Here is a 57,671-nt window from a genome sequence, read left to right as displayed (position 1 = left end):
CACGCTGGCCCTCGGACAGGTTGGAGATCACCACCGTCGAGTCGCGGCTGGTCAGGTCATAGAAGTCCGAGCCGATCAGGCGGTTGAGGCCCGCGGCGTAATCCACCGCGCTGTGGGCCGACCAGGACTTGGGGTTGAGGATGCTCTGGGGAATCCACTGGCCAAGGAACGATGAGTAGTGATCGGTGAAACTGACGAGGTTGTTGGTCGCCGACTCCTGGGGCTTGTCGTGGGTGCCCAGGGACGACGCATTGAAGTGGGTGCCGTCCAGAACGCGGAACACCGGGTCGTTTTCATAGCCGATGTTCAGCACCTTGTCGCCGGCGCTCTGGGTCGGCGAGGCGAAGGCCAGGTAGCTGGCGTCCTGGTAGAAGCCGCCCCAGTGATCGGTGCTCAGGCTCGCCAGGCTGTTGACCCCCAGCCCGCCCAGGCTGTGGCCGGTGACCAGCACGTCGCTGCCGCTCAGGCCCTGGGCCGTGGCGTAGGCCGCGACCTTGCCCAGCAGGCTGTCGAAGGCCAGGCGGCTGTAGTTGTCGGCAAACCCCGAGACGAAGGCCGCCTGCAGGTCGTTGAGGCCGTCCTTGAGGCTGTCGGTGCCGCGAAAACTGATGCCGATGGACAGCAACTGCCCGGCGCCGTCGTACTTGCCCAGGATCTCGACCTGGGCATCGCTGACCACGGCCTGTTCGCCGGAAATGGTGCCCTGGGCGCTGACATGGCCCTGATAGCCCAGCTGCGAGGCGCTGATGGGCCGCCAGGACGTGCCCGGCAAGGCCTCGCCAGTGGGGTTCGATGCATACAGGGCCAGGGTGATGGCCTCGCTGTACTGGGCCTTGCCGGCACTGCCCAGCGCACTTTTGTAGTCGAAGATGCTCATGTGCGTTGCTCCTTTTTATCCTGCGGCCCGTCAGGGCCCGGTGCGCTGACCGAAGGCCTCATCGACCCGGGCCAGATCTTCTTCACGCAAGGTTCCCGCGTAATAGTGCAACTTGGTCCAGGCCATCAGGTAGTCATAACGGGCCTGGGCCAGGTCCCGCCGGGTGGTGTAGAGCTGCTGCTCGGCATTGAGCGCATCCAGGTTGACCCGTTCACCGCCAAGAATGCTCTGCCTGGTGGACACCACCAGGGCCTCGGCCGACGTCAGGGCTTTCTGGTAGGCGCGCAATTTGCTCACCCCCGATAGACAGGCACTGAATTGCCGCCGCAGTTCAATCAGGGTTTCCCGGGTCTTGCCGTCCAGTTCGTATTCGGCCTGCTCCATGGCGCGGCTGGCCTGGCGAGTGGAGGCCGACACCCCACCACCGGCGTACAGCGGCAAGCTGACTTCGATGCCGATGGTGTTGGTGTCGTAGCGCTGGTTGTAGGTGTTGCCGCTTTCCGATTCGTTCTGCCGCACGCTGGCGTAGGCGCTGAGCTTGGGCAGGTGCCCGGCGCGGTTGCGCTCCACTTCATAGCGCGCCACCTCGACCCGCTGCCGCTGGGACGCCAGCACCGGGTTGTTGCTCAGGGCCATCTCGTGCCAGGTGTCGTAATTGGCCGGGCTCAGGGCGAAGGACTGGAAGTTTTCCTGCAGCGGATCGAGGTCGCGCACGTCGATGTCGGGCACGCCGATCAACGCCCCCAGCTCACGCAAGGCCGCGTCCTGTTCGTCCCGGGCCTCGATCTCTTCGGCGGTGGCCAGCTCGTAGCGCGACTCGGCCTCGAGGATGTCGGTGCGGGTGCCCTCGCCCTGCTGGAACATGTGCCGGTTCTGCTGGAACTGTTGCTCGAAGGCCTTCTTCTTGGCCTGGGCGATCTCAATCTGATCCTGGGCGAACAGGGCCTTGGTGTAGTAACTGAGCACCCGCACCAGCAATTCCTGGCTCTTGCCGCGAAAGTTCTCGTCGGCGAACAGGGCCTGGGCCACGCCCTTGCGGTAGTTGGCGTAGGCCTCGTAGTCGATCAGCGGCTGCTGCAGGGTCAGGGACGAGCCGTAACTGTCGTAGTTGCGTTTTTCGCTGACGCTGCCGCGCACGGTGTCCAGGTAGGTGACCTTGGAGTTGTTGTGGCCCTTGTTGTAGCTGTAGCCCACCTTGGGCAGCAGACCGGCGCGGCCGATGGCGCGGTTCTCCAGGCCGGCGTCGCGCTCCTTGATGGCGCCGAGGAACACCGGGTCGTTGCGCAGCGCCTGTTCGTAGATCTGGAACGGGCCCATGGCCCGGGCCCCCTGGCACACCAGCAAGGACAAGGCGGCGGCGAGGATGGAAAGCTTACTCATACGACGCGACATCCTTATTCTTCGGTCAGTGCGGAGCCGGCCCGGTCGAGCAGAGGCTTGAACAGGTAATTGAGCAGTGAGCGCTCGCCGGTGCGCACGAACATCTCCGCCGGCATCCCAGGCTTGATCACCAGTCCGTTGAGCTTCTCCATGGCCTGGTCGCTGACGCTGCTGCGCAGCACGTAGTACGGCATGCCGGTTTTCTCGTCGACCATCTGGTCGGCGGAAACCAGGCTGACCTCACCGGACACCCTTGGCGTGCGGCTCTGGTTGAAGGCCGTGAAGAGGATGTCCACCGGCAGATGGGGGCCGACCTTGTCCACCAGGTTCACCGGCAGCCGCCCCTCCACTTCCAGGTGCGTGCCCTGGGGCACGATCTCCAGCAGGGTTTCGCCCTGGCGCACCACCGCGCCTTCGGTGTGCACCCCGAGGTTGACCGCGATGCCGTCGGCGGTGGCGATGATCTCGCTGTGCTGCAAGTCGAAACCGGCCGAGGTCAGTTGCTGCTCCAGGGTCTGGGTCTTGAGCTGGGCCTCGGCCAGCTGGCTGCGCACCTCTTTCTGATATTCCTCGCTGTGCTGCTGCAGCTTGAGCCGGGATTCGAGAATGCCCTGCTCGATACGGCCGCTTTCGCCGGTGTTCTGCGCCAGTTCCTGCTGCACCTGAGACAGTTGGCGCTGGTATTCCAGCAGGCGGTTGCGCGGGATATAGCCGTTGTCCGCCAAGGGCTGCAGGTTGCTCAGTTGCTGGCGCAGGGACTCGGCCTGATTGCCCAGGTCGGTGCGTGCGCGACGCATGCCCGCCAGTTGCGCGGTGGCGCCTTCGATGTTGGCGCGGATGCCCGCCTGCTCGCGCAGGAATGCCTCGCGCCGACTGCTGAACAGCTGACGCTGGCCTTCCAGCACCAGGGCCAGGCGCGGGTCGTCACTGCTGCTCAGTTGCGCTGGAAAGTCCACCTGCTTGAGGTTGTCGCGCTCGCTGCGCCAGCGCGCCAGGCTGGCCACCGCCATGCGGTACTGGGCCTGCAGGGATTGCACATCCGCGGCGACCTGGGTCTGGTCCAGGCGAAACAGCGGCTGGCCCTGCTTCACGCTTTCGCCCTCGCGCACCAGGATGCGGCTGACCACCCCACTGCTCATGGACTGCACCGCCTTGCGCTTGCCGGACACCACCACCGTGCCTTGCACCGGGATACCCTGGTCCAGGGGCGCCAGCGCGGCCCAGACAAAGAAACTGCCGGCCCCCACCAGGGCCAGAATCCAGCCCAGGCGAGCGAAAAAACCAGCGTCGCGCTCCACGCGTTCGGGGGCGTAATCCTGTTCGATCATCATCTCGCGGTCCTTGCTCATGCGCCTTTATTCCGTGTCGGAGCCTGATACTGGCGGCTCATGCTCAAGCCGCCGGGAGCGGCCGCCACCGGTTTGGGGCTTTCCTGGGCGGTTGGCGACTGACCGCCGGACAGCGCCTTGAGCACCTCCTGGCTGGGGCCGAAGGCCTGCAAGCGCCCTTCGTTGAGCACCAGCAGCTTGTCGGCCAGGGCCAGCACCGATGAGCGATGGGTCACCAGCACCACGCTGGCACCCCGGGCCTTGAGCTGGGCAATGGCCGCCGCCAGGGCGCTTTCGCCCACGGTGTCGAGGTTGGAGTTGGGTTCGTCGAGCACCACCAGACTCGGGTTGCCGTACAGCGCCCGGGCCAGGGCCACCCGCTGTTTCTGCCCGCCGGACAGGCCGCTGCCGTCGTCCCCGAGCACGGTGTCGTAGCCCTGGGGCAGGCGCAGGATCAGTTCGTGCACCCCGGCCAGTTGGGCGGCCTGGACCACCCGCTCCGGGTCGGCCTCGCGGAAACGCGCGATGTTCTCGGCGATGCTGCCGCTGAACAGTTCGATGTCCTGGGGCAAGTAACCGATGTAGGGCCCCAGCTCATCGCGATTCCAGCGGTGAATGTCGGCACCGTCCAGGCGCACCGTGCCACCCAGGGTCGGCCAGACCCCCACCAGGACCCGGGCCAGGGTCGACTTGCCGGAACCGGAAGCCCCCAGTACACCCAGCACTTCACCGGCATTGAGGTTGAAGGTCACTTGCTGCAGGGTGGCCATCCGCCGCCCGGGCGGCCCGGCGCTGACTTGCTCGAAGCTCACCTGGCCCTTGGGCGCTGGCAGCGACATGGCGCTGTCGCCCGGGGCGAACTCGCGCAGCAGCGCATCCAGGCGGCGGTAGGCCAGCTTGGCCGAACTCCACTGCTTCCACACCGCGATCAACTGGTCGATGGGGCTCAGCACCCGGCCCATGAGGATCGACCCGGCGATCATCATCCCGGCGGTCATGTCGCCCTTGATCACCAGCAAGGCGCCCAGGCCCAGCACCAGCGATTGCAGGCACAGGCGCAGGGTCTTGCTCAGGGAGCTGATCACCGAGCCGGTGTCGCTGGCCTGGTTCTGCATGCCGAGAAACCGCGAATGCACCACGAACCAGCGCTTGCGCAGGGCCCCGAGCATGCCCATGGCCTGGATGGTTTCTGCGTTGTGCAGATGACTGGTGGCCAGTTGGGTGGATTTCTGCGAAAACCCGCTGGCCTCGGCCAGGGGCTTTTTGGTCATGGCCTCGTTGAAGCAGGCCAGCCCGATCAGCAACAAGGCACCGGCGGTGGCGAACACGCCGAGCCAGACGTTGAAGGCGTAGATCACCAAGAGATAGATGGGAAACCAGGGAGCATCGAAGAAGGCGAACAGTGCCGGTCCGGTGAGGAACTGGCGAATATGGGTCAGGTCCCCCAGGGACTGCCCGGCATGGCCTTCGCCACGGGCCAGGTTGCGTTCGAAGGCGGCCTGATAGACCCGCAGGTTGAAACGCCGCTCCAGCTGGCTGCCGATGCGAATGACGATAAAGCTGCGCACCACTTCCAGCAGCCCGATAAACACGAAGAAGCCCACTACCATCAGCGACAGCATCACCAGGGTGGTTTCATTCTGCGAAGACAGCACCCGGTCGTAGACCTGCAACATATAGATGGAAGGCACCAGCATCAGCACATTAATCAAGGCGGTGAAACAGCCAACACTGATCAGAATGCCCTTGTATTCGCCCAATGCCTTAAACAGTGGTGCAGGATGACTATTGTTCAGCATCTTCAACATTTTCCCTGAGTCGACCCTGCGCGCCGAACGCGAGTACCTCATATACGGCGCAACTAAAGATGTGCGCCCCTTAGTCCCGAAGTCTGCGGACACACCCGAACCGGACAACTGGGTTAATAGCTATCCGGTTATAAACCTGTCGATTAAAAGAGTGGCAAGTTAAAGCCATCCAAGAATAAACGAACAACCTGCCGCATTAATTAGTCAGCACGCTGCAATATGATCAAACCGTCGCCTTTGAAGCGCGCTTCGTACAGGCCTTCTCTCTGTCGACTGAAAAAGATAATTCTTGAACCTTCGCGTCCGGTGATGGCAATACCGTCGGGCTCCGGAAACCAGCCCACCGCCGCCTCGCCGATCCACGTCGACAGGCATTCGGCGCCGTCTCCCAGGGCTGCGTTTTGCAACAGGTCCAGGGCACAGGCGGCGCCAGGTTCGCTCTGTTGCTGCAACTGCCAGTGTCCAACCAGTTCCGAGGGGTCCGCCAAGCGCAGGCTGCTTGCCATGGTTATTGCTCCGTAGAAGATCGTCAGCGTCGCCAGCAGCCAGGTGGCCGCCTTGCGATGCAAGGTGTGTGGGGTCATGGGGGTGCTCCGTCCGCCCGGTAGACTGGCTCAGCCCCGGGGCCAATGCAACAGCGCAAGGCAGCGCCTGGACGCTGCCTTGCGCCTGTTTCAATCAGGCAATGATGTCGCTGACCGCTGCCTGGCCCACGGTGCTGACCAGGAAGTCCGCCACGCCATGCCCGGAGAAGTCCACGGACAAGGTGCTGACCCCACCGGAAGTGCTGAGGATCGCGTCACCCGCCGCACCGGTGAAGGCATTGACGAAGTGCAGGCCCGCGCCCTTGGTGATCCCGGTCAGGTCGATCTTGTCCAGGCCGCTGACAAAATCCATGATCTGATCGGCCGCGCCCGGCTTGGAATCGCTGCTGGCACCGAACACGAAGGTGTCCGCGCCCGCACCGCCCCACAGCTGGTCCGCACCACCGGCGCCGTAGATGATGTCGTTGCCGGCACCGCCCTTGAGCACGTTGGCCGCCTCGTTACCGATCAGCAGATCGTTGCCCGAGCCACCGAAGGCGTTTTCCACGGTCACGCCCTGGGCGATGGAAACGTTGCCCACCATGCCGCCAACGTCGGAGAACGAACCGGCATTGAGGTTGATCTTCTGGTTCTGGGTGAAGCCGGAGAAATCCAGGGTATCATTGCCGCCACCGTCCCACACCGAGAACACCAGCTTGTCGGCGGAGGAACTGGCGCTGTAGAAATCGCGCCCGGTATTGGAGTTGAAACCGTAGGTGGTATCACCGGCACGGGTGCTGTAGTTGGCCCCGTAGAGTTTCTGGATGGCGGCGATATCGTCCATCAGCGGACCGGACGAATAGGCTTCGACCCCGCCCTTGCTGAAGTTCTGGCCGGTGTTGCTTTCACTCCAGTAGCTCATGACGCTGTAGCCACGGGTGTCCTGGCCGTAGCTGGCGTCTTTATAGCTGGGGTTGCCTTCGCCGGCGTTGTAGTCGCCAGGGTGAGCCAGGCCCAGGGTGTGACCGATCTCATGGGTCAGGGTCTGACGGCCATAGTTGTTCAGGTCGGGGTTCTTGTTCTGGGTGTAGCCACTGTTGATCAGGTACCACGAGGTGCCGTCGTAGCCGGCACCGGTGCCCGGCAGGTAGGCGAAGGCCGCCGCGCCGTCCTGGCCGCCGCTGTAGTTGCCGAAGGTCATGTGACCATCGCCACCCGAGGCTTTTTCGGTAAACACCACGTTGGCCACATCGGCCCACGACTGCATGGCCAGCACCGCCTGGGCCTTCTGTTGAGCGCTGAACTGGCTGAACCCGGTGATGCCATGCTTGTTCATGGTGCTCGAGGAGGCCGAGGTCAGGAAGGTATAGGTCAGGTCGATCTTGCCGTTACCGTTCAGGTCCTTGTAGGCAGCGCCGTCACGCAGCAGTTGCGTGGCGGCCTGATCGACCGAAAACGACGCTTTGCCATTGAGCGTGAGATTGCCGCCACGATCGTATTGATGACTGAAGCTATTGATCTGGTTATACGCCGAACTTGCTGCGGCCAAAGGCACCAGTTGCTGTTCAGCAGATGCAATAGCGTTCTCTGTTACTTTCGACATAAACACACTTCCTTGTAATCAATGGAACAGTTTTTGTCAGATAGCGACAATCCCTGGCGAGATCGTCCTATCACTCGCCCTAAGCAGGCGAAAGAAAGCTGACACAATTTGAAATCAGACGTCCACTATTTTTTTGGCGTCAAATTCCACTGTTCCGAGAAACTCCAGCAAACAATGACCGCGCAGTCGAAAGATTATTTTTAAACCGATTAACGGCTGATATTGTCAGACAATCTACAATTTAATTATTAAATATCCATTGGACTCAATATGCCGACCAGGTCGCACTTTCAAGTCGGTCAACTTATGTTCCAACCAGTTAGTTCCAATGCTTGCAGCAATACTTGCGGGGTCAGCGCCGGCACCTGCGCGCCGTCGTCACCGGTCATCGGTTCACCTGCCAGCAGGGCGTTGATGATGGCCTCCTCCACGGCCTCGGCGGCCGCGCTGAACAGCGGCGAGATGTGATCGTTGTTGAGCATCGCCAGCGGCGAAGTCAGTCCCAGGTCCTTGCGCGCGTAATCCGCAGTGGGCAGGTCCCGGTTTCCCGTGGCAAAGGCCAGGAAGATATCGCCACTGGAATCCTCGGTGCCGCCACCGGTGCGGGCGATGCCAATCGAGGCCCGTTGCGCCAGGCGCTGGCATTGATGAGGCAAGAGGGGCGCATCGGTGGCCAGGATCACCACGATCGAGCCCATGCCCGGAGTCCCGCGTTCGGCAAAGGGCGAGACGATGCCCCCCAGCCGACGCCCCACCGGGTAACCGTCCACCCGCAACTCTTCACGCTTGCCGTGGTTGGCCTGGACCAGGGCGCCGACGGTATAGCCGCCCTGCTCCGCCGTCAGCCGCCGCGACGCCGTGCCGATACCGCCCTTGAACTCGTGGCAGATCATCCCGGTGCCGCCGCCCACCGCGCCCTCGGCCACCGGCCCGGATTCGGCGCTGGCCAGGGCCTGGCGCACCTGTTGCGGCCCCACATGCTGCCCCCAGATGTCGTTGAGCAGACCGTCGTAGGTTTCCATCACCACCGGCATGCACCAGTACACCGCCGGGTCCGCCAGGGCTTCGCGCTCCAGGGCGATCAGGGTGTCGCGGACCACGCCGACGCTGTGGGTATTGGTGATGGCCAGCGGCGTGGTCAGGGTGCCCGCTTCGCGAATCCACTCCAGGCCCGTGGCATCGCCGTTGCCGTTGAGCACATGGCAGCCGGCGAAACAGGGCTGCAACCGTGCATGCCCGTCCCGGGGCTGGACCAGGGTCACCCCGGTGCGCACCTGCTTGCCGCCCACGGTGGTTTTCAGGGTGCTGTGCCCTACCCGTACCCCGGGTACGTCGGTGATCGCATTGAACGGGCCCGGCGCCCCCAACCCCAGCTTGATGCCCAACTCACGTGCTCGCATATCCACTCCTTACAATTTCTGGAACGCCGGGCTGTACCGGCCATTAGTGCCATAGAGAATCACCGACAGCGCCAGCAGCCCGATGATCACCATGAGGTCCCGCACAGAAGCCTCAAGCAACAGTGTGATCAGCAAGTACCCGGCACCGAGCACCGCCAGCAGCGCCGGCAGCGGCCACAACGGCATGCGGTAGGGATGCTCGCGATCGCGCAGCCGCACCCGGCTCACCAATGCGCTGAGGGCGACGATCAGGTACACCAGCATGATCAACAGCACGCTGAAGGACGTGAGGTCCGCCAGATTCGAGCTAAAACTGAGTACTGCCGAAGGAATCGCCAGGAACAGCGTAGCCAGCCATGGCGAGTCCCAGCGCGGGTGGATCCGTGTGAACAGGCGGTTGATGCCGGGCGTCCACAGGGCGTCGCGGCCGCTGCTGAACACCACGCGGCCGATCTGGATAACGATGGCGACGATGGCGTTGAACACCGACAGGAAGATCCCGCCACTGACGACCCTGGCGAGGGTTTCGTTGCCATGGCTGGTGAGTAGGTAGCCGATGGGATCGGGGCTGGCCAGCAAGGTGCTCAGGGACGGCGCGCCAATCAGCAAGGCGGTGAGCGGCACCAGCTCGATGATCACCACCAGCACAAGGGACCAGAGCACCGCCTTGTGCACGCCGCGGCCCTTGCATTTCATGTCTTCGGCCAGCAGCACCGCCGGTCCATAGCCGTTGTAGGAAAACAGGCCGATGCCCACCGCCCCGATCACCAGGGCCCAGGGCGCCATCTGCAGCACGCCATGGTCGACGATCTGCGGTTGCAGGAGGATGCCGAGGGGCTGCGAGGCGTTGCCAAAGCCCAGCCAGACGATGACCAGCAAGGCCGCCACTTCCAGCAGCAGGCACGTGCCGGTAATCCAGGCATTGAGCTTGATGTTGAGAATGCCCAGCAGATAACTGCAGACCACGATCACCAGGGCCACGGTCTGGGAATCGAAGTTCGTGCCCAGGGCGTTGTTCAGGTACGTGGCGGCCCCCGTGGCCAGTACCGGCGGGATGAACAGCAGCATCACCAGCACCGTGAGGAAGGTGGCATAGCCGGCCATGCCGCCAAACACCCGCTTGGCATACACGTACTCGCCCCCCGCGCTGTTATGGGCGCGGCCCAGCTCGGCGTAGCAGAAGGCAAACATCAGCGCCAGCAACCCGGCCATGACGAACGCCAGGAACACCCCGCTGCCGGCCTGATGGATGGCAAAGGGCGCAATCACGAACACTGAACTGGCGGGCGTCACACCGGACACGGTGATGGCCACCACATCGAACACACTCAAGGTTGGTTTCAGCGCGCCGTCAGGCGCTGCGGGAGAGCTCATATCGTTATCCTCGTGTTTATTGTTGGTCTGAGGCAGAAACGAAATCCATCGGGCGGGCGCATTCTGGGACGCGCTTGGTGGGAGCTACTCTAGGCAGTTGCAGCATCTTGCCCAATTCCCCTATTGGAGTACTCCCCTTGACGGCGACCGGCAAATCGACGAAACCGTGCCACGACACTTTCGCCGAATCAGTGGAGCAAGGCCTTTGAGTAATCTGTTCAGGGAAGTCGGCCTGCATGCCGGCCTGGGTCGCACCCTCACGCTGATCGGCAACCCGCGCTTCTGGAAACAGCTGGTGTTGCTGCTGCACCAGGCCACGCCGTTCGACAACGCCCTGGCGATCTTCTACCCGCGCGAAGGCCCGCCCCAGGCACTGGAGGAATATGACGCCGAACCCAGCAGCAAGCCGGCCTCGATGCTCACCTACCTGAACGGCCTGTACCTGCTCGACCCGTTCTTCCAGGCCTGCCGCGAGGGCTATCCCAGCGGCCTGTATCGCCTGGAGGAAGTGGCCCCGGACCACTTTCGCCAGAGCGAGTACTTTCTCAGCTACTTCCACGACAACGTTCTGGAAGACGAAGTGCAGTTCATCCTGCAACTGCCCGATACCGGCACCCTGTCCCTGTCACTGGGCAGTCAGCGCGTGTTCAACAGCGAGGAAATCGGCCAGCTCACCACCTTTGCCGCCTGGGTGCTGCCGCTGATGCAGCAGCATTGGCAGCACAGCCAGCTCCGCCCTCAGCTTCCGGTCGCCGAAGAAATGGCCAGCCAGATTCGTGACGCCCTGAGTCATTTCGGCAGCGCCGTGCTATCGGATCGCGAACTGGAGATCGCCCGCCTGATCCTGCGCGGGTTTTCCTCCAAGGCCATGGCCGAGCGCTTGAAGATTTCGCCGGACACCATCAAGGTCCACCGCCGCCACCTGTACGCCAAGCTGGATATCTCCAGCCAGCCGGAACTGTTTTCCCTGTTCATCCAGTCCCTGGGACACGACCTGGAAAATCCCTGAAGCCCGCGCAGGGGATGCTATTGCCAGTGTTCTCGGGGGCTGTATTGCTGCCTGCTTGCTTGCCTTCCGTAGGAGCTGGCTTGCCAGCGAAAGCGTCCGCCGGGCAACGCAACATCCAAGGGCCCCTTCGCCGGCAAGCCGGCTCCTCCATGGCCGGCGCAGGCGTCAGACTCAGGTTGCTACGCGTTGAGGGAGCGGGCGCGGAAGTCACGGGGCGATTGTTCGAAATGCTTCTTGAAGGTCCGGCTGAAATGCGCCGAATCGGTGAAGCCCCACTTGAAGGCAATGTCGGTGATCGACTCATTGCGCAATTGCGGATTGCTCAGATCGGCGGCGCTGCGCTTGAGTCGCGAGCGCTGGATGAATCGGCATACGCTGTCGCCCTGCTCTTCAAACAGTCGGTACAGCTGGCGCACCGAGATGTTCAACTGCGCCGCCAGGGAGACCGGGGTCAGCCCCGGCTCGTTGAGGGATTGATTGATCAGTTGCCGGGCCTGATCACGCAGGCAGTGGCCATGCAGGCCGTGGTCAAAGCCATCCAGGGTGCTGGCGGTCTGGCGCAAGGTCGGCCCGAGCAAGGCAATCAGGGCTTCCTGCAAGGCCTGCCCCTCCTGCTGCGCGGCACACCCCTGCAGATCACCGGCGCAGATCTGCTCCACCAGCAAGCGCATCAAGCGACCACTGGCGCAGTTCTGTGACAGCTTGCCGAACTTGCGTTGCTGCTGCGGCAGATGCCGGTAGACCTCTTCCCGGCACAGGTGGAACGAAGCGTGTTCGATCAAACCGTGGGGCACGATCTCGCAGGCACCGGCGGAATCCAGCAGGGCCATGTCGCCGGGGCCCAGCTCGACACTCTCGCCGCCCTGGCTCAGGCGGGCGTGACCACTGCGCTGGATGATCAGGAAACAATGACGGTCGTCCTCCTGGTCGACCTTGGTGCTCTGCCGGGAAATCAGCCCGGCGTTGGTGCGGATCTGCGCCACTTCCAGGCCGGCGTAATCCTGCAGACCCACTTCACCGATGAACAGAGCGGGGTTGCGTGCCGGGCGGGCCTCGAATCGGCCGCAGACACCCTGCAAGGCGCCTACCCAGGAACTGAAACTATGCGAAGCAAGCACTGTGCACCTCCATAAGCCGGTTTCAGACCGCCTTTGTTGTTATGGCGATATCATTAACATGTTATCTATTTGCCAGGCAAGGCGCCTGACAGCATGGATAGTCTGTTATGGCTTAAGCAGGGTGTATGCCAGTACTTGCGGTTATGTCGGTCAGAATTCTCGCAGAAGCTTGTACAACTCGGTGAAGCTGCCCAACAGCGCCTGCCGCTGTTCGGCGCTCAAGCGAATATAGCGCCGGAACCCAGGCAGACGATTGACCACCTCGCTGGCGGCGAAATGCTCCAGGCGCACTTGCCACCCCTGGTCATCCCGCCACAGTTCCAGGCGCTTGAAGTCCAACGGCAGCAAGCTCTCGAGTAACTTGCGGTCGCTGCTCAGCCGCTGCAGCAAGGGCGTCCATGGCCCAGCCTCTGCGGCCAGCAAACGGGCGGCGACACCCCGACGGCGGATCGCCCCGGTGTGGTGCAAATTGATTCGCACCTGCCCCGCCCCCGCGGCGGGTATTCGCAAGCGCCATTCACAGACCACGATATGCATCAGAAACTGCGCCAGCGGACGCTCATGCACCGTGAACTCCAGCCCTGTTTGCGGACAGCGAAAGACAGCCCCGGCTGCGCCGCAAGGGGTGCAGTCGAACCCCGCCAGATCCCTTCGCAAGTGCCCCAGGGTCACCCCGGGGCAATAGCCCGAAGGCGCCTGGCGCCACCAGTCAAAGAGGTTTTGTCGCCAGCTTGAAAGACTCATCGGCCAGATGCTCCCGAGGACGGTTGTCGGTATCCGCTGCAAGGCCCAGGGCCTGCTCCAGCACCTCCTCCACCGGCACGGGCCGGAACGGATTGACCTTCTGCACCAGCAGGGTCCAGACCAGAGCATAGAGGGCGGTCAGGCCGAGCATGCTGCCGAAGGGTACATAGATGTCCCGTGGGTCCATCCCCGGTGGCGTGATGAACCACATGCCCAACAGGATCCCCACTGAAGACAGGACCTGCGGCAGGGGGAACCAGGGCGATTTGTAGGCACGGGGCAGATCCGGCCGGCGAATGCGCAGCACCACCACCGACAGGGTCACCAGCAGGTAGGCGGTGCTCCAGGCACAGACCGCCGCCAGCACCAGGTGCATGATGCTGTCCGTGCTGCCGCCCAGCCACCAGGCATGCAGGCAGGGAATCAGCACCGCCACGGCGATGCACAGCAAGGGAGTCTTGAAACGCGGGTGCAGGTAGGTGAAGACCTTGGGCAAGGCACCGTCCAGCGCCATGCCGTAGAGGATTCGCGGCAGGCCGGCCATCAGGGTGTTGATGGTGGCGGCGCCGGCAAACAACAGGCCAATGCCCAGCCAGATACGGCCGAACGGCCCCATGATCTGTTCGGCGAAATGCGGAATGGCCATGGGCGTGTCCAGCAGGTGCACGCTGCCGTCCTCGCTCAGGGCGATGTTCTCCACCTGGCGCTTCATGGCCGCGCCATAGATGAACATGCACAGCGCCACCCCCACCAGCCCCAGGGCCATGGCCCGGGGAATGGTCCTGGCAGCCTTGCGGACATCCGGGGTCAGGGGCGTGACGAACTCGCAACCGACGAACATGAACATGGCCATGCCCACCAGGGACAGGATGGTCGGCAGGTCGGTCCCCACCATCGACGCGCCGAACCAGCCGTCGAGCGCCACCGCTGGCGCCTTGATCACCCCCAGCACGCCAAAGACCATGAGGGTGGTCCACATGCCGAAAGTCAGGATCACTTCGGCACGACTGAAGGCGGTGATCCCTACCGCGTTGAGCAGGCCGAAGAACAGCACCAGCCCCACGCCCACCAGCCAGGCGCTGCCACTCTGCTCCAGCAAGGTGTTGAGGGATTCGAAGTTCACCAGGGCCATGATGCCGCTGAGAATGGTTTCCGCCGTGCCGGCGAACACATGCACGATCAGGTAGGCGGACAAGGTGCCGGTGATGGCGAAGAAACGCCCCAGTCCGCAGGCCAGGTAGTCATAGACCGAACCGTTGGTGGGCAGCAGGCAGGCCGCTTCGGCGAAGGTGGTGGACTGCGCCAGCATCATCAGCAAGGCGATCAGCATCGCCGCGGCAAACGCGCCGCCGCCGATCCCGAATCCGGTGGTGGCCGTGAGGATCACCGGGCTGGCCATGATCAGCCCCACGGCGCTGGCCAGTGCCGTGGGAAAACCGACTACCCCCTGGTCCAGGTGGCGCTTGAGTCTGTCGTTGAGCGACATGATGGTAAACCTCGAAAGCATGGGTTGATGATTGTTGTTCTAGGCATTTCAAGGGCACGCCTGGTGGCGCAGTGCTTGGCTGTCTGACGCAGCTGTCGGCACATGTTCGGCCTGGTCCGCAGGAGCGGGCTTGTCAGCGAAGGTGTCCTCAAGGGCAACGCAAAACTCGAGGGCCTGCTCGCCGGCAAGCCGGCTCCTGCGGGGGCGATTTCAATAGGCGATGCACACCGACTTGTTCTCGGTGTAGGCCTCGATGGCCGCATGGCCCATCTCACGGCCGATGCCCGACTGCTTGTAGCCACCGAAAGGCATCGACGGGTCCAACATGTTGTGGGTGTTGACCCACACCGTGCCGGCCTTGATCTGTGGAATCAGTTGCATGACCCGCCCCAGATCGTTGGACCAGATGCTCGCCCCCAGCCCGTACTGGTTGTCGTTGGCCAGCCCCACCACGTCATCCAGGGTGTCGAACGGCGTGGCCACCACCACCGGGCCGAAGATCTCCTCGCGCACCAGTTGCTGGTCGGCACGCACATCCGCGACCACCGTGGGACGGACATAGAAACCCTGCTCGCCATGGGCGACACCGCCACACAGCAGCCGGGCCCCCTCTTCGACTCCGCGCCGGACCATCTGCAGCACGCGCTTCTGCTGCTTGGCGGAGATCAGCGGGTTGATCTGCGCCTGCTCGTCGAGCCCCGGCCCGATGCTCAGGGAGTCGGCGATGCCCATCAGCCGCTCCAGCACCTCGTGATAGATCCCGCGCTGGATGTACAGGCGCGACCCCGCGGTGCAGACCTGGCCCTGATTGAAGAAGATCGCCGCGGCAGCACCGGCGGCGGCGGTCTGCGGATCGCAGTCGTCGAGGACGATCACCGGCGACTTGCCCCCCAGCTCCAGGGAGAAGCGTGTCATGTTGTCCACCGCGGCATGGCCGATCAGCTTGCCGACCTGGGTCGAGCCGGTGAACGCCAGCTTGTCGATACCCGGATGGGCGGCCAGCGCCGCACCGGCCTGGGCGCCGCTGCCGGTCACCACATTGACCACGCCGGGCGCGATCCCCGCCTCCAGGCACAGCTGGCCCAGACGCAGCGCGGTCAGCGGGGTTTCGTCCGCAGGCTTGAGCACCACGGTGCAACCGCAGGCCAGGGCGGGAACGATTTTCCAGATGGCCATCAGCAACGGAAAATTCCACGGCACTATGGCACCGACCACCCCCACCGGTTCCGGCACCGTGTAGGCGCGGTACTGCGCCCCCGGCACCGCGGCAATGGAAACGTCCAGGCTCTTGCCTTCGATCTTGGTGGCCCACCCGGCCATGTAGCGGGTGAACTCCGCAGCGGCCCCTACCTCCAGGGCCCGGGCCAGGTGAATCGACTGACCGTTGTTGAGGGTTTCCAGCTGGGCCAGTTCCTCGCCATGGCTCTCCAGCAGGTCCGCCAGCTTCAACAGCAGGCGTTCGCGATCCGCCGGGCGCAGCGCCTTCCAGCTGCCCTCGAACGCCCGGCGCGCGGCATCCACCGCCAGATCGATGTCGGCCTGGTCGGCGGCGGCAACCTGGGTCAACTGCTCGCCGCTGGCGGGATTGTACACCGGCATCCGCGCCCCGGAGAGCGCCGGCTGGCTGTGACCGTCAATCAGCAGACCGTGCTGACTGTCTATGAATGCAGCGACACGTGGGTCGATGGCAACGCTCATCTTCAATCCTCGCAGTTGGACCTTGTTCGACCTGGACTTTGAGCCCAAAGCCGCATGCCGTCTTGATCCTGGCTGCCGCAAAACTTGGCCCTGGCTGCCAGTCGCGCCGGCTGCAGCGCCGTTGGCAGCCTGGGTCAAATGCCCTGGCACACAGAGGCAAGCCAGCCGCCGGCAAATGACGCACTAATAGCTCCACGCTGTCCGTGCGATTTCAGGAGACTCAACGTGAGCGAAGCAAGCCGTTTCTGGCACCCCATGCTGCACCCCAACGAAATGAAGCAACGCGAGCCGATCCGCATCGTTCGCGGCGATGGCTGCTATGTCTATGACGACCAGGGCCACCAACTGGTGGATGGCGTTGCCGGGCTGTGGAACGTCAACGTCGGCCACAACCGCAAGGAAGTGAAAGCCGCCATCACCGCGCAGCTCGATGAGCTGGAGTACTTCCAGCTGTTCGACGGGGTCAGCCACCCACGGGCCGAGGAACTGTCCCGGGTGGTGATGAACCTGCTGGAGCCCGAGGACATGACCCGGGTGTCCTTCAGTTCCGGCGGCTCGGACGCCATCGAGAGCGCGCTGAAACTGGCCCGCCAGTACTGGAAGCTCGAAGGCCAGGCCGATCGCACCAAGTTCATTTCCCTGCGCCAGGGCTATCACGGCACTCATTTCGGGGGGGCCTCGGTCAACGGCAACACCGTGTTCCGGCGCAACTACGAGCCTTTGCTGCCCGGTTGCTACCACATCGACACGCCCTGGCTGTACCGCAACCCCTACAGCCAGGATCCAGAGGAACTGGGCAAGATCTGCGCCGACCTGCTGGAGCGGGAAATCCAGTTCCAGAGCCCGGACACCGTGGCGGCGTTCATTGCCGAGCCGATCCAGGGCGCTGGCGGCGTCATAGTGCCTCCGGCCAACTACTGGCCATTGATCCGCGAAGTCTGCGACAAGTACGGGGTCCTGCTGATCGCCGATGAGGTGGTCACCGGCTTCGGGCGCAGCGGCTCGATGTTCGGCAGCCGCCTGTGGGGCATCAAACCCGACATCATGTGCCTGGCCAAGGGCATCACCTCGGGCTACATCCCCCTGGGCGCCACCGTGGTCAATCGCCGGATCGAGGCGGCCTTCGAAAAGAACACCAACTTCACGGGCGCCATCATGCACGGCTACACCTACTCCGGGCACCCCGTGGCCTGCGCCGCCGCCCTGGCCTGCCTGGACATCGTGGTCAAGGAAGACCTGCCGGCCAACGCGGCGAAAATGGGCGACTACATGCTCGGCAAGCTGCGGCCCTTCGTTGATCGCTTCGAAAGCGTCGGCGAAGTGCGCGGTCAGGGTCTGATGCTGGCCCTGGACCTGGTGGCGGACAAGACCACCCGCGAGCCCATCGACCCCATGAGCGGCTACGCCAATCAGGTGGCGCAAATTGCCCGGGACAACGGCGTCATGGTGCGCCCGGTGGGCACCAAGATCATTCTCTCGCCGCCTTTGGTGATCCAGCAGGCCCAGGTGGACGCCATAGTCGACGCCCTGGCCGAGGGGCTGAGCCGGGCTCGCCGCTAACCCCGTCGCAGGCTGCGATCCATGAAGCACGGATCGCAGCCTGAATGGACCGAATACCTGCCAGGGAGACCACTTCCGTTTTTCATTGGTGGCGTGCATAAAGCACAGGCACAGATAACCAGCCCCATTCCCGAAGCCGCTGCCTCCACGGGCAGCCAGGAGACATCCATGACCGCGTCCGCTTCACTGCCCGGGGTCCATGAGCTGGGACAGCGTTGCATTGCCGCCTTCACCCGGGTATTGCCCGCCACCCTCTGCGCCTTCTACCGCATCGACCCGCAATTGCAGGCCCGGGACTTTTCGCTGTACTGCATGCCCGAGCCGATGCACCAGGCCTACCTGCAACGCTACCGCCACTATGACCCGCTGCAACCGCGCCACTGCGCCGCCGCGGGGCGCCCGGTGCTGTCGCTGCACATGGGCATGGCCCACCAGGGCCGCCACGCTTCCGAGGTCTACCAGGGGTTTCTGCAACGCCACGGCGTGCTCGACGTGGTGGAAATCCTGGCCTGCGACGGCGAGCGCCCCATCGCCGGCCTGTCACTGCTGCGGAACCACGCCCTGGGACATTTCCGCGTTGACGAACTGCAGACCCTGCATGCCTTGCAGGGGCTGCTGGAAATCGCCGCCCTGGCACCCTACTCCCAGGTCGACCAGCGCCTGTCCACCCTCACGCCCCGGGAGCGGGAAATCGCCTGGCTGCTCCGGGACGGCGCCGACAACAAGACCATCGCCAGGCGCCTGGAGCTGGGCCTGCCCACGGTCAAGACCCACCTGATCAACCTGTTCCGCAAGGTCGGCGTCGGCAATCGCACCGAACTGGTGAGTTCGCTGTTCCTTTGAGCGCCACACCTCAACCATGTGGTTGATGGGCAGCGCCGCTGCACGGATCGAACATGGGGCTCTCCTTCGGCAGACAAGAGCCTTGCCATGAATCAGCAACCTGAATGGATCACCGTCGGCGCCCTGGCGGACGGTTTTGCCAGCGACAACCACATCCTTCCCGCGATCGATGATCTGGCCGGTCGCACCCTGACCCTGTACTTCGATAATGGCTGGCAGATCGAACACCGGTTCGACACCCAGACCCTCAGCTGGAACGCCCCTGGCGAACCGGCGAGCGCCGCACGGCCCTATCGCGCCACCTCGGTGCGCCCGGGCATCTACCTGGTGGACTTCCTCAAGCAGGAGCAAGGCCGGACCCACTCGGTGAGCCTGGTCCTGGACCTGCAACAACAGTGCTTCACCGCCGTCATCGGCCAGATGCCGACGCAGGCCGAGTGCAGCGTGGACCTGTTCAGCCGCGCCCTGTCCGGTGGCGAGCTGACCTCGGTCAAAGCCCACTTCCTGCATGGCAGCGTTGATGTGCCCGCCCGAGCCGAGACGCCGCGGCACTCGCCCAGCGATGAACTGATCGGCCTGCGCAACCAGTACATCTACAGCACCAGCGAGGCCTATGAGCATGTCTACCTCAACGCCAACTTCTACAGCTGGCAATGCCTCAAGGGCGTGGAACAAGGCCTGGCGGACACCGATCGCTGTCATTACTACAAGGTCGCCGAGCAGCTGTACCTGTTCGTCTGGCGCGAGAAGATCGTCCCGACCCTGGGCCTGGTGCTGATCGACCTGCAGGCCGGACGCAGCGACGGCAAGATCTTCGGCTATCAGGGCACGGACTTCAGCCATGCCGCCAACTTCCCGGTGGGGGCTCTGGCTCGGGTGCTCAATCGCACCCTTCACGGCTGATTCCAGCGCCATGCAGGCCCAGCGCCGACTCCACCGCCAGCAACGGCCCGCCCACCTATCGCACAGGACACACTCATGACTCTGGGTCTCGATCTGCAACGCGTCGCCAACAGCTACCAGGGCGAACTGCAACGGTTCGCCGAACAACACCCGCGCTCCGGCGCCTTCTACCAGCAAAACCTCCAGCATTGGTTGTACGGCGCGCCATTGCACTGGATGCAGCAATGGCCCGGCGCCTACCCGATCATGGTGGCCGATGCCCGGGGCGCCACCCTTACCGACTGCGACGGCCATGAATACGTGGACTTTGCCCTGGGCGACACCGGCGCCATGTTCGGTCACGCCCAGCCGGCCGTGGCCGCAGCCATCGCCGAACAGGCGCTGCATGGCTCGACCCTGATGCTGCCCACTGCCGACAGCCTGTGGGTCGGCAAGGAGCTGAGCCGGCGCTTTGGCCTGCCTTACTGGCAGGTCACCACCTCGGCCACCGACGCCAACCGCTTTGTCCTGCGCCTGTGCCGGATGATCACCGGGCGGCAGAAGGTCCTGGTGTTCAACTGCAACTACCACGGCAGCGTCGACGAATCCCAGGTGGAATTCGACGCCCAGGGTCGGATGATTCCCCGCGACGGCGTGCACGCCAACGGCCTGCAGCACCAGGCCACCACCCGGCTGGTGGAGTTCAACGACCTGCCGGCCCTGGAGGCGGCCCTGGCCCACGGCGACGTGGCCGCGGTCCTCACCGAACCCTTCATGACCAACGTCGGCATGGTGCCGCCGGCAGCGGGCTTTCATCAGGGCCTGCGGGAACTGACCCGGCGCTTCGACGTGCCGCTGATCATCGACGAAACCCATACCCTGTCCTGCGGACCGGGAGGCTATTGCGGCGAACAGGGGTTGGAGCCGGACTTCTTCGTCCTCGGCAAATCCATCGCCGGGGGCATTCCCACGGCCGTGTGGGGCAGCAGCCGGGCCATGGCCGAGCGGATCTGGCAGGTGCTGCCGCATTTTCAGCCGGGTCAGGCCATCAATCACTTCGGCTTCGGCGGCACCCTGGCCGGCAACGCCCTGCAGATGGCCGCCATGCGCGCCACCTTCAGCGAGGTGATGACCCCGGAGAACTACGCGCGCATGTTCCGGCTGGCCGAACGCCTGCGGGCCGGGGTCGAAGCCATCATCAGCAAGCATCGCCTGCCCTGGCACGTGACCCGCATCGGCGCCCGGGTCGAGTACCTGTTCATGCAGCAGGCCCCGCGCAACGGCGGCGAAGCCCACCACGCCCGGCACGGGCTGATCGAGGCCTATCTGCACCTGTACCTGCTCAATCGCGGGGTCTTGCTGACCCCGTTCCACAACATGGCCCTGCTCTGCCCGGACGCCAGCGAGGAGCAGGTCGACCTGCACAATCGGCTGCTGGATCAATGCCTGAGCCAGGTCCTGCAAGGCCTGCCGTCATGAGCCTGGAACAGCGCGGACGCATTGCCCTGGTCACCGGCTCGGGCCAGGGTATTGGCCGGGCGATCGCCCAGGTGTTCGCCGCCGGGGGCGCCAAGGTCATGCTGGCCACCCGCAGCGCTGCGTCAGGCGCCGAAACCCAACGCCTGATTCGTCAGGCTGGCGGAACAGCGGAGCTGCTGACCCTGGACCTCGGCACCCGGGCAGCCGCCGAACAGGCGGTAGCGGCGACCTTGGACGCCTTTGGCGGCCTGGACCTGCTGCTGCACAACGCCGGGATCTTTCCGATGCAGAAACTGGCCGAGCTTGAGGAGCAGACCCTCGACAGCACCTTGGCGGTGAACCTGAAAAGCTGCTTCTGGCTGACCCAGGCAGCCTTGCCGGCGCTACGCCGGGCCCGAGCACCGCGGATCGTCGTCACCTCATCGGTGACCGGCCCACGCACGGCAATTCCCGGACTGGCCCACTACGCGGCGTCCAAGGCGGGGGTCAATGGCTTCATTCGCGCAGCGGCACTGGAACTGGCGGAGTATGGAATCACCGTCAACGGCGTTGAGCCGGGGCTTATCGCCACCCAAGCCATGGACAACCTCGGCGACGCCGCGACCCTGGCCAAGGGCATTCCCCTAGGGCGCCTGGGAACGCCTGAGGACATTGCCTACGCCATGTTGTTCCTGGCCTCGCCACAGGCCGGCTACATCACCGGCCAGACCCTGATAGTGGACGGCGGCGCCCTGCTCCCGGAAAACAGCCAATTGTAAGCGTAGCCCTGCCAGCGAAGGCGCCCTCAAGGGCAGTGCTTGTCTCTGAGGCCTCTTCGCCGGCAAGCCGGCTCCTACAAAAATCGGCGGGGCTGATTCGTTGATACATCCCGTTCTCGTAGGAGCTGGCTTGCCAGCGAAGGCGTCCTCAAGGGCGGTGCTTGTCTCTGAGGCCTCTTCGCCGGCAAGCCGGCTCCTACAAAAATCGGCGGGGCTGATTCGTTGATACATCCCGTTCTCGTAGGAGCTGGCTTGCCAGCGAAGGCGTCCTCAAGGGCGGTGCTTGTCTCTAAGGCCTCTTCGCCGGCAAGCCGGCTCCTACAAAAATCGGCGGGGCTGATTCGTTGATACATCCCGTTCTCGTAGGAGCTGGCTTGCCAGCGAAGGCGTCCTCAAGGGCGGTGCTTGTCTCTGAGGCCTCTTCGCCGGCAAGCCGGCTCCTACAAAAATCGGCGGGGCTGATTCGTTGATACATCCCGTTCTCGTAGGAGCTGGCTTGCCAGCGAAGGCGCCCTCAAGGGCAGTGCTTGTCTCTGAGGCCTCTTCGCCGGCAAGCCGGCTCCTACGCAGCTTGTGGGTATGGGGATCAGTTGCCGCTGCGGATCTTGTTCCACAAGCGGGTGCGGATACGGTCGATGTCCAGCGGCATGGCTTGCAGGGCGAACAATGTGCCCATCATGGCCGGGCTCGGGTAAACCTTGGTGTCGTTCTTGATCGCTGGATCGACCAGAGCATCGGCTTGCTGGTTGCCATTGGCGTAATGCACGTAGTTGCTGATGTTGGCCATTACGTCCGGGCGCAGCAGGTAGTTCATAAAGGCATACCCGGCCTTCTCATCCGGTGCGTCCACAGGCATGGCCACCATGTCGAACCAGATCGGCGAGCCTTCCTTGGGAATCGAATAGCCGATCTCCACCCCGTTCTTCGCTTCCCTGGCCCGGCTTTCCGCTTGCAGGATGTCCCCGGAGAACCCCACCGCCACGCAAATATTGCCGTTGGCCAGGTCGCTGGTGTACTTCGACGAATGGAAGTAGCTGACATAAGGCCGGACCGTCATCAGCAGCGCCTCGGCTTTCTTGTAGTCCGCCGGGTTCTTGCTGTGGTGTGGCAGCCCCAGGTAATTCAAGGCTGTGGGAATCAGTTCGGGGCCGTTGTCGAGAATCGCCACGCCGCACTTCTGCAGCTTCTGCATGTACTCGGGCTTGAAGATCAGGTCCCAGGAGTCCAGCGGTGCGTCATCCCCCAGCACTTCCTTGATCTTGGCCACGTTGTAGCCAATCCCGGTGCTGCCCCACAGGTACGGAAAACCGTGCTGGTTGCCCGGGTCATTGACCTCCAGCGCTTTGAGCAGCGCCGGGTTAAGGTTTTTCCAGTTGGGCAACTGGCTCTTGTCGAGCTTCTTCAACGCCCCGCCCTGGATCTGCCGCGCCATGAAATGGTTGGAGGGGAACACCACGTCGTAACCGGATTTACCGGTCATCAGCTTGCCGTCCAGGGTCTCGTTGCTGTCGTAGACGTCATAGGTGAAACTTGTCCCGGTTTCCTTCTGGAAAGCCTTGGTGGTGTCAGGGGCGATGTAGTCCGACCAGTTGTAGATCTTCACCGTGTCGGCGGCCTGGGCCAGGGAGGCGCCGAACAACAGTGCATTGAATAACAGCAAAGCGGAGTTCTTGCGGATCATGGATCGTTACCTGTGGCTGGTTTTGTTATTGGCAGGCAATCAAGGGGATCAGTAAATCAGGACGTAGGTCTTGCGCACCGTTTCCTGGATGTCCCAGATCCCGGTGCTGTTGGCCGGCAACATCAGTGCATCGCCGGCTTCTATGTGCAGTGGCTCGCCATCGTCGGGGGTGAAGGTGCAACGCCCCTGGATGAAGTGACAGAACTCCTGGGCGACGATCTGTCGCCGCCAGCGCCCCGGAGTGCACTCCCAGATCCCGGTCTCGACCCCGTCGTCGCGCTCGACGGCGGTCACTGAGGTCATCGCCACCGGGGTGCCCAGGGGCACGGCGACCGGCGTCGAGGGGTCCAGGGTGACACTGGCGGTGTTCTTGAATTGCGTGATGCTCATGGGCTCTACCTTTCACTGGACATTCAAACGGACATCGTTCGCTACAAAAAACCGATTCAGTGCATCAAGCCTTCCATGAACCCGGCGACCCGGCTGGCCATGCGCCGCCGCCACGGGGCCGACGCGGGGTTGGCCAGGGTCTGGTCTTCATGGACGAAGCTGCGAATGATTGCGTTGTAACCCAGCCACCGACAGGGCTCCGGCTCCCAGGCACGCAGGGCTTCCAGGCGGCTTTGCGGCAGCACCCAGGGTTGACGGACCAGCGCACTGTCGCGCTCGAGAATCAGGTCGGCCAGGGTCCGCCCCCCCAGGTTGCTGGCACCGACCCCCTCTCCGCCGTAGCCGCCGGACAGTGCGATGCCCTTGTGCCGGTCGCACAGCATGTGCGGCTTGAAGTGCCGGGACATGCCCAGGTTGCCGCCCCAGGAATGGGTGATGCGCACGTTCTTGAGTTGCGGGAACAGTTCGCCGAACAGGTAGCGGCGCAGCTCCACTTCGTCCCGGGTCAGGTCGAAGTCATGGCGCAGCTTGCCGGCGAACTGATAGCCACCACGGGCGCCGAACACCAGGCGATTGTCCCGGGACCGCTGGCCGTAGGTGACCTGGCGACTGCTCTCGCTGAAGGCCTGGCCCTGGCTCAGGCCGATCTCGTCCCAGACCGACTCCGCCAGCGGCTCGGTGGCCACCAGCAGGCTTTGCACCGGCAGTTGATACCGGCCCAGGGGTGGCAGGGTCACCGAATAACCCTCCACCGCCGGCACTATCCAGTGACTGCGCACGGCGGCCCTGGCGGTCTTGAGGCTGCCGGACTGCCAGTGGCTCACCGGACTGTTCTCGTAGATGCTCACCCCCAGGCGTTCCACCGCCCGGGCCAGGCCTCGCACCAGCCTGGCCGGCTGGATGGTCGCGCAATGCTTGGCGTAGATGCCGCCATAGGGCTTGGCCACGCGGATCTGCTGGGCCAGTTGTTGCGGGTTCAGCCAGTGGTAGTCGTCCGGCTCCAGGCCCTGGGCGTAGAGCTTGTCCAGGTACTGGCGCAGGCTGGTTTCCTGCTCGGGATAGCGGGCCGCGCAGTACAGCACTCCGCCCTTGCGATAGTCACAATCGATGCCTTCGCGCTGGAGGACGCTGGCCACTTCATCGGGAATGCCATGCAGCAGCTCGTAGGAAGCCCGGCGCTGCTGCGGCGACAGCCCGGCCAGCAACCGGTCCTCCCCCAGCAGATTGCCCATCAGCCAGCCGCCATTGCGGCCCGAGGCGCCAAAACCCGCGGTCTGGGCCTCGATCACTGCGATCTTGAGCTGCGGTGCCTGGCGCTTGAGGTAGTAGGCGGTCCACAGGCCGGTGTAACCGGCACCGATGATCGCCACGTCCAGGTCCAGGTCCTGCTCGAGCGCCGGCCGCGGCAACAGCGGCTCGTCGAGCTGGTCCATCCACAAACTGATACTGCGCCACGCTGGCATGCAAGCACTCCGCAACCCGAATTTCGAATGCGGCGATCCTAGTGCCTGTATTCAGGGGTTGTCTTGCGCGCGGGCACGCAAAGAAATTTGCCTGACGTAGGCCTTGGGCGACTGCCCGGTGTGCTGGCGGAAACAGCTGTAGAACGCCGAGAGTGAATTGAACCCGGCAGCAAAGGCCAACTCGTCGACCCGCAGCGGCGGCGTCGCCTGGTCGAGAGCGCTCAACACATGCTGCAGGCGCGCCTGATTGACATAGCGGTAGAAACTCTGCCCCAGCACCTGATTGAGCAGATAGGAAATCTGATTGCGGCTATAGCCGCATTCGCGGGCCACCCGCTGCAGGTCCAGTTCCGGGTCGAGGTACGGCTGCTGACGCTGAAAATACTGCTGCAGGTCCTCGGCCATGAACCCCAGCTGGCGCGGCGACAGGCCCAGGCGGCTGACGGCCGGGCGCTGGCTGCCGGAAGCCTTGCCCGTCCCGGGCGCATGCACCAGGGAGGCGTACTCATTGACCCGCCAGATCAGCCCGTCACGCACGGTGATGGCTTCGCTGGAGCGGAACGACACCAGCCCCTGGCCGCCACGCAAGGTCACCTGGTACTGGATGAAGGCCGTGTCGCCATCCAGGCGAATCCGGTCGCAATGCTCCAGGGCCTCGTCCGGGGCCCGGGGCATGCTGGCCTGCACATACTCGCGCAGCTCGTCGAGGCCCAGGGTGCGATTCTGGAAAAAGTCGTTGTACTGAATCTCGGGGTGATACAGCGCCATCACGCCATCAAGGTCGCGGTGCTTCCAGCACAGGTGATAACGCATCACGGTTTCACCGGTGGCCTGGGTCAGCAGCGGCCCGTCATCAGGGACAGACATAGGTTTCTCGAACAGGAAAAGGCGCAGCTTGCCGAACTTGCGCAGCGGCTTCAACGACCACCCGCGCGATGCGGATCGTGGCACGACGATGGCACTGCCCGCCAAGACATGACCTGCATCATGAATCCGACAGACAACTGCCGGACGGTGGGCAAAAAAACGCCGAGCTGTCATCAGCCGGTGCTACTTTTATAGCCTCAAGCGAGCAGATCAATGACGATCCGCTCGTCCCTACCGCGAGCACAAGGAAGCGCTCAATGAATCAGGGTGGGCCACCGATGAACAGAGTCTGGGCCAGTAAAGTCACCTTTCCCAACGCCTGCCAGCTGATGCGCTGGCATTTCCATCCCCTGGGCTTCGAAGCCAGCATGGATGCACCCGGCAGCATGATCGCCCGGCTGTTCGACCGTGCCAGCGGCGAAACCATGATTGCCATCGCCGGCATTCCCTGTGCCACGGTGATGAGCGCAGCGGATGTCGAACGAATAATCGAGGCCGTAGAGGACGAACTGGAGGCCTTTGCCCCCTCTCTGGCGCTCAAGGCCTGATACGCGGCCGCCTCGACTGAAGCCCGCCTGACCGGCGGGCTTTTTCATGCTCGCTGCCGCAGGTCGGAAAAATATGGCTTGTCGCCCGGCACCCGGTCCGAAGCCTTGGGCGCATTGCCCGCCGTCGACTCCTGGGGATCGACGTACCAGTAGCAATGCTTGACCGCGCGGGTGATGCCCACGTAGGCCAGGCGCAGGATCTCGTCCTTCTGCGCATTGTCGTAAGGCTCGGCGTCGCCATCCTTGCCCAGCCCGGCCTGCCGATAGACCTGGTTCTTGTAGGGTGAACTGCTCAGGTGCTGGCAATCGCCCAGCAGGAACACGGCATCCGCCTGCAGGCCTTTGGCGCTGTGATAGGTCAGTTGCTTGAGCCGGCGGGCCGCCGGCGGCAAGCTAGAATCAACATTAACTATTTGAGAAATATGCTGTTCAATCAACAACTTATCGCTTGTTTTTCGAAACAGCATCAAGATTGAGTCACCCTGACGGTAATGCTCTGCCAGGCGCCGAGCCAAGTCCTGGTCGTCCCGATCCAGCACCTGCACCGGCCACAGCTCCCTGTCCTGGCCAACAGCCTTGGCCTTCTTGCCGGCAATGGCCGGGGCAGCGCGGACAATGTGCTCGGCAGCGTCGATCACGTGCTGGTGACTGCGGTAGTTCTCGCTGAGCATCACCCGCGTGGTGCCCGGCGACGGGAACTCCTTGTTGAATTCGATGAAGTACTTCGGCGAGCTGCCGCGCCAGCCGTAGATCGACTGCCAGTCGTCACCGACACAGAGCAAGGATGAATGCTGGGCCCCGCGCCCCAGGTTCAAGGCCGCGCCACGGCGGCGGATCTCGCCAAGGCTGGCCTTGATCCAGGAGACGATCTGCGGCGACACATCCTGAAATTCGTCGATCATCAGGTGCGACATCGGCCGCAGGCAGGCATCGCTGAGCAGCTTGAAGTTTTCCGGCGAGCGCTCGCTGAACAGGGCGAACATCCGGTTGTAGCTCATGATGGGCGGCGACTGGTCTAGCAGGTGGTCCTCCAGGGCCCGCCAGAACAGGCTCAAGGCCTCGAAGAAAAAACGATCCGGGTCGTCCTGGGCAAAGCTCATGCCGGCTACGGCGTCCCCGACCTCCAGTCCCAGGTTCTCGATAAAGCCGGCCGCCGCCACAAAGCAATCCAGCAAGGGGGCCGAGGCCAGCTCGCCCTTGACCCGATAATCGAAACCCGGACCCGCACTGACCTGGGCAGAAAAGGCCCCTGAGACGCGCTTTGCTCCTTCATAACTATCAAGCCAAATCAAAGGCTTACGGCAGAAAGCTTGAAACAGGGTGCGCTTTACAGCGCACTCGGCGCGCACCGTCAGCTTGGCCCCGGGCCGGGTGATCTGCGGGCTCTCCCGAGGATCGAAGCCGAGCACGACCCAGGCATCCAGCTCGGCGGCATAACCATGGCAATAGAAGGTCGAACCGTTGATCAAGAAACTCTGGCGCCGAGGCTCGATCCCCTGAATCGGCCAGGCACCGGCACGCAGCCATAGGTCTTCCACGGTGTCGCACAGCTCTTCGTCACGCTTGGCCGCCAACTCGGTGACCGCCACGCGCTTTTGCACATCGGGGTGATCGCGCTCCAGCTCCCTGAGTTGCAGAGCGTGGCGCGCCAAGGGTTGCAAAGCCCGGCGGAAGCGCTCGTCACTGCGATACAGCGCCTGATAGCAGGCATTGAGGTGCTGGCGCTGGGCATCGTTGATGCGCAGATCGAAGGGATTGCTGTCCACCTCGTCCTCGGCACCTGGCTGGCGCTCGCTGAGGTTCTCGAAGGCCTGCAAGCGCTCCAGCCCCGGCAGGCTGCGCACCATGGGCAGGATCCGCGAATGGAAGGTGCGCACCAGGTCCCGGGCTTCGCGGGGAGCCAGTACCCGTCCCCACAGGGCGAAGACTTCCACCAGCTTGCCGATGAAGTCCTTGCGCGACTCCCGGGTGAAGGTCACCACGGTCATCGAATCCAGCTCGAATCCCAGGTAGTGGCTGAGCAGCAACAGACGCAGCACCAGCGACGTCGACTTGCCGGCCCCGGCCCCGGCAATCACCGCTGTGGCCGGTGTGTCGCTGAAGATCATCTTCCACTGGGCGGCACTGGGCTGGGCCCGGGCCGGCAGCAAGCGGGCGACATCGGCCTTGAAGCGCTTCTTCAGCTCGGCACTCAGCGGCAGGCGCCAGTCGTCGAACAACCGGTCATCCACCCCTGGCGGCCGGTGCTCGGTGTTGCGGCTGTCGCGGATCAACAACACCTGACGGCCTTCTTCCAGCCCCTCAAGCCGGCCCTCCTTGTAGCCGTACTCCACTCCCGCCGTGTGACCGCTGCGAAAGCCGTCGGCCTGACCGTGCAGCCAGGAGGCCCGATGCTGGGCCCGCAGGCGGTTCAGGCCATGACCGAAGAAGCGCGCAGCCAGGCGCTTCAACAGGGGCATCTGGGCCAGGGGCAAAAGCTCGGGGGGCAGATCGGGATTGTGTTGCGACACGCGGACTCCAAGGGGTGAGGCTGAGCGGTAATGGTCGCCGGATTTATTCCTGGTATCCAGCGAATTGCTTGCAGGTCATTAACTTAAGCGATGAACCGAAGGTTTAACACCAAGATTCCGACAAAATAATCATCTAATTTTACGATTGGATTACGGCATTTTTTGCGCTTTTTATCGATCTATGACTGATAGAAGATGCACGCCATCAACCAACGGTTATCGTTTTTGGCCCGGATACAAGGCGCCATGGCGAAGCCTCATGAGGAGACGATCATGCTTGAACTCAGACCCTTCAGCTCCCTAGGCGGCGCACACCACGGCTGGCTGGATGCTCATCACCACTTTTCCTTCGCCGAGTACTACGACCCCAAGCGCATGCACTGGGGCAACCTGCGGGTCTGGAACGATGACGTGATCGCTCCCGGCACCGGTTTTCCCCAGCACCCGCACCGGGACATGGAAATCATTACCTACGTCCGCGAAGGCGCCATCAGCCATCAGGACAACCTGGGCAACAAGGGCCGCACCGAGGCCGGCGATGTGCAGGTCATGAGCGCCGGGACCGGGATCGCCCACAGCGAATACAACCTGGAAGCCACGCCGACCAAGATCTTCCAGATCTGGATCGTTCCCAACCAGGCCGGTTCTGCGCCGTCCTGGGGCGCCAAGCCTTTTCCCAAGGGGCTGCGCGAGGGTTTTGTGACCCTGGCCAGCGGCAAGGACGGCGACGAGGAAAGCTTGCGCATTCGAGCCGACGCACGGCTGGTGGCGGCCAACCTGAAGGCAGGGGAAACCGCCGAGTACCATCTGGACGCTGGACGCCGGGCTTATCTGGTGCCGGCTACCGGAGCGATCGAGATCAACGGCTTGCGCGCCGAAGCTCGAGATGGGGTTGCGGTCGAGGACGAACGAGTGCTGCGAGTGAGCGCGCTGCGGGACAGTGAGATCGTGCTGGTGGATCTGGCGTGAAGCGCTGCGGCCAATAAAAGCGCCGTAGTAAAAAAAGGGGCGACCATGAAGGTCGCCCCTTTTTTATTGGCCGGCGAGCCGGCTTTGGCGTGAATCAGTTGCCGCTGATGGCGGCGTCCACCAGGGCCTGGGCTTCCTGCACCAGCTGCTTGAGGTGATCGTCACCGATGAAGCTCTCGGCGTAGATCTTGTAGATGTCCTCGGTGCCCGATGGCCGGGCGGCGAACCAGCCGTTCTCGGTCATGACTTTCAGGCCACCAATGGCCTGATCGTTGCCCGGGGCCTGACTGAGGATCTGCTGGATCGGCTCGCCGGCCAGCTGGGTCGAGGTCACCTGTTGCGGCGAAAGCTTGCTGAGCAAGGCTTTTTGCTGCGGGTTGGCCTTGGCATCGACCCGTACCGAGAAAGGTTCGCCCAGCTCGTCGCACAGGGCGCGGTAGGCCTGGCTCGGATCACGACCGGTACGAGCGGTCATTTCAGCGGCCAGCAGCGACGGGATCAGGCCGTCCTTGTCGGTGCACCAGACACCACCGTCCTTGCGCAGGAACGAGGCACCGGCACTTTCTTCCCCGCCAAAGCCCAGGGAGCCGTCGAACAGGCCGTCGGCAAACCACTTGAAGCCCACGGGCACTTCGTACAGGCGACGGCCCAGACGCGCCGCCACCCGATCGATCAGGCCACTGCTGACCACGGTCTTGCCCACGGCGGCGTCGGCGCGCCATTGCGGACGGTTCTGGAACAGGTAATCGATGGACACCGCCAGGTAGTTGTTCGGTGCCAGCAGGCCGCCGCTAGGGGTGACGATGCCGTGGCGGTCGTGATCGGGGTCGCAGGCAAAAGCCACGTCGAAGCGCTCTTTCAGGCCGATCAATCCTTGCATGGCGTAGCTGGAGGATGGGTCCATGCGGATCTGTCCGTCCCAGTCCACCGACATGAAGCGGAAGGTGGCATCCACTTGTTGGTTCACCACGTCCAGATCAAGACGGTAGTGCTCGGCGATGGCCGACCAGTAGCGCACCCCTGCTCCACCCAGCGGATCCACGCCCAGGCGCAGCTTGGCGTTGCGGATGGCGTCGAGGTCGATGACGTTGATCAGGTCGGCGACGTAGGTATTGAGGTAGTCATGGCGATGTGTGGTATCAGCCTTCAGCGCTTGCTCGTAGCTGATGCGCTTGACTCCAGCGAGCTTGGCCGCCAGCAGTTCGTTGGCCTTGGCCTCGATCCACTTGGTGATATGGGTGTCGGCCGGGCCGCCATTGGTGGGGTTGTACTTGTAGCCACCGCTTTGTGGCGGGTTGTGGGAAGGCGTGATGACGATCCCGTCCGCCAGGCCCGAGGTCCGGCCGCGGTTGTAGCAGAGAATGGCATGGGACACCGCCGGGGTCGGGGTGTACTCGTCACCGGCAGCGATCATCACGGTCACGCCGTTGGCCGCCAGGACTTCCAGAGCGCTGGCCCCGGCCGGGGTCGACAGGGCGTGGGTGTCGATGCCCACGAACAACGGGCCATTGATGCCCTGGGATTCACGGTACAGGCAAATGGCCTGACTGATGGCCAGGACGTGCCATTCATTGAAACTCAGATCGAACGAACTGCCGCGATGCCCGGAGGTGCCGAAAGCCACGCGCTGGATAGGCACCGAGGCATCGGGTTGACCGGTGTAATACGCCGTAACCAGTCGCGGGATGTCGACCAGCAATTCAACCGGTGCCGGTTTACCCGCAAAAGGACTGAGAGTCATGCAAAACCTCTGGAAAAGGATGGTTCGGGAATGGAGCGCAGTTTACTGGCAGTTTGACCGCAGCGCGACGGAATCTATCCCGCAGCGCCGCGCTTTTCTGCAGGCGTCGACTGGCCGGCAAAAGGGGCCGTGAGCCCCGTGCAGTTTTCCAGAGGGTCTTCGCCAACCGGCCGCGAGCCCAGGGCGCAGAAACAAAAACGCCAGGCTAGGCCTGGCGTTGGAGTCATCAGGCCGGTTCGACCTGGAGCGCCACCCGTTCGCGGCATGGACACTCGTCCATGTAACGGTGCGCTTCGACAAACTCGCTGAAAGGAAAGACCCGGGTCTTCAAGGGCAACAGCACCCGGTCCGCGGTCAACTGGTTGATGTCGCGCAGCGCACGCTGCAACGCCACCTGATCCTGAATGATCCCCAGCTCCGGCTTGCCGGTGAAGTTGCCGATGCAGTGGACGAAGAACTGAATGTTCTTCTGGAACGCCGCACAGGCCGGGAACGGCGTCTGGTTGCCGCCTTGCAAGCCGTACAGCACCAGGCTGCCTCGGGGCGCCAGGACGTCACCAAGCATCGACATCTGTGGACCGCCCAGACCATCGAACACCACGTCGACCCCACGGTTGTCGGTGAGCTTGTTGATCTGCATCAGCAGGTCCTGCTCCTCGGTGACGATGACTTTCTCGGCTCCCAGGGACAACAGGTACTCACGCTCTTCTGCGGTCTTGGTGGCGGCAATCACCCGCACACCCAGGGCCTTGCCCAACTGGACGAAGGACGGACCGGCGCAGTGACTGGCGTCGGTCACCAGGGCGAACTGCCCGGGCTTGACCCGCGCCAGATCAACGTAGGCGAAATAGGCGATCAACAGCGGCGTGTAATGCACGGCCGCCTCGATGGGGCTCAGCACATCCGGGTAGCGGGTCAGGGCCGAGCGCGGCAGGACGATCAGCTCGCCGTAGACCGGATAATCATTGGGACTTTCGGCAGGAAAGCTGGCGACCTTGTCACCGACCGCGAGGTCGTCGACGCCCTCGCCCACTGCGGTGACCACGCCGGCCATTTCATGCCCCAGGCCCGATGGCAGGCGGGCATGGGACGACGCCAGGTTCTGCCGCCAGAGCACGTCGTACCAACTGATACCAATGGCTTCGACTCGTACCTGCACTTCGCCTGGCGCAGGCAACGAGGCCGCATGCTCTTCGCATTTGAGCACCTCGGCCGGTCCAAACTTGTGAAAACGAATCGTGCGGGACATCGCAAACCTCGTCAAATTAACCTCTAATGCCGCGAACTTTATCCGGGCTTTGAAAGCAAGACTATCAGTGCCTATTAATAGTCGACATGCCTGTCATTGATTCCGTGCCCTTGATAAGCGGGGCGGACAGCGCTTCCCGTGCGCGGCCTGACTACAAACAAACAACATTTAGCCGGTGCAGAGTACCAGCCTTTACCCGTAAGATTCACGCCGACCTTTTTACCCCGAGGGTCGCTTCCGTCAAGTTCGCTGACTCTGCCAGGACTCCAGATGAATCGTAATGACCTGCGTCGTGTCGACCTGAACCTGTTGATCGTGTTCGAAACCCTGATGCACGAACGCAGCGTGACCCGTGCCGCCGAGAAGCTGTTTCTTGGCCAGCCGGCCATCAGCGCCGCCTTGTCGCGCCTGCGCAATCTGTTCGACGACCCCCTGTTCGTGCGCACCGGCCGCAGCATGGAGCCTTCGGCCCGGGCAGTGGAAATCTTCGCCCTGCTCTCGCCGGCCCTGGATTCGATTTCCACCGCCGTCAGCCGCGCCGCCGAGTTCGATCCTGCCACCAGCACCACCGTATTTCGCATCGGTCTTTCCGATGACGTGGAATTTGCCCTGCTGCCGATGCTGCTCAAGCGCTTGCGCGCCGAAGCCCCGGGCATCGTCCTGGTGGTGCGCCGGGCCAACTACCTGCTGATGCCGTCGCTGCTGGCCTCCGGCGAAATCTCCATCGGCGTCAGCTACACCGCCGACCTGCCGGCCAACGCCAAGCGCAAGGTATTGCGCCGCAGCCTGCCCAAACTGCTGCGGGCCGACACCGTGCCCGGCGCCCTCAGCCTGGACGACTTCTGCGCCCGCCCCCACGCCCTGGTGTCGTTCGCCGGGGACCTGAGCGGTTTTATCGATGAAGAACTGGAGAAACTCGGACGCAAGCGCCACGTGGTGCTCGCCGTGCCGCAGTTCAACGGCCTGAGCACCCTGCTGGCCGGCACCGACATCCTCGCCACCGTTCCGGACTACACCGCCGAAGCCCTGACTGCCGCCGGCGGAGTACGTGCTGAAGATCCGCCCCTGCCGGTGCGCAGTTTTGAACTGCACATGGCCTGGCGCGGTTCACAGGACAACGATCCAGGGGAGCGCTGGTTGCGTTCGCGGATTCAGATGTTCTTTGGCGATCCGGACAGTCTTTGATCGAAGCGGCTTGAGCGCATCAAGCAACGCTGTGGCGGGCCAAGGCGAAATGGGTGCCTGAGCGCCGCGCCGACGGATTGAGCAATCGGCGCCGTCGGACGCCCCGGCAACCGACTCAGTTGGCGCGAATCATCCAGCAGATCACCTTTGGCTGCGGCGGCGTCAGAGTCCGCGAGCAACCCCGCAAGTCTCGCTGACAAGCCCATGCCAAGCGGTGCCGCTATGTATTGCGCGGGTATCTGCCAGCGCCTGCCCGGTGCCTCGGTGTTCGACTGCCAGGCCCACGCGCCGTCAGCGCGCGGGCGCCGGGTCAGCGCCCTATCCCTGGTTTTTTCGAGGTGGCTGTGCAGGTCGCCGTAACATCAGGCCAAGCTCGGCCCCCGCCGGCAAAACAAACTCGCTACAAGGTGTAGGCAATGCCCAATTGCAGCGTCCGCGGCGCCCCTGGGTAGGCGTAAACGTTGCCGAACGCGCCCTCTTCATATTCACGATCAAACAGGTTTTTCAGGTCAAGATTGAGCCGCACCTTGTCATTGACCTTGTAGAAACTGAGCAAGTCGACAACGGTGTAGCTGCCCATCGAAAACCCGGTGTTGGCGGTTTGCCCGGCGCGCTCGTCGACGTACTTGAGTCCGCCACCCAGGCCCAGGCCCTTGAGGATGCCGTCCTGGAACTCGTACATATTCAGCAGGCTGAAGCTGTTTTTCGGGATGTTCAACAGCCGCGTGCCAGAGCGCAGCACGTTGTCCTTGGTGACTTCGGCATCGACATAGGCGTAGCCGCCGATCACGCGCCATTCGGGACTGAGGTTGCCGGCAACGTTGACATCGAAACCACGACTTCGCACTTCACCGGCCGCAACGCTGAAGGTCGAATCAACAGGGTCGGTGGTCAACACGTTGCGCTTTTCGATCTGATAGATCGCCGCGTCGACACTCAACTGCTGGTCCAGTGCTTCCCACTTGATACCCATTTCATAAGACTTGCCCTTCTCCGGCGCAAATCCGCCACCGAGGCGGCTGGCGCCGGTGTTGGGCTTGAACGAGCGAGCGGTGTCGGCGTAGATCGCAAAGGTTTCGGTCAAGTCGTAGCTCACCCCCATGCGCGGTGTGACGGCATTGTCACTGGCCTGCCAACTCCTGCCGCCGGGCACATAGGTTTCGTAGTCGTGTTCGAAGCGTTCGAAACGCGCCCCTGCCAGCACTTTCAGTTTGTCGGTCAGTGCCACTTGATCCTGCACGAACGCGGCATAAGTCTTGAGGTTTTCCTGGTCATGAGTCGGCGTGCGGGTCAGGGCCGGACGCGGCTGGCCGTACACCGGATCGAAGAGGTCGATGGGGTACGCACCGACAGCGCCGCTGGAGCGTTGAATGATCGACTGGTAGTCGTAGTCTTCGTACTCGATGCCAGTCAGCAACGTGTGCTGCACACCGGCGGTATCGAAACGGCCGGTCAGGTTGAGCTGAACATCCTGGTCGGTCCACTCCAGCTTGCGATAGTTGAAATTGCGCCCCAAGGTGCGGCCGTCGGCGGCAATACCGTTGGCCTCGACCGCGTTGCCCTTGAGCGAACCATCAAGCCACTGCACGCCACCGCCCAGGGTCCAGTCGTCGTTGAGCAGGTGGTCGAAACGCAGTTGCGCCATGTTGTTGTCGTTGTGCAACTTGCCTACGTCTTTTTCACCGAAAAAACTGTCGCGAGATGCGCTGCCAACCTGCTTCGCGTAACGGGTCATGCCTCGATCCAGAGGCGCGTTGTTACGCATGAAATCACCTTCGAACATCAGCCGGGTCGCATCACTGACCTGCCAGGTGAGCACCGGCGCAATGCCGTAGCGCTCGGTGTCGACATGATCGCGGAAGGTGTCGCCGCCCTCGCCCACCACGTTCAGTCGATAGGCCAGGCGCCCTTCTTCGTCGAGCGGCCCGGAAGCATCCAGCGTGCCGCGCTTCATGCCCTGGTCGTTGAATTGACTGCCCAGGGTGACCGTGCGCTCGGGCAACGGCTGTTTGGAAACCACGTTGAAAGTACCGCCAGGATCACCCCGGCCGTAAAGCATGGTTGCCGGGCCGCGCAGCACTTCAAGGCGCTCAATGGTGTTGGCATCCGGCATGTTCGGATAGCCGCGGTTGATCGGAAAACCGTTGCGGTAAAACTCGCCCGTGGTGAAGCCACGAACGGTAAAGGTGGTCAGCCCCTGTCCGCCAAAGTTGTTCGCCCGCCCCACGCCCCCGGCGTAGTCCAGCGCGTCCTGCAAACGAGTGGCTCCGAGATCCTCGACCGCATCCTTCGCGACCACGCTGATCGACTGCGGGGTTTCATGGATCGAGGTATCGGTACGCGTGGCGCTGGCCGAGCGCGTCGCGCGGTAACCCTGCACCGGGCCGTCCGCCCGTTCATAAGTCGCGGTGCCGATGACATCGGCCGTGTCCAACTCAAGGCTTGAAGGCTTTACCTGCGCTTGTTCAGCCCATGAAGTAGACGACAACGCTTGCAGCACACAAATGGAAAGCAGGGTTCGACGCATGGAGAGGAAAACCTTTACGAATAGGCCAATACAAGCGGTGAAACCGCCAAAAAACGCCCGCGAATGCTATACAAAACTATTCGCAATTAATACAAATTCCCATTAGCTCACAAATCGCCATTTCTCCGCCGGGCGAAATCCGCACCTGCGCGCATTGACAAGGCCATGGCAAAAATTCAACATGCCAGCACTTGTTGGACAACCTACAACCAACAACCAACAAGTACCGCTTTTCAGCCGCCAAGGCGCGCGAAGAGCTGTCGAGGAGATGAAATCCATGTCTCACCCCAAATCCGCCACAGCATGGCCGCCCTCCTGCGCCGCCCCGAGAGAAAAGATCCGAACGCCCAGCTTCGTGCTGCCGGCAGGTGCGTGCGACACCCATGCGCATGTGATCTGCGCCGATTTCGCGCGCTATCCCTTGGTATCCGACCGCAGTTACACCCCGCCTCCCGCACCTGAGGCGTTGTATCTGGACATGTTGCGGGCGACGGGAATGCAGCGAGGTGTGTTGGTGCAGCCCAGCGTCTATGGCACCGACAACCGCTACATGCTCGAGGTGTTGCAACGCCACCCCGATCAACTGAGGGGGGTCGCGGTCGTCGACGAACGAATCTGCGATGACGAACTGGCGCACATGCACGCCTTGGGTGTGCGTGGAGTGCGCATCAACGTTCTGTTTCGCGGCGGAGTGAATCTGGACTTGATGGAGCGTCTGGCCCATCGAGTTGCCGACCTTGGCTGGCACATGCAGTTTTTGATTGATGTCCGGCTTTTAAGCGAGCTGCAGGTGCGGATAGCCAAGCTGCCCTGCCCTGTAGTGATCGATCACTTCGGGCACTTCCCGGCCCACCTGGGCGTCAAGGAGCCGGGCTTCGAGCTGCTGCTGAGAAACGTGGCGGAACAGGGTTGGTGGGTCAAATTGTCGGGCGCTTATCGCCTGAGTGAGCAGCCTCCGGACTATGCCGATACGGATGCCCTGGCCCATGCCTTGCTGGGCGCCGCACCCGAACGCATGGTTTGGGGCAGCGACTGGCCTCACGTCGCCCTCCAAAGCACGCCCGACACCGGTTCATTACTGAATCGCTTGCACTCATGGGCGCCCGGTGAACGCCAACGACAGAGCATCCTGGTCGATAACCCAGCCGTTCTGTACGACTTCAAATAACAAAAACAATAACCCAGCAGCACCGAGGTGCTGCACGGAGAACAATAATGAGTTGGTTTAGCGAACTTAATACCGTTGAAAAACGCACCTTCTATTCGGCATTTGGCGGTTGGGCTTTGGACGCCCTGGACTTCATGGTGTTCACCTTTGTCATCGCCTCGCTGATGACCCTCTGGCACATCGATAAGGGATCAGTGGGACTGCTGAGCACCGTGACACTGCTTTTTTCGTCCATTGGCGGATGGGGAGCGGGGATTCTGGCGGACCGCTACGGTCGGGTGCGGCTGCTGCAGATCAGCATTCTGTGGTTCTCGATCTGCACGGTGCTGATCGGCTTCGCGCAAAACTTCGAACAGCTGTTTGTTCTTCGCGCGCTGCAGGGCCTCGGGTTTGGAGGCGAGTGGGCCGTGGGCTCGGTGTTGATCGGCGAAATGGTCCGAGCGGAGCATCGCGGCAAGGCTGTGGGCATCGTGCAGAGTGGATGGGCGGTCGGCTGGGGCGCGGCCGCGCTGCTTTACACAGTGGCCTTCAGCTACCTTCCGGAAGACCTTGCCTGGCGCTCGCTGTTTTGGATCGGCATCGCACCTGCACTCCTGGTCCTCTACATTCGTAAATACGTGCCAGAGCCCGAGGTGTTCCTGCAGACCAAAAAGCACCAGAGCGAAACAGGCGACACGGTGGCTTTCTGGCATATTTTCTCCCCTTCGCTGCTGCGCACCACCCTGTTGTCGGCTCTGCTGTGCATGGGTGTGCAAGGTGGCTACTACGCGATCACCACATGGCTGCCGGCCTATCTGAAGCTGGAGAAGGGCCTGTCGGTCTTCGGCACCGGGAGTTATCTGCTGGTCGTCATCATGGGGTCGTTCTTCGGTTACGTCTGCGGCGCCTTCCTGTCCGACCGGCTGGGACGCCGCGCCAACTTCATCATCTTCGCCGTTCTGTCGGCCGTCAGCGTGATCTGCTACATGCAGCTGAACCTGACCAATACCCAGATGCTGATTCTCGGCTTTCCCTTGGGTTTCGCCGCTTCCGGTATCTACAGCGGCATGGGGGCCTTTCTGACAGAGCTCTACCCTTCGGCAGTGAGGGCCAACGGCCAGGCGTTCTCCTATAACTTCGGGCGGGCGGTGGGTGCTCTGTTTCCAGGGCTCGTCGGTTTCATAAGTGCCCAATACAGCCTGGGCACCGCGATCGCGATGTTCGCCGGAGGTGCCTACTGCCTTGTCCTGGTGGTGACCTGCTTCCTCCCGGAAACCAAGGGCAAGCAATTACACTGAGCGAGCCATCATTTGTTAGAGTAACGCCCGCGTATCGTTCGTTACGCGGGCGTTCTACGTTTCAAGCTTTTGAAACTGACATTCGATGACTGAGTAAAATGACTATAAAAGCAATTGGCCGACGTGATCACTTCTCGGTTGAAATCTTTCGTTATCTGGAAAGTGAAATACGTGAAGGCCGACTCCGTCCCGGTGATCGCATCCCCACCGAAAGTCGCTTGGCCGAAGCCTTCGCTGTCAGCCGAAATGTAGTGCGTGAAGCCGTGGCCCGGCTCAATTCGGCCGGTCTCGTCATCAGTCGCCAAGGGCTTGGGGTGTTTGTTGCCACCGAAGCCAATCAGAGCAGCTTCCGCATCACTCAAGAGGAACTGACCGACAGCAACAAGCTGCGTCAGCTGTACGAACTGCGCCTGGACCTCGAAGCCGCCGCCGCCGCCATGGCCGCCCGACGCCGCTCGCGCAATCAGTTGAACAAGATCGCAGCGGCCCTGGACACCCTGCGCACCGGCCTACAAAACCGTCAGGACATGCTGGAGCACAGCCTGCAGTTCAAGCGGGCGATTGCCGACGCCACAGGCAATGACTACTTTCGCAACTTCATCATCTTTCTCTGCAGCCACGTCTACGAAGCGGCCTTGCTGGAGAACCGCCTGGTTCGTTCGAGCGACCTCGGCGAAACGCTGCTGGCCGAACACCAGGCGATCTTTGACGCCATCAAACTCGGCGACCCCGACCTCGCCAGACGCGCCACCTGGCAACAAATCATCAACTCCGCCGAGCGCAATGGATTGCGCGGATTGCAAGGCTGGGAAATCACGCGGATGAGTTCGCTGGGCGAAACCTATGCGCCGCAATGCGCAGGCCCGGATCCCGAGCCTCGCCAACTGCAACGCACCTTGCCGGAGGGCGCATGCGACTGCCACTTCCACGTCTTTGGTGACGAGCATGGGCAACCGTTCTCCCCTCACCGCTCCTACACGCCGCCACCCGCTCCCCTGGAGGCCTTTCAGCGTGTCCAGAAAACCCTCGGGTTGAGTCGCGCAGTCATCGTCCAACCCAGTGTCTATGGGGCCGATAACAGCACCACCCTGGCGGCGCTGAAAGAAGGGGGCAGTGCATTGCGCGGCGTGGTGGTGATCGATACCGACACCGATCCACACACCCTGTCGGCGATGCATCGCCTCGGGGTCCGCGGCGTGCGCGTCAACCTGATCTTCAAAAGTGGCGTCGAGGTATCGGATGTTGCGGCCCTGGCGGACAAAGTCGCCCCCCTTGGCTGGCACCTTCAGTTGCTGATCGATATCACCGAATTCGCCGACTTGTATGAAACCGTGGCCAGCCTGCCCGTGCCGGTCGTCATCGACCATATGGGGCACATGCCCACCAGTTGCGGACTGAACCACCCGGGCTTCATCGACCTGCTGCGGCTGCTGAAAGAAGGTCGTGCATGGGTCAAGCTTTCCGGCGCCTATCGCTTTACCGCGTCGAAGGACTTCCCTTACGACGACGTAACGCCCTACGCCCGGGCGCTGATCGAGGCCAACCCGAACCGCCTGCTATGGGCAAGCGATTGGCCACATCCGTGCATACCGGTGCCGATGCCCAACGACGCCAGCCTGCTGGAGATGCTGTTCGACTGGGTTGAAAACGATGACGCGCTGATCAAGCAGATCCTGGTGGATAACCCGGCACAGCTCTACGGCTTCTGATGCCCCCCTGACGCGCCGGCCACCCACCGATACACGCCAGTCCACAGCGACAGACACCCGAGGCCGTCACAGCGCCTCGGGCCCGTGCCACTCAAGCTCCTGAAGATTGGGCGGCGCCGCGCATCAGCTTCAGCAACGCCTGCAGCGGATGCTCAACCGTCTGTCCGTCCTTGCGCTTGACCTGGCTTCGACACGAATAGCCATCCGCCAGCAGGCGCCCTGCCCCATTGAGACGGGCCACCAGCGGCCCCCAGGACTGACTGTAAATGACGTCGGACGTCTCGGCGTTCCGGGCTTCGTGGCCGTAGGTTCCGGACATCCCGCAGCAGCCGCTGGCTTGCACCTGCAACGTCAGGCCGACTCGCGCGAAGATCGTCTGCCACAGGGCCACGCTGCCCGGTTCGTTGGTTTTTTCGGTGCAGTGCGGCAGAAAGTAGTAAGTCCCCTGATCGGCGCCCAGCGCCGATGGCGCCAGTACCTGCGCCAGCCACTCCTGCGGCAGCAGCACCGTCGGCGCTTGATCCTGCCCCAGGGTCTTGGCGTACTCCTGCCGATACACCAGGGTCATCGCCGGATCCAGCCCCACCAGGGGAATCTGATATCGGTGCAGCTGGCGAAGGGACCGGCCGTTGAAATGCGCGGCCTTTTCGAAGGCTTTCAAGAAGCCCTGGACCTGCAGCGGCTTGCCATTGGCCGCGAACGGCGCGATGTACACCTCGAACCCCAGCCTGGAAATCAATTCGATCCAGTCAGCCAGCAGCGGTGTTTCGAAGTAACGGGTAAAAGCGTCCTGCACGAGAATCACGCTGCGAGCACGTTGCGCCTCGTCCAGCCCCTCAAGCCGTGCGGGCGACGCCACGCGCACGTTCCACCGGCGGCAAACCTCATCGAAATTCAGCAAGCTCAGCAGCGGACTGTCAATCATCCCGGCCACCCGCCGCAGCAACGCCCCCACCATCCGCGAGCCGAGGATGCCGTTGTACAAGCGCGGCACACGGGCGAAGTAGGGAATCGTGTACTCCAGGGAGCCGATGAGGTAATCCTTCAGCGGGCGCAGATAGCGGCTGTGGTACAGCTCCAGGAATCGCGAACGAAAGTCCGGCACATTGACTTTCACCGGGCACTGCCCCGCACAGGACTTGCAGGCCAGGCACCCGGCCATTGCATCGTAGACCTCATGGGAAAAATCTTTCTGGCCCATCTTCTGCGCAAGCGTATTGACCGCACGTCGCGGCAGGCCGAGAAGCGCGGCCCCGGACGAGAGCCCCCCTTGGCAAGCCAGCACATCGACACCTTGCTGCCCCTGCAAGCGCAGCCATTCACGCACCAGGGAAGCCCGCCCCTTGGGCGAGTGCACTCGGTTGCGGGTGCCTTTCCAGGAAGGACACATGGCGTCATCGGGATCGAAGTTGTAGCAGGCGCCGTTGCCATTGCAATGCACGGCGGCGTCATAGTGCGACCAGACCCGCTCATCAATGGTGCGATCCAGCTCGCCCCGCAACTGGACTTCATCCACCCGGGTCAACCGGGCGCCGGGCAGCGTCTTTGGCGTGGCGATCTTGCCCGGGTTGAGTTGGTTGTTCGGGTCAAAAGCCGCCTTGAGTTCCTGCAGGGCCGGATAGAGTTCGCCGAAGTAGTCGGGCACGTATTGCGAGCGCAGTCCTTTGCCGTGCTCGCCCCAGAGCAAGCCGCCGTGCCGTTGCGTCAGCTCGGCGACGGCGTCCGAAATGGGCCGGATCAGCGCCGCCTGAGCCGGGTCTTTCATGTCCAGGATCGGCCGCACATGCAGGACCCCGGCGTCCACGTGGCCGAACATGCCATATTCCAGGCCATGGCTATCGAGCAGCTCGCGAAATTGCCCGATGAAATCGGCCAGGTGCTCGGGAGGAACAGCGGTATCTTCAACGAACGGCTGGGGCCTGGCGGAACCCTTGACGTTGCCCAGCAGCCCCACCGCCCGCTTGCGCATCGCGTAGACCCGCTTCACTGCCTCGGCGCCGACGGCCAGGGTGTGCCCCAATCGCACCACGCGGGTGTCACGCTGCAGGTGCAGGACAAATTCATGCACCCGTTGCAGCAGGGCCGCCTCGTCGTCGCCACTGAATTCAATCAGGTTGATGCCCAGGGTCGGCACATCGAGGTCTTGGGGAAAGTATTCGGCGACGCCGTGCCAGACGATGTCGTTCATGGCCAGTCCGAGGACCTTGGAGTCCACCGTCTCGATGGACAGGGGCTTGAGCTCCATCAACGCCTTGGCGTCGCGCAGTGCGTCCATGAAGCCGGCATAACGCACATTGACCAGGATCGAATACTGGGGAATGGGCAGCACATTCAGCGTGGCTTCGACAATGAAACCCAGCGAGCCTTCGGAGCCGCACAGGACACTGCTCAGATTGAGGCGCTCATCGGGCTCCTGCAGATGCGCCAGGTCGTACCCCGTGAGGCACCGGTTCAGCTTGGGAAACGTGTGTTCGATAAGCTCGGCATACTGCTGCACGATCTGCGACGCGCATCGATAGACCGCGCCAACCCTGTCTTCGCGACGGGCCTGCGCCTGCCACTGTTCAGGCTCCAGGGGCGCACTGTCGAGCCGCTCGCCACCGATGAGAATGGTGGACAGCGCCAGGACATGATCACGGGTTTTCCCATAGGTGCAGCTTCCCTGACCGCTTGCGTCGGTGTTGATCATGCCGCCGATGGTGGCCCGATTCGAAGTCGACAGCTCGGGCGCAAAAAACAGCCCGTGGGCTTTCAACGCCGCGTTGAGCTGGTCTTTGACCACGCCGCTTTGCACCCGCACCCAACGTTCCTCGACGTTGATCTCGAGGATGCCGTTCATATGCCGTGACAGGTCGACCACAACCCCACTGGTCAACGATTGACCATTGGTGCCGGTTCCTCCGCCCCGCGGCGTGAGCACCACCGAGCTGAATGGCGCCAGCGCCACGAGACGGGCCAACAGCTCGACATCCTGCACATTGCGCGGAAACACCGCGGCTTGCGGCAGGCGCTGATAGATCGAGTTGTCGGTTGCCAGCACGGTCCTGAGTCCATGATCGCGAGCGATTTCGCCCTGGAAACCCTCCTGTTCCAGGCGAGCCAGGAACAACTCACAGGCTGGGTTTTTGACTTCATGGGGAGACAACCGGGCAATCATGCTGGAATTCCTACTGGCGATACCGCTAATCTGAGCATTCTCGTTATGTATGCTTACCCCCCGACAGCTGCTTCATGGCGAGGGGCAGACCCCAGATTCTGTGGGGCCAAGACGTTTCACACAAACGTAAAACCTGCAGCATTTGCATGAGCTTTATGAATGAACCCACGCCGACTGACCCCCTCGATGTCCCTGCTGGTCGCTTTCGAGGCCGCCGCCCGCCATTGCAGCTTCACCAAAGCCGCGGACGAACTTGCCCTGACGCAAAGCGCAGTCAGCCGGCAAGTGCAGGCCCTGGAGTCGCAACTGGAGATCTCGCTGTTCAAGCGCGAGGGAAGAAAAATCGAGCTCACCGCCGCCGGCGCCCTTTACCAGCATGAGCTCACAGCCGCATTGGGCCGCATTCGCAGCGCCACCCTGCAGACCATCGCCTTCAAGGAAGACGATGGCCCGTTGAACCTGGCGGTGCTTCCAACGTTCGGCTCAAAATGGCTGCTGCCGAAAATGCATGAGTTTTATGCCCGTCATCCCAGGAACCTGGTGCATATCCACTCAAGGATCATTCATGCCGACAACCCCTCCAGCGTGGGCGACATGCAAGCCATCATCTGCGCGGGGAAAGGGGATTGGCCGGGCTACGTGTCGCACCTGTTGCTGCGAGAAAAGCTGATCGTGATCGCCAGCCCCAAAGCCCTGGCAGACACCCCCGAGCTGTCCCTCGACGACATCACCCATCATTTGCTGCTCAATGTGGTTTCGCGGCCCAACGGCTGGTCTGACTGGTTCGACTGCAACAACCTGGATCACCAGAAGATGCGCACGGGCCCCAGCTTCGAGCTCACCGCCCACCTGATCCAGGCGGTGGCCGCAGGCATAGGTATCGGGCTGGTTCCGGATATTCTGGTACAGGATGAAATCGAGTCTGGGGCCGTGGTCAAGCTGTTCGGCCCCATGGAAAGCGGCCGCAACTATTACCTGACCTGCGCCGCACGCTATCAGCATTTTCCGGCATTCAAGACATTCAGCGCCTGGCTGCTGTCCCTGCCCTCCTGAAGCGCCCGCTGCAAGCAGCGGGCTCAGCGGCAGCAATGACCGAGCGATCGGCGCAACGCATCACCAGCGCATGATCATCGGCAGCAGCGGACGAAAATCCCGGCGCTGGCCGCTGGCTCCATGATCGATTTCCACTTCGATCAGGTGCTCATCGCCCTGGACCATCGCAAATCCCTGCAGCTGGTTTGCGCAGTGGGCAGCGGCTGAAAAAGCGTCGCGGGCGGGCGTGGTGATGCGCACCGCGGTCATCTCGCGAAAACCATTGGGATGTTCAAACGGCTGGGCGCGCTCAATCGGCGCCTCATCGGGTCTGTTGGCAAACGCCAGAAAAAACCACATCGGCTCGCTGACCGGCGCATGCCCCACGTCGACTTTCAGGGCCGCGGGCAAATACTGGGGGCGATATTCCCAGACCGGAAACAGCGGCGCCTCGCCCTCGCTGGAGGGCCTGAAGCAGACGCCAAAGGGCGCGGCGTGTGCATCGTCACCCTTGAGGCGGTCATAGAGTCGTGTCGGCGCGGTCAACTGACTTTGCACCTCGGCCTCATCGGTAAGATACAAAAGCTCGATGAACGCATTGCGCAAGAAGAACCGTCTGTTGGCAGTGCCTTGGCCCGGGTGGGTGTTCGGCGTCCCTTCAACCAATCCGAGGGCTTTCAATGCCTCAGCGCCTTGCCGGTGATCATTCACGCCAATAAAGATGTGGTCTGTTTGCATCGTCAATTCCCTTTGATCCCGATCGCCAGTAGCGGCCCTTTTGCCTGGGGCAAAAAAGCCGGCAAGCAGTCTGACATGGCCCCTTGCAGCCATCCACCAGCCATGCTCGAACGCACGTTGGCCAGCGATCCGTGGCACGCAGATGCCCCCAACCGAGGCCGACTTCGATAGCGCCGACAGGTCAGCTATTGGCGGGGGAAAGATCTTCCGCGATCAAAGGGAGGGCGTCGGTTCAGGATTCAGGGCAGTGATAGACATTGCCCGAAAGCGTCACGTTGGTTTGCTCCAAGCGATTGTCCGAACCGGTCTGTCCGGCGCGCTGAGTGAGCAGATAAACCCGGTTGCCCCCCATCGCCGCAGCCTTGTTTTTCAGGTCGTTGCGGGCGCCGGTTTCGAGGTTGGCGTTGCCCGTGATACTGCCCAATAGAAAGTCACCCTGACTGCCGGTGACATCGCCAAGAAACTTGCATTCGCGTCCCGGTTCATTGTGGGTGATGCGCACATTGTTGGCCCCGGGTCCGGCGATTGAAGTGGGCGCGCAACCTGCCAGGACAAACAACGCGGCACACAGACCGATCCCCGTGAGCCTATGAGAGAGATACATCCGGATGATTCCTTTCGTGCATTTGGAGCGATACCCCGAGCGGAAAATCCTCCAGGGCGGTAGAGCGCGCAGTATCGAACTTTGCCAAGGCCGGAGTTGTATTAATCAGTGAATTTACAGTCAAAAAATGTAAAGGCTGGCCGACGATTGGCCAGCCCCAGGATCATGGGCGCCCGCTGGCTGGCGCATTGTCCCGCCAGCCATGGCGTTCAGCAGGACTCGCGTTCCACCAGCGGGCATGCCACCCGGTGAATCATCGGCTGTTCCCTGCGTTCAATGAGGTATTGAGCAGCCCGCCGCCCCATCTCGTAATACGGCAATTGCACGGTACTGAGCGGCGGATAGAACAGCTCGGCAACACCGATCATGTTGTCGTACCCCAGGACCGCCACCTGATCCGGAATGCGCAGGCCGCGACTGAGCAAGTACTGGTAGGCGACCAAAGCGATCCGATCGTTACCGCACACCAGGAGATCGAACGCCGGCCGGCCTTGCAGCTCGCGCAACCGGCTCTCCAGCACGGCAATGGTTTCCTGATAGGCGTCGTCCTGGGACAGGTGGTATTGAGGCACATCGGCCACCGCTATCCCGGCTTCGGCGAAGGCGCGAGCCAATCCCAGCTGTCGCTGCTCCCAGGCCAGGCTGCTCTGCGGCAGGTTGATGCACAGCGGACTGCGGTAGCCCCGCTTGAGGGCGTAGCGCACTGCCTGATACTGACCGTCTGCGTCATCCGGCACGTAGCAGGCCACGCCGGGCTCCAGGCTCACGCAATTGCTCAGTACCAGCGGCAGGCTGCGCAGTACCGGGGGGATCTCGACGGTGCGCAGCTGCATGGCGCTGAAGATGATCCCGTCAGGCTGATGGGACAGCATCAGATCGATGGTCTGCTGGTTCGGCGGCACTTCAAAGACGTTGACGATGAACAGGTTCCAGCCGCTTTCGCGGGCGGTGCGCTCCATGGACAGGAGCATTTCCACAGCGAAGGGCGTGGTGGCGGTATCCAGGGCGAAGACGCCGATCGTCTTGCCACCCGAGGAACCGCCGCGGATCTTTCGCGCAGAAAGGCTGGGGACATACCCCAGGGTCTCCACCGCTTGCAGAACTTTCGCCAGGGTTTCCTGATTGACCTTTTCCGGGGTATTGAGCGCCCTGGACACCGTCATGAAGGAAACCCCTGCCAGGCGCGCGACATCTTTAACTGAAGCCATTCGCAGGTGCCAATGCTGATAGGGCCGGGCATCATGTCATGCCTGGCAAAAGCATGACAACACGCCGCCGCAAGTCGTGCCAGGCGCGTCCCGCCCGCGCCTCAGAGGCGCAGATCGGCCAGGTGCCAGAGCGAAACGTCGCCGAAAGCACCGCGCCCATTGATGGCAAACGCCGTGACCGCCTGACTGTCGGGACCAGGATAGATACGGCTGCTCAAGCTGTAGGCGCCATCGTCGACAAACACCTCGATAGAGGAACGATCCAGAAAAATCCGCAGGGCGATCCGGGTTTGCCCCCAGGCAATCGGCACGCTGCGTACCCCGCTCACACCGGCACCCGAATGCTGCCGGTCAAGCACCAGACGGCGCGCCATGGCATCGAAATACACCAGGGTCCGCTCCTGCCGGTCCTCGCTGCAACGCAGGGCCAGACCGAAGCGCTCGGCGGTACTGCCAGCCAGGTCCAGGGTCAGTTCGAACTCCAGCAGCGTGCCTCGCTCATCGAGCAGGCAATCGGCGGATTCCACCGCGCCAATCGGCAAGGTCCGCAGCGACCGGCGCAAGGCCGTCAACTCGCGGGCCGGCCGCATGCGCAGCCGCTCGCCGTCGCGGCTCAACTCCCGAGGCAGCGACAGCGCTCCACACCAGTGATGCGCCTGACTCGGCATCGGGCTGTCCCACATGTCCATCCAGGCCCACAGCAGGCGGCGCCCGTCCGGCGCCAGCAGGGTCTGCGCAGCATAAAAGTCATGGCCGTGATCCAGCTCGCGCAGCGTGCCGCACTCGCTGAAAAAACCCCGGTCGTCCAGCAGGCCCATTCGGTAGCTGTTCTGGAACTTGTTCCAGTTGTCATAGCCGCTGGGTTTCAGGCCCTGGGGCGAATAGAGAAACACGTCGCAGCCATCGAGTTCGAACAGGTCGGGACACTCCCACATGTAGCCGTCCGGCTGACGCTGCCCTTGCAGGGCACAGCTCAGGTACTCCCAGTGCTGCAGATCGTGCGAACGATAGAGCAGCAGCTGCGGGTCGTCGCCGCAACGCGCGCCAAGGGCCATCCACCACTGCCCTGCCCGTCGCCACACCTTGGGATCGCGAAAATGCATGATGCCCGGCTCCGGCGCCGTCTCGATCACCACCCCGTGCTTGTGAAACGACACGCCATCGGTGCTGCTGGCCAGGCACTGGACCTGACAGATGTTCTGGTCGTCGCCCGGCGCGCCCAGCCACACATGCCCGGTGTAGATCAGGTACAGCCTGTCGTCCGCGACCACTGCAGACCCCGAGAAGCAGCCGTCGCGGTCATAGGCAGCGCCAGGCGCCAGCGCGATGGGCAGATGCTCCCAATGCACCAGGTCACGGCTCCTGGCATGTCCCCAGTGCATCGGCCCCCATTGCGCCGAATAGGGATGATGCTGGTAGAACACGTGATATTCACCGCGAAAAAACACCAGGCCGTTGGGGTCGTTCATCCATCCCGCCGGCGGCGCAAGATGATAGGCGGGGCGAAAGTCGTTGCCCCGCTCAGCCAAGGTTTTTTCGATAGCGCGGTGCGCTTGGTCCAACAGTGCCGCGTGCATGGCTGGTTCCTGTCTAGGGTTCATAACGAAGGGCGGATTGAGAGATGGCGGGCAGCTCCGGCGAATCGCCAGGCCCGTCTTGGGAGGTGCCGCGCGCGGGGTCCTTGCGCAACAAGGTCCATGACAGCAGCAGGCAAGCGCCGACCAGGGCTGCCATGAGCACGTAGACGTTGGCGAAGCCGAAGCGGTCGTAGCCGTAGCCCACCAGCGGCGACAGCAGCATGGCGGTCAATTGCTGGGCGAACTGAAAGCCCACCAGGTAGATCGAGGCAGACAGCCGGGAGTCGAAATTGAGGGAAATGTATTTGAATATCGAGACCAGCAAGAGGGGCACTTCCAGGGCATGCAACATCTTGCAGGTGGCGATGGTCCAGGCCTGCGTTGCCAACCCGGAACCGAGGATGCGCACGAACATGATGCCGCCCGCCAGGATCAGCCCGTATTTGGCGCCTGTGCGGCTGACCACCCAGGGGGCAAACAGCATCAGGACCGCCTCGACCAGCACCTGGGACGAGTTCAGGTAGCCATAGGCGCGGGTGCCCTCCTCCGGGGTCGGGAAAAACGAGGAGAAATACACCGGGAACTGTTGCTCGTAGATCATGTAGATCCCGCACACCCCCGTCAGGTAAAGGCTGAAGGCCCAGAATCGCGGGAGGACCAGCAACTTCCCGAGATCGTTCAACTGCACCGGCCGGGCCGCCATGCCCGCCTGCGCCGCCGGTTGGTTCAAGCGGCTCAGGTCCAGGCGCGACAGGATCAGCAGGAACACCATGCCGGCGGCGCTGCTCATGTAGAACGTGATGTCCGGATTGATGTTGAACACCACGCCGACCGCGCCCGTTGCACTGGCCCAGCCCAGCGATCCCCACATCCGGGTGGTTCCAAACTCGAAACCGGCATGCCGCGACAGGCGCTCGGTGTACGACTCGATCACCCCCACGCCGGCCAGCATCGCCAGTGCCAGGAACGCGGCACCGACCAGCGCCCCGAGCACCACGTTCTGCGCCAACAGGCCGGCATAGACATGAATCGCAAAGGGCGCGGCGGCACACAGCAGGATGCCAATCCACACCAGGAGCTTTTTGGACAGCCCGAGGCGGTCCTGGAGCGCGCCATAAAATGGCTGGACCAGCAACGCCGCAATGGCGTTGGCGGCAAAGATGAAGCCGGTTTCCGTGCCATTCAGGCCGATGACTCGATGCAGCCAGATAGAGAACAGCGAATAGCTGGACGACCACGAAAAGAAGAAGAAAAACAACAGACCACTGATAAGCCAGTACTCGCGTTTGGCGGCAAGCTGCATGTGACGATCCTTTTGTTCTTATTTAGGTTAACGTTAACATAGCAACACATTACGCGTCTTCAAAGGCTTTGCTGTCAAGTGGGAGCCGCTGCAAAAAGTCTCCGAAGCGCCCTGCCTGGCCCGCTCAAGGTTCCTCCCCGAGCGCGGCTCAACCACCTCGCTGCCGATGGCGACCTGCGCCGACCAATGTTGCGTGGCGAGCAACAATGAATTGCGCGCGAGGGGATTGATAGCAGCCTAACGACAGGCGCAGGCTAGAGGGCTCGCTCGGGGCTTATATCATTCCGAATGATAGTTACCTTCGCTTCATTCGATTCGTGAGATACAGACCTGCCGAGCATCATCCGCCCATCTCAAATTACCTTGGCGGATGAACCATGGACCAGTCAGTCAAATTCTTGCGTTACCCCTTAGCCGCCCTCGCCGTTCTGGTCATGAGTGCCTGCGGCAAGGCCCCGGAAACCGCCTCCGCTCCGCCTGCCGCCAAAGTCAGCGTGGCCAAGGTACTGGAGCAGCCGGTCAACGAATGGGACGAGTTCACCGGGCGCCTGGAAGCCCCGGAAACCGTGGAAGTCCGTCCACGGGTATCGGGCCAGATCGATCAGGTGGCCTTCACCGAAGGCGCCCTGGTGAAGAAAGGCGACCTGCTGTTCCAGATCGACCCGCGTCCGTTCCAGGCTGAAGTCCGCCGTCTCGAAGCCCAACTGCAGCAAGCCCGGGCCACCGCCACCCGCAGCGCCAACGAAGCCCAGCGCGGCCAGCGCCTGCTGACCAGCAACGCGATTTCCGCCGAGTTGGCCGACACCCGCAGCAGCGCCGCCCAGGAAGCCCGGGCCGGGGTCGATGCGATCCAGGCCCAGCTCGACCTGGCCAAGCTCAACCTGAGCTTCACCCGGGTGGTGGCGCCCATCAGCGGTCGCGTCAGCCGTGCGCAGATCACTGCCGGCAACCTGGTGACCGCCGATGTCACCCCGCTCACCAGCCTGGTGTCCACCGACAAGGTCTACGCCTACTTCGACGCCGACGAGCGCGTGTACCTCAAGTACACCCAGCTCGCCCGCCAGGGCCAGCGCGGCCAGACCACCCCGGTGTACCTGGGCCTGTCCAATGAAGAAGGCCACCCGCACCTGGGCCAGATGAACTTCGTCGACAACCAGGTCAACCCCAAGACCGGCACCATCCGCGGCCGCGCGGTGTTCGACAACCGTGACGGCAGCTACACCCCGGGCCTGTATGCGCGCCTGAAACTGGTGGGCAGCGGCACCTACTCGGCGATGCTGATCAACGACGAAGCCGTGGGCACCGACCTGGGCAAGAAGTTCGTGCTGGTGATGGACGCCGACAACAAGCCGGCCTACCGCGCCGTGGAACTGGGGCCGAAGATCGAAGGCCTGCGCATCGTGCGCAGCGGCCTGAGCAAGGACGACACCATCATCGTCAAGGGTCTGCAGCGGGCACGTCCCGGCGCCCCGGTGACGCCTGAGGTGATCCCCATGGCCAGCCAGGAAACCCTCGCCGCCCTGGCCCAACAACGCCAAGCACTGGAAGCCAGCAACCTGCCGCAGGTCACCCCTGCCAAGGCGGCTCCGGCTGTGAAACTCGCCGCTGCGACTCCGCGCGGTTAAGGGACGACTCTCAAGATGAATTTTTCCCAGTTCTTCATTTCAAGGCCGATCTTCGCCGCGGTGCTGTCGCTGCTGATCCTGATCGCCGGCGCCATCTCGCTGTTCCAGCTGCCCATCAGCGAATACCCGGAAGTGGTGCCGCCCACCGTGGTGGTACGCGCCAACTTCCCCGGGGCCAACCCGAAGGTCATCGGTGAAACCGTGGCCGCGCCCCTGGAACAGGCGATCACCGGGGTCGAGAACATGCTCTACATGTCCTCGCAATCCACCGCCGACGGCAAGATCACCCTGACCATCACCTTCGCCCTGGGCACCGACCTGGACAACGCCCAGGTGCAGGTGCAGAACCGCGTGACCCGCACCCAGCCCAAGCTGCCGGAAGAAGTGACGCGCATCGGCATCACCGTGGACAAGGCCTCTCCGGACCTGACCATGGTGGTCCACCTGACCTCGCCGGACAAACGCTACGACATGCTCTACCTGTCCAACTACGCCCTGCTCAACATCAAGGATGAGCTGGCGCGCCTGGGCGGCGTGGGGGATGTGCAGCTGTTCGGCATGGGCGACTACTCGCTGCGGGTCTGGCTCGATCCGAACAAGACCGCCTCGCGCAACCTGACCGCCACCGACGTGGTCACCGCCATCCGCGAACAGAACCGCCAGGTCGCCGCCGGTGCCCTGGGCGCGCCGCCTGCGCCCAGCGCCACCAGCTTCCAGCTGTCGGTCAACACCCAGGGCCGCCTGGTCACCGAGGAAGAGTTCGAGAACATCATCATTCGCTCAGGCGAAGACGGTGAGATCACTCGCCTGAAGGACATCGCCCGCATCGAGCTGGGATCGAGCCAGTACGCCCTGCGTTCGCTGCTCAACAACCAGCCGGCAGTGGCGATCCCGATCTTCCAGCGCCCGGGCTCCAACGCCATCGAGATCTCCAACGAAGTACGGGCCAAGATGGCCGAACTCAAGCAGAGCTTCCCGCAGGGCATGGACTTCAGCATCGTCTACGACCCGACCATCTTCGTCCGCGGCTCCATCGAAGCGGTGGTGCACACCCTGTTCGAAGCGCTGATCCTGGTGGTGCTGGTGGTGATCCTGTTCCTGCAGACCTGGCGCGCCTCGATCATCCCGCTGGTGGCCGTACCGGTGTCGCTGATCGGTACCTTCGCGGTCATGCACCTGTTCGGTTTCTCCCTCAATGCCCTGTCGCTGTTCGGCCTGGTGCTGGCCATCGGCATCGTGGTGGACGACGCCATCGTGGTGGTGGAGAACGTCGAACGGAACATCGGCCTGGGCCTCAACCCGGTAGAGGCCACCAAACGCGCCATGCGTGAAGTGACCGGCCCGATCATCGCCACCGCCCTGGTGCTGTGCGCGGTGTTCGTACCGGCGGCCTTCATCAGCGGCCTGACCGGGCAGTTCTACAAGCAGTTCGCCCTGACCATCGCCATCTCCACGGTGATCTCGGCCTTCAACTCCCTGACCCTGTCGCCGGCCCTGGCCGCGGTACTGCTCAAGGAACACCATGCGCCCAAGGACCGCTTCTCGAAGATCCTCGACACGCTGCTGGGGGGCTGGCTGTTCAAGCCGTTCAACCGCTTCTTCGACCGGGCCAGCCATGGCTACGTCGGCACCGTGCGCCGGGTCATCCGCGGCAGCGGCATCGCCCTGTTCCTCTATGCCGGGCTGATGGTGCTGACCTGGTTCGGCTTCGCCCACACCCCGACCGGTTTCGTGCCGGCCCAGGACAAGCAGTACCTGGTGGCCTTCGCCCAACTGCCGGACGCTGCCAGCCTGGACCGCACCGAAGACGTGATCAAGCGCATGTCCGACATCGCCCTCAAGCAACCCGGCGTGGAAAGCGCGGTGGCCTTCCCAGGCCTGTCGATCAACGGCTTCACCAACAGCCCGAACAACGGCATCGTCTTCGTCACCTTGAAGCCCTTCGATGAGCGCAAGGACCCGAGCATGTCCGCCGGCGCCATCGCCGGTGCCCTGAACGGCAAGTACGCGGACATCCAGGACGCCTACATGGCGATCTTCCCACCGCCGCCGGTACAGGGCCTGGGGACCATTGGCGGCTTCCGCCTGCAAGTGGAGGACCGCAGCGGCCTGGGTTACGACGAGCTGTATAAAGAAGTGCAGAACGTCATCACCAAGAGCCGCAGCGTGCCGGAACTGGCCGGGCTGTTCACCAGCTACCAGGTCAACGTGCCCCAGGTCGATGCCGCCATCGACCGGGAAAAGGCCAAGACCCACGGCGTGGCGATCTCCGACATCTTCGACACCCTGCAGGTCTACCTGGGTTCGCTGTATGCCAACGACTTCAACCGCTTTGGCCGCACCTACCAGGTCAACGTCCAGGCCGAGCAGCAGTTCCGTCTCGAACCCGAGCAGATCGGCCAGCTGAAAGTGCGCAACAACAAGGGCGAGATGATCCCCCTGGCGACCTTCATCAAGGTCAGCGACACCGCCGGTCCCGACCGTGTGATGCACTACAACGGCTTCGTCACCGCGGAAATCAACGGCGCGGCGGCCCCGGGCTACAGCTCCGGGCAGGCAGAAGCGGCTATCGAGAAACTGCTCAAGGAAGAACTGCCCAACGGCATGACCTACGAATGGACCGAGTTGACCTACCAGCAGATCCTGGCCGGTAACACCGCCCTGTTCGTCTTCCCGCTCTGCGTGCTGCTGGCCTTCCTGGTACTGGCCGCGCAATACGAGAGCTGGAGCCTGCCCCTGGCGGTGATCCTGATCGTGCCGATGACCCTGCTGTCGGCGATTACCGGGGTGATCGTTTCCGGTGGCGACAACAACATCTTCACCCAGATCGGCCTGATCGTACTGGTGGGCCTGGCCTGCAAGAACGCGATCCTGATCGTCGAGTTCGCCAAGGACAAGCAAGAGGAAGGCCTCGACCCACTGGCTGCGGTGCTGGAAGCCTGCCGCCTGCGTCTGCGGCCGATCCTGATGACCTCCTTCGCCTTCATCATGGGTGTGGTGCCCCTGGTGATCTCCAGCGGTGCCGGCGCGGAAATGCGTCATGCCATGGGCGTCGCGGTGTTCTCCGGGATGCTCGGGGTGACCTTCTTCGGCCTGCTGCTGACCCCGGTGTTCTATGTCCTGATCCGCAATTACGTGGAGCGCAGCGAGGCCCGCAAGGCCGCCCGCGCCCTGCAACTGGAGGCGCAACAATGAGTGCCAAAGTCTTCCTGCCCAGCCTGCTGGTACTGGCCCTCGGCGCCTGCGCCGTCGGCCCGGACTACCAGGCCCCGACCACCGAGGCGGCGCACATCAGCGCCGCCACCGACGGCGCCGCAGGCCAGAAGAACTTCGACCGCGCGCGTTTCGAAGGCATCTGGTGGCAGCAATTCGATGACCCGACCCTCAACCAACTGGTGAGCCAGTCCTTGCAGGGCAACCGCGAACTGCGGGTGGCCTTTGCCCGCCTGCGGGCCGCCCGGGCAATTCGCGATGACGCCAGCAATGATGCCATGCCCACCATCACCAGCCGCGCCAGCAGCGACCTGGCCAAGGGCCAGATCCCCGGCCAGACCACCAAACGAGTCAACAGCGAGCGCTACGACCTGGGCCTGGACATGGCCTGGGAACTGGACCTGTTCGGGCGCATCCAGCGCAACCTGGAAGCCACCGACGCCGACCAGCAGGCCGCCGAGGCCGACCTCTACCAACTGCAGGTGACCATGATCGCCGAGCTGGTGGACGCCTACGGCCAGCTGCGCGGCGCGCAACTGCGGGAAAAGATCGCCCTGGCCAACCTGGACAACCAGCAGGCCTCGCGCAAGATCACCGAAAGCCTGCGCGACGCAGGCGTCGGCGACCAGCTCGACGTGGTGCGTGCCGACGCCCGCCTGGCTTCGGTGGAAGCCAGCGTGCCGCAGCTGCAGGCCGAGCAGACCCGCCAGCGCAACCGCATCGCCACCCTGCTGGGGGAACGGCCGGACAAGCTCAGCGTCGACCTGTCCCCGGCGCAACTGCCAGCGATTGCCAAGGCCCTGCCGATCGGCGACCCGGGCGAGCTGCTGCAGCGCCGTCCGGACATTCTCAGCGCCGAGCGCAAACTGGCCGCCGCCAACGCGCGCATCGGCGTGGCCAAGGCCGACCTGTTCCCGCGGGTCAGCCTCAGCGGCTTCCTCGGCTTCACCGCCGGGCGCGGCTCGCAGATCGGCTCCTCGGCGGCCAATGCCTGGGCCCTGGGCCCGAGCATCACCTGGGCGGCCTTTGACCTGGGCAGCGTGCGGGCCCGCCTGCGGGGTGCCGACGCCAACGCCGACGGCGCCCTGGCCAACTATGAGCAGCAGGTGCTGCTGGCCCTGGAAGAGTCGGAAAACGCCTTCAGCGACTACGGCAAGCGCCAGCAACGGCTGATCTCGCTGATTCGCCAGAGCGAGTCCAGCCGCGCCGCGGCAGACCTGGCCGAGATCCGCTACCGCGAAGGCACCGTGGACTTCCTGGTGCTGCTGGACGCCCAGCGTGAACGCCTGGCGGCTGAAGACGCCCAGGCCCAGGCCGAAGTCGACCTGTACCGCGGCATCGTCGCCATCTACAAGGCCCTGGGCGGTGGCTGGCAGCCAGCGACGGTGGCCAGCCGCTAAGGCATAGCAACGAGCTCCTTTGGTTGGCCGCAACCAACCAATGTTTGGCCCCGCGACGCATTCGGTCGCGGGGCTTTTTTTTGCCACGACATCGGCAAGCAAGGTCCTGCGGACCTTTTCGCAGCCTCGCCGCAGGCTCGACAGCGGCTACAGCCCTGTAGCCGCTGCCGCAGGCTGCGAACGGCCCGCAGGGACGCCAGGATCGGAAGGCCACTGAAGGTTCAGACGGCAATCGTCAGGCAAGCTCCTGCGGACCTTTTCGCAGCCTCGCCGAGGGCTCGACAGCGGCTACACAACGCCCTGTAGCCGCTGCCGCAGGCTGCGAACGGCCCGCAGGGACGCCAGGATCGGAAGGCCACTGAAGGTTCGGACGGCAATCGTCAGGCAAGGCCCTGCGGACCTTTTCGCAGCCTCGCCGCAGGCTCGGCAGCGGCTACAGGGTCGTTGGCCGATAGAGGCAGTCGATCATTCGGTCGATCGTTGCGATTGGACAGCCCTGCGGCGCGCTCCTACTCTTCACTCGCCGCGTAATCGCCCTGGCCTCAGCCCTCATGATCGTCCGCCCCAAGCCGAACCTGATCAGCATCCTCTTCGCCCTCAAGGGCTCGATCGCCAAGCGCATTGCCTTGCGCTGCGTGCTGATCACCCTGCTGGCCTCG

43 protein-coding genes (2 of these 43 only partly in view) are annotated in these 57,671 nt (G+C 63.1%); 17 read left to right on the top strand and 26 right to left on the bottom strand.

What is annotated here, in order from left to right:
* The 8 genes from POS17_RS14200 to POS17_RS14165 all read right to left on the bottom strand — a co-directional run.
* A protein-coding gene (locus POS17_RS14200; protein ID WP_060839149.1) for a polyurethane esterase crosses the window boundary here: on the bottom strand, positions 1-877 show its 5' portion. It extends 806 nt beyond the left edge of the window; only the first 877 of its 1,683 coding nucleotides appear in the window; it begins with the start codon at positions 875-877; the stop codon falls past the left edge of the window.
* A gap of 30 nt (positions 878-907) precedes the next feature.
* The gene (locus POS17_RS14195) at positions 908-2,269 is read right to left on the bottom strand and encodes a TolC family outer membrane protein (protein WP_060839148.1); all 1,362 of its coding nucleotides are present in this window, start codon (positions 2,267-2,269) and stop codon (positions 908-910) included.
* Between the two features lie 2 nt (positions 2,270-2,271).
* Positions 2,272-3,588, bottom strand: a complete 1,317-nt coding sequence (locus POS17_RS14190; protein ID WP_375136244.1) for an HlyD family type I secretion periplasmic adaptor subunit — start codon at positions 3,586-3,588, stop codon at positions 2,272-2,274.
* A gap of 14 nt (positions 3,589-3,602) precedes the next feature.
* Entirely contained in the window at positions 3,603-5,384 is a 1,782-nt protein-coding gene (locus tag POS17_RS14185; protein ID WP_060839146.1) for a type I secretion system permease/ATPase, read from the bottom strand.
* A 209-nt stretch (positions 5,385-5,593) separates the two neighbouring features.
* Positions 5,594-5,977 (bottom strand): AprI/Inh family metalloprotease inhibitor, encoded by a 384-nt coding sequence (locus tag POS17_RS14180; protein ID WP_060839145.1) that lies wholly within the window; start codon positions 5,975-5,977, stop codon positions 5,594-5,596.
* A gap of 94 nt (positions 5,978-6,071) precedes the next feature.
* Complete coding sequence (locus POS17_RS14175) at positions 6,072-7,520, bottom strand: serralysin family metalloprotease (protein WP_060839144.1); 1,449 nt, start codon at positions 7,518-7,520, stop codon at positions 6,072-6,074.
* 299 nt (positions 7,521-7,819) lie between these two features.
* On the bottom strand, positions 7,820-8,920 hold the full coding sequence (locus POS17_RS14170; protein WP_060839143.1) for a DmpA family aminopeptidase: 1,101 nt from the start codon (positions 8,918-8,920) through the stop codon (positions 7,820-7,822).
* A 9-nt stretch (positions 8,921-8,929) separates the two neighbouring features.
* Positions 8,930-10,294 carry an APC family permease gene (locus POS17_RS14165; protein WP_060839142.1) on the bottom strand — a complete coding sequence of 455 codons (1,365 nt, stop codon included), beginning with the start codon at positions 10,292-10,294 and terminating at the stop codon, positions 8,930-8,932.
* Between the two features lie 205 nt (positions 10,295-10,499).
* On the opposite strand from POS17_RS14165, the gene POS17_RS14160 reads away from it, so the two are divergent.
* Positions 10,500-11,303, top strand: coding sequence for a helix-turn-helix transcriptional regulator (locus POS17_RS14160; RefSeq protein WP_060839141.1), 804 nt, complete (start codon positions 10,500-10,502; stop codon positions 11,301-11,303).
* 179 nt (positions 11,304-11,482) lie between these two features.
* Here the strand turns inward: POS17_RS14160 and feaR are convergent, their stop codons facing one another.
* From feaR to POS17_RS14140, 4 genes are all read right to left on the bottom strand, one after another.
* Positions 11,483-12,421 carry a transcriptional regulator FeaR gene (gene feaR / locus POS17_RS14155; protein ID WP_060839140.1) on the bottom strand — a complete coding sequence of 313 codons (939 nt, stop codon included), beginning with the start codon at positions 12,419-12,421 and terminating at the stop codon, positions 11,483-11,485.
* 150 nt (positions 12,422-12,571) lie between these two features.
* Positions 12,572-13,165 (bottom strand): DUF3156 family protein, encoded by a 594-nt coding sequence (locus tag POS17_RS14150; RefSeq protein WP_060839139.1) that lies wholly within the window; start codon positions 13,163-13,165, stop codon positions 12,572-12,574.
* A complete protein-coding gene (locus POS17_RS14145) occupies positions 13,131-14,651 on the bottom strand; it encodes an APC family permease (protein ID WP_060839138.1) in 1,521 nt (506 codons plus the stop codon). The genes POS17_RS14150 and POS17_RS14145 overlap by 35 nt, the downstream gene beginning before the upstream one ends.
* A 210-nt stretch (positions 14,652-14,861) precedes the next feature.
* Entirely contained in the window at positions 14,862-16,349 is a 1,488-nt protein-coding gene (locus POS17_RS14140; RefSeq protein ID WP_060839137.1) for an aldehyde dehydrogenase family protein, read from the bottom strand.
* 225 nt (positions 16,350-16,574) lie between these two features.
* Here POS17_RS14140 and POS17_RS14135 point away from each other — a divergent pair, with 225 nt between their 5' ends.
* The 5 genes from POS17_RS14135 (at position 16,575) to POS17_RS14115 (ending at position 21,871) form a co-directional block, all read left to right on the top strand.
* Complete coding sequence (locus tag POS17_RS14135) at positions 16,575-17,909, top strand: aspartate aminotransferase family protein (RefSeq protein WP_060839136.1); 1,335 nt, start codon at positions 16,575-16,577, stop codon at positions 17,907-17,909.
* Positions 17,910-18,077: 168 nt separating this feature from the next.
* A complete protein-coding gene (locus POS17_RS14130; RefSeq protein WP_060839135.1) occupies positions 18,078-18,752 on the top strand; it encodes a helix-turn-helix transcriptional regulator in 675 nt (224 codons plus the stop codon).
* 87 nt (positions 18,753-18,839) lie between these two features.
* Complete coding sequence (locus POS17_RS14125; protein WP_060839134.1) at positions 18,840-19,655, top strand: molybdenum cofactor biosynthesis F family protein; 816 nt, start codon at positions 18,840-18,842, stop codon at positions 19,653-19,655.
* Positions 19,656-19,730: 75 nt separating this feature from the next.
* Positions 19,731-21,113, top strand: a complete 1,383-nt coding sequence (locus POS17_RS14120) for an aspartate aminotransferase family protein (protein WP_060839133.1) — start codon at positions 19,731-19,733, stop codon at positions 21,111-21,113.
* A complete protein-coding gene (locus POS17_RS14115; protein ID WP_060839132.1) occupies positions 21,110-21,871 on the top strand; it encodes an SDR family oxidoreductase in 762 nt (253 codons plus the stop codon). The genes POS17_RS14120 and POS17_RS14115 overlap by 4 nt, the downstream gene beginning before the upstream one ends.
* 586 nt (positions 21,872-22,457) lie before the next feature.
* Here the strand turns inward: POS17_RS14115 and POS17_RS14110 are convergent.
* Genes POS17_RS14110 through POS17_RS14095 form a run of 4 tightly spaced genes read right to left on the bottom strand, consistent with a single transcriptional unit; the run spans position 22,458 to position 26,272 of the window.
* Entirely contained in the window at positions 22,458-23,552 is a 1,095-nt protein-coding gene (locus tag POS17_RS14110) for a polyamine ABC transporter substrate-binding protein (RefSeq protein WP_060839131.1), read from the bottom strand.
* 48 nt (positions 23,553-23,600) lie between these two features.
* Positions 23,601-23,942: a cupin domain-containing protein gene (locus POS17_RS14105; protein WP_060839130.1), complete on the bottom strand. Its 342-nt coding sequence runs from the start codon at positions 23,940-23,942 to the stop codon at positions 23,601-23,603.
* 56 nt (positions 23,943-23,998) lie between these two features.
* The gene (locus POS17_RS14100; RefSeq protein WP_060839129.1) at positions 23,999-25,405 is read right to left on the bottom strand and encodes an NAD(P)/FAD-dependent oxidoreductase; all 1,407 of its coding nucleotides are present in this window, start codon (positions 25,403-25,405) and stop codon (positions 23,999-24,001) included.
* Positions 25,406-25,456: 51 nt separating this feature from the next.
* Positions 25,457-26,272: a helix-turn-helix transcriptional regulator gene (locus POS17_RS14095; RefSeq protein ID WP_060841938.1), complete on the bottom strand. Its 816-nt coding sequence runs from the start codon at positions 26,270-26,272 to the stop codon at positions 25,457-25,459.
* Between the two features lie 278 nt (positions 26,273-26,550).
* Between POS17_RS14095 and POS17_RS14090 the strand changes: the two genes are divergently transcribed.
* On the top strand, positions 26,551-26,820 hold the full coding sequence (locus tag POS17_RS14090) for a DUF1652 domain-containing protein (protein ID WP_042941150.1): 270 nt from the start codon (positions 26,551-26,553) through the stop codon (positions 26,818-26,820).
* A gap of 44 nt (positions 26,821-26,864) precedes the next feature.
* Here POS17_RS14090 and POS17_RS14085 read toward each other — a convergent pair whose 3' ends face one another.
* The gene (locus POS17_RS14085) at positions 26,865-29,330 is read right to left on the bottom strand and encodes a UvrD-helicase domain-containing protein (protein WP_060839128.1); all 2,466 of its coding nucleotides are present in this window, start codon (positions 29,328-29,330) and stop codon (positions 26,865-26,867) included.
* Between the two features lie 273 nt (positions 29,331-29,603).
* Between POS17_RS14085 and POS17_RS14080 the strand changes: the two genes are divergently transcribed.
* Complete coding sequence (locus tag POS17_RS14080) at positions 29,604-30,299, top strand: pirin family protein (protein WP_060839127.1); 696 nt, start codon at positions 29,604-29,606, stop codon at positions 30,297-30,299.
* 94 nt (positions 30,300-30,393) lie between these two features.
* Here the strand turns inward: POS17_RS14080 and pgm are convergent, their stop codons facing one another.
* Entirely contained in the window at positions 30,394-32,040 is a 1,647-nt protein-coding gene (gene pgm / locus POS17_RS14075; protein ID WP_060839126.1) for a phosphoglucomutase (alpha-D-glucose-1,6-bisphosphate-dependent), read from the bottom strand.
* A 226-nt stretch (positions 32,041-32,266) separates the two neighbouring features.
* Positions 32,267-33,289, bottom strand: coding sequence for a zinc-dependent alcohol dehydrogenase family protein (locus POS17_RS14070; RefSeq protein ID WP_060839125.1), 1,023 nt, complete (start codon positions 33,287-33,289; stop codon positions 32,267-32,269).
* Positions 33,290-33,559: 270 nt separating this feature from the next.
* Here POS17_RS14070 and POS17_RS14065 point away from each other — a divergent pair, with 270 nt between their 5' ends.
* Positions 33,560-34,474 carry a LysR family transcriptional regulator gene (locus POS17_RS14065; protein WP_060839124.1) on the top strand — a complete coding sequence of 305 codons (915 nt, stop codon included), beginning with the start codon at positions 33,560-33,562 and terminating at the stop codon, positions 34,472-34,474.
* A 400-nt stretch (positions 34,475-34,874) separates the two neighbouring features.
* Here POS17_RS14065 and POS17_RS14060 read toward each other — a convergent pair whose 3' ends face one another.
* Complete coding sequence (locus POS17_RS14060; protein ID WP_060839123.1) at positions 34,875-37,001, bottom strand: TonB-dependent siderophore receptor; 2,127 nt, start codon at positions 36,999-37,001, stop codon at positions 34,875-34,877.
* A gap of 277 nt (positions 37,002-37,278) precedes the next feature.
* Here POS17_RS14060 and POS17_RS14055 point away from each other — a divergent pair, with 277 nt between their 5' ends.
* The 3 genes from POS17_RS14055 to POS17_RS14045 all read left to right on the top strand — a co-directional run bounded on the left by POS17_RS14055 (position 37,279) and on the right by POS17_RS14045 (position 41,155).
* Positions 37,279-38,169 (top strand): amidohydrolase family protein, encoded by an 891-nt coding sequence (locus POS17_RS14055; RefSeq protein WP_060839122.1) that lies wholly within the window; start codon positions 37,279-37,281, stop codon positions 38,167-38,169.
* Between the two features lie 47 nt (positions 38,170-38,216).
* Positions 38,217-39,446 (top strand): MFS transporter, encoded by a 1,230-nt coding sequence (locus tag POS17_RS14050; protein WP_060839121.1) that lies wholly within the window; start codon positions 38,217-38,219, stop codon positions 39,444-39,446.
* Positions 39,447-39,544: 98 nt separating this feature from the next.
* Positions 39,545-41,155: an amidohydrolase family protein gene (locus POS17_RS14045; RefSeq protein ID WP_060839120.1), complete on the top strand. Its 1,611-nt coding sequence runs from the start codon at positions 39,545-39,547 to the stop codon at positions 41,153-41,155.
* A 91-nt stretch (positions 41,156-41,246) separates the two neighbouring features.
* Here the strand turns inward: POS17_RS14045 and ydiJ are convergent, their stop codons facing one another.
* Entirely contained in the window at positions 41,247-44,312 is a 3,066-nt protein-coding gene (gene ydiJ, locus POS17_RS14040; protein WP_060839119.1) for a D-2-hydroxyglutarate dehydrogenase YdiJ, read from the bottom strand.
* Positions 44,313-44,471: 159 nt separating this feature from the next.
* Between ydiJ and POS17_RS14035 the strand changes: the two genes are divergently transcribed.
* Positions 44,472-45,365: a LysR substrate-binding domain-containing protein gene (locus POS17_RS14035; protein ID WP_060839118.1), complete on the top strand. Its 894-nt coding sequence runs from the start codon at positions 44,472-44,474 to the stop codon at positions 45,363-45,365.
* A 60-nt stretch (positions 45,366-45,425) separates the two neighbouring features.
* Here POS17_RS14035 and POS17_RS14030 read toward each other — a convergent pair whose 3' ends face one another.
* The 5 genes from POS17_RS14030 to POS17_RS14010 all read right to left on the bottom strand — a co-directional run bounded on the left by POS17_RS14030 (position 45,426) and on the right by POS17_RS14010 (position 50,774).
* On the bottom strand, positions 45,426-46,082 hold the full coding sequence (locus tag POS17_RS14030; protein WP_060839117.1) for a VOC family protein: 657 nt from the start codon (positions 46,080-46,082) through the stop codon (positions 45,426-45,428).
* A gap of 232 nt (positions 46,083-46,314) precedes the next feature.
* The gene (locus POS17_RS14025; protein ID WP_060839116.1) at positions 46,315-46,686 is read right to left on the bottom strand and encodes a DUF4156 domain-containing protein; all 372 of its coding nucleotides are present in this window, start codon (positions 46,684-46,686) and stop codon (positions 46,315-46,317) included.
* A gap of 209 nt (positions 46,687-46,895) precedes the next feature.
* Entirely contained in the window at positions 46,896-47,894 is a 999-nt protein-coding gene (locus tag POS17_RS14020; protein ID WP_060839115.1) for a LacI family DNA-binding transcriptional regulator, read from the bottom strand.
* 101 nt (positions 47,895-47,995) lie between these two features.
* A complete protein-coding gene (locus POS17_RS14015; RefSeq protein WP_060839114.1) occupies positions 47,996-49,471 on the bottom strand; it encodes a glycoside hydrolase family 32 protein in 1,476 nt (491 codons plus the stop codon).
* 13 nt (positions 49,472-49,484) lie between these two features.
* A complete protein-coding gene (locus tag POS17_RS14010) occupies positions 49,485-50,774 on the bottom strand; it encodes an MFS transporter (RefSeq protein WP_060839113.1) in 1,290 nt (429 codons plus the stop codon).
* Between the two features lie 377 nt (positions 50,775-51,151).
* Between POS17_RS14010 and mexE the strand changes: the two genes are divergently transcribed.
* The 4 genes from mexE to POS17_RS13990 all read left to right on the top strand — a co-directional run.
* Entirely contained in the window at positions 51,152-52,399 is a 1,248-nt protein-coding gene (gene mexE, locus POS17_RS14005; protein ID WP_060839112.1) for a multidrug efflux RND transporter periplasmic adaptor subunit MexE, read from the top strand.
* 15 nt (positions 52,400-52,414) lie between these two features.
* Entirely contained in the window at positions 52,415-55,594 is a 3,180-nt protein-coding gene (locus tag POS17_RS14000) for an efflux RND transporter permease subunit (protein ID WP_060839111.1), read from the top strand.
* Positions 55,591-57,012 carry an efflux transporter outer membrane subunit gene (locus tag POS17_RS13995; protein WP_060839110.1) on the top strand — a complete coding sequence of 474 codons (1,422 nt, stop codon included), beginning with the start codon at positions 55,591-55,593 and terminating at the stop codon, positions 57,010-57,012. The genes POS17_RS14000 and POS17_RS13995 overlap by 4 nt, the downstream gene beginning before the upstream one ends.
* A gap of 551 nt (positions 57,013-57,563) precedes the next feature.
* A protein-coding gene (locus POS17_RS13990; protein ID WP_060839109.1) for a bestrophin family protein crosses the window boundary here: on the top strand, positions 57,564-57,671 show its 5' portion. It continues 792 nt past the right edge of the window; the window shows 108 of its 900 coding nt (coding positions 1-108); it begins with the start codon at positions 57,564-57,566; the stop codon falls past the right edge of the window.

Origin of the sequence: Pseudomonas sp. Os17 (assembly GCF_001547895.1) — a bacterium.
Classification (GTDB): Bacteria; Pseudomonadota; Gammaproteobacteria; order Pseudomonadales; family Pseudomonadaceae; genus Aquipseudomonas.
This window is presented reverse-complemented; position numbering and strand designations above follow the sequence as displayed.

Coding starts and splice junctions, on each gene's coding strand:
- POS17_RS14195 (WP_060839148.1), bottom strand. CDS start 2,269: ATGTCGCGTCGTATGAGTAAGCTTTCCATCCTCGCCGCCGCCTTGTCC.
- POS17_RS14190 (WP_375136244.1), bottom strand. CDS start 3,588: ATGATGATCGAACAGGATTACGCCCCCGAACGCGTGGAGCGCGACGCT.
- POS17_RS14185 (WP_060839146.1), bottom strand. CDS start 5,384: ATGCTGAACAATAGTCATCCTGCACCACTGTTTAAGGCATTGGGCGAA.
- POS17_RS14180 (WP_060839145.1), bottom strand. CDS start 5,977: ATGACCCCACACACCTTGCATCGCAAGGCGGCCACCTGGCTGCTGGCG.
- POS17_RS14175 (WP_060839144.1), bottom strand. CDS start 7,520: ATGTCGAAAGTAACAGAGAACGCTATTGCATCTGCTGAACAGCAACTG.
- POS17_RS14170 (WP_060839143.1), bottom strand. CDS start 8,920: ATGCGAGCACGTGAGTTGGGCATCAAGCTGGGGTTGGGGGCGCCGGGC.
- POS17_RS14165 (WP_060839142.1), bottom strand. CDS start 10,294: ATGAGCTCTCCCGCAGCGCCTGACGGCGCGCTGAAACCAACCTTGAGT.
- POS17_RS14150 (WP_060839139.1), bottom strand. CDS start 13,165: ATGAGTCTTTCAAGCTGGCGACAAAACCTCTTTGACTGGTGGCGCCAG.
- POS17_RS14145 (WP_060839138.1), bottom strand. CDS start 14,651: ATGTCGCTCAACGACAGACTCAAGCGCCACCTGGACCAGGGGGTAGTC.
- POS17_RS14140 (WP_060839137.1), bottom strand. CDS start 16,349: ATGAGCGTTGCCATCGACCCACGTGTCGCTGCATTCATAGACAGTCAG.
- POS17_RS14130 (WP_060839135.1), top strand. CDS start 18,078: ATGACCGCGTCCGCTTCACTGCCCGGGGTCCATGAGCTGGGACAGCGT.
- POS17_RS14125 (WP_060839134.1), top strand. CDS start 18,840: ATGAATCAGCAACCTGAATGGATCACCGTCGGCGCCCTGGCGGACGGT.
- POS17_RS14120 (WP_060839133.1), top strand. CDS start 19,731: ATGACTCTGGGTCTCGATCTGCAACGCGTCGCCAACAGCTACCAGGGC.
- POS17_RS14115 (WP_060839132.1), top strand. CDS start 21,110: ATGAGCCTGGAACAGCGCGGACGCATTGCCCTGGTCACCGGCTCGGGC.
- POS17_RS14110 (WP_060839131.1), bottom strand. CDS start 23,552: ATGATCCGCAAGAACTCCGCTTTGCTGTTATTCAATGCACTGTTGTTC.
- POS17_RS14105 (WP_060839130.1), bottom strand. CDS start 23,942: ATGAGCATCACGCAATTCAAGAACACCGCCAGTGTCACCCTGGACCCC.
- POS17_RS14100 (WP_060839129.1), bottom strand. CDS start 25,405: ATGCCAGCGTGGCGCAGTATCAGTTTGTGGATGGACCAGCTCGACGAG.
- POS17_RS14095 (WP_060841938.1), bottom strand. CDS start 26,272: ATGTCTGTCCCTGATGACGGGCCGCTGCTGACCCAGGCCACCGGTGAA.
- POS17_RS14090 (WP_042941150.1), top strand. CDS start 26,551: ATGAACAGAGTCTGGGCCAGTAAAGTCACCTTTCCCAACGCCTGCCAG.
- POS17_RS14080 (WP_060839127.1), top strand. CDS start 29,604: ATGCTTGAACTCAGACCCTTCAGCTCCCTAGGCGGCGCACACCACGGC.
- pgm (WP_060839126.1), bottom strand. CDS start 32,040: ATGACTCTCAGTCCTTTTGCGGGTAAACCGGCACCGGTTGAATTGCTG.
- POS17_RS14070 (WP_060839125.1), bottom strand. CDS start 33,289: ATGTCCCGCACGATTCGTTTTCACAAGTTTGGACCGGCCGAGGTGCTC.
- POS17_RS14065 (WP_060839124.1), top strand. CDS start 33,560: ATGAATCGTAATGACCTGCGTCGTGTCGACCTGAACCTGTTGATCGTG.
- POS17_RS14060 (WP_060839123.1), bottom strand. CDS start 37,001: ATGCGTCGAACCCTGCTTTCCATTTGTGTGCTGCAAGCGTTGTCGTCT.
- POS17_RS14055 (WP_060839122.1), top strand. CDS start 37,279: ATGTCTCACCCCAAATCCGCCACAGCATGGCCGCCCTCCTGCGCCGCC.
- POS17_RS14050 (WP_060839121.1), top strand. CDS start 38,217: ATGAGTTGGTTTAGCGAACTTAATACCGTTGAAAAACGCACCTTCTAT.
- POS17_RS14045 (WP_060839120.1), top strand. CDS start 39,545: ATGACTATAAAAGCAATTGGCCGACGTGATCACTTCTCGGTTGAAATC.
- ydiJ (WP_060839119.1), bottom strand. CDS start 44,312: ATGATTGCCCGGTTGTCTCCCCATGAAGTCAAAAACCCAGCCTGTGAG.
- POS17_RS14035 (WP_060839118.1), top strand. CDS start 44,472: ATGAACCCACGCCGACTGACCCCCTCGATGTCCCTGCTGGTCGCTTTC.
- POS17_RS14030 (WP_060839117.1), bottom strand. CDS start 46,082: ATGCAAACAGACCACATCTTTATTGGCGTGAATGATCACCGGCAAGGC.
- POS17_RS14025 (WP_060839116.1), bottom strand. CDS start 46,686: ATGTATCTCTCTCATAGGCTCACGGGGATCGGTCTGTGTGCCGCGTTG.
- POS17_RS14020 (WP_060839115.1), bottom strand. CDS start 47,894: ATGGCTTCAGTTAAAGATGTCGCGCGCCTGGCAGGGGTTTCCTTCATG.
- POS17_RS14015 (WP_060839114.1), bottom strand. CDS start 49,471: ATGCACGCGGCACTGTTGGACCAAGCGCACCGCGCTATCGAAAAAACC.
- POS17_RS14010 (WP_060839113.1), bottom strand. CDS start 50,774: ATGCAGCTTGCCGCCAAACGCGAGTACTGGCTTATCAGTGGTCTGTTG.
- mexE (WP_060839112.1), top strand. CDS start 51,152: ATGGACCAGTCAGTCAAATTCTTGCGTTACCCCTTAGCCGCCCTCGCC.
- POS17_RS14000 (WP_060839111.1), top strand. CDS start 52,415: ATGAATTTTTCCCAGTTCTTCATTTCAAGGCCGATCTTCGCCGCGGTG.
- POS17_RS13995 (WP_060839110.1), top strand. CDS start 55,591: ATGAGTGCCAAAGTCTTCCTGCCCAGCCTGCTGGTACTGGCCCTCGGC.